Source organism: Hymenobacter aranciens (assembly GCF_030580865.1).
GTDB lineage: Bacteria > Bacteroidota > Bacteroidia > Cytophagales > Hymenobacteraceae > Hymenobacter > Hymenobacter aranciens.
Map to the genome: position 1 here is coordinate 57485 of NZ_JAUQSY010000008.1, position 57671 is coordinate 115155.

At 68.2% G+C, this 57671-nt stretch carries 27 protein-coding genes and 1 pseudogene (2 of these 28 running past the window's edge); 17 read left to right on the top strand and 11 right to left on the bottom strand.

From position 1 onward, the window contains the following. The 4 genes in view from Q5H93_RS13025 to Q5H93_RS13040 are tightly spaced (at most 52 nt apart) and all read right to left on the bottom strand, a layout consistent with a single transcriptional unit that may run on beyond the window. Positions 1 to 928: the 5' portion of a glycosyltransferase family 39 protein gene (locus Q5H93_RS13025; RefSeq protein WP_305006979.1), read on the bottom strand. It extends 632 nt beyond the left edge of the window; only the first 928 of its 1560 coding nucleotides appear in the window; its start codon is at positions 926 to 928; the stop codon falls past the left edge of the window. A 3-nt stretch (positions 929 to 931) separates the two neighbouring features. Beyond that, positions 932 to 1690: a tRNA(His) guanylyltransferase Thg1 family protein gene (locus Q5H93_RS13030; RefSeq protein WP_305006980.1), complete on the bottom strand. Its 759-nt coding sequence runs from the start codon at positions 1688 to 1690 to the stop codon at positions 932 to 934. Further along, complete coding sequence (locus tag Q5H93_RS13035) at positions 1687 to 2130, bottom strand: ATP-binding protein (protein WP_305006981.1); 444 nt, start codon at positions 2128 to 2130, stop codon at positions 1687 to 1689. The genes Q5H93_RS13030 and Q5H93_RS13035 overlap by 4 nt, the downstream gene beginning before the upstream one ends. 52 nt (positions 2131 to 2182) lie before the next feature. Then, positions 2183 to 2428: a hypothetical protein gene (locus Q5H93_RS13040; protein WP_305006982.1), complete on the bottom strand. Its 246-nt coding sequence runs from the start codon at positions 2426 to 2428 to the stop codon at positions 2183 to 2185. 105 nt (positions 2429 to 2533) lie between these two features. On the opposite strand from Q5H93_RS13040, the gene Q5H93_RS13045 reads away from it, so the two are divergent. The 3 genes from Q5H93_RS13045 to Q5H93_RS13055 all read left to right on the top strand — a co-directional run bounded on the left by Q5H93_RS13045 (position 2534) and on the right by Q5H93_RS13055 (position 6365). Beyond that, positions 2534 to 3526, top strand: a complete 993-nt coding sequence (locus Q5H93_RS13045; protein WP_305006983.1) for an SPFH domain-containing protein — start codon at positions 2534 to 2536, stop codon at positions 3524 to 3526. A gap of 147 nt (positions 3527 to 3673) precedes the next feature. Then, positions 3674 to 4840 (top strand): TFIIB-type zinc ribbon-containing protein, encoded by a 1167-nt coding sequence (locus Q5H93_RS13050; RefSeq protein WP_305006984.1) that lies wholly within the window; start codon positions 3674 to 3676, stop codon positions 4838 to 4840. A 178-nt stretch (positions 4841 to 5018) separates the two neighbouring features. Further along, positions 5019 to 6365 (top strand): YfcC family protein, encoded by a 1347-nt coding sequence (locus Q5H93_RS13055; protein WP_305006985.1) that lies wholly within the window; start codon positions 5019 to 5021, stop codon positions 6363 to 6365. Between the two features lie 225 nt (positions 6366 to 6590). On the opposite strand, the gene Q5H93_RS13060 is transcribed toward Q5H93_RS13055, so the two are convergent. From Q5H93_RS13060 to Q5H93_RS13070, 3 genes are all read right to left on the bottom strand, one after another. Beyond that, positions 6591 to 7151, bottom strand: a complete 561-nt coding sequence (locus Q5H93_RS13060) for a YdeI/OmpD-associated family protein (protein ID WP_305006986.1) — start codon at positions 7149 to 7151, stop codon at positions 6591 to 6593. A 253-nt stretch (positions 7152 to 7404) separates the two neighbouring features. Continuing rightward, on the bottom strand, positions 7405 to 7863 hold the full coding sequence (locus Q5H93_RS13065; RefSeq protein WP_305006987.1) for a DUF1761 domain-containing protein: 459 nt from the start codon (positions 7861 to 7863) through the stop codon (positions 7405 to 7407). Between the two features lie 64 nt (positions 7864 to 7927). Next, positions 7928 to 8905: a helix-turn-helix transcriptional regulator gene (locus tag Q5H93_RS13070; RefSeq protein WP_305006988.1), complete on the bottom strand. Its 978-nt coding sequence runs from the start codon at positions 8903 to 8905 to the stop codon at positions 7928 to 7930. 150 nt (positions 8906 to 9055) lie between these two features. Between Q5H93_RS13070 and Q5H93_RS13075 the strand changes: the two genes are divergently transcribed. Then, positions 9056 to 10693: a CotH kinase family protein gene (locus Q5H93_RS13075; protein WP_305006989.1), complete on the top strand. Its 1638-nt coding sequence runs from the start codon at positions 9056 to 9058 to the stop codon at positions 10691 to 10693. Between the two features lie 110 nt (positions 10694 to 10803). Here Q5H93_RS13075 and Q5H93_RS13080 read toward each other — a convergent pair whose 3' ends face one another. Together Q5H93_RS13080 and Q5H93_RS13085 are read right to left on the bottom strand one after the other, a co-directional pair. Then, positions 10804 to 11442: a T9SS type A sorting domain-containing protein gene (locus tag Q5H93_RS13080; protein ID WP_305006991.1), complete on the bottom strand. Its 639-nt coding sequence runs from the start codon at positions 11440 to 11442 to the stop codon at positions 10804 to 10806. Between the two features lie 578 nt (positions 11443 to 12020). Continuing rightward, positions 12021 to 12428 carry a DUF6960 family protein gene (locus Q5H93_RS13085; protein ID WP_305006992.1) on the bottom strand — a complete coding sequence of 136 codons (408 nt, stop codon included), beginning with the start codon at positions 12426 to 12428 and terminating at the stop codon, positions 12021 to 12023. Positions 12429 to 12619: 191 nt separating this feature from the next. Between Q5H93_RS13085 and Q5H93_RS13090 the strand changes: the two genes are divergently transcribed. Then, a complete protein-coding gene (locus Q5H93_RS13090; RefSeq protein WP_305006993.1) occupies positions 12620 to 14587 on the top strand; it encodes an alpha-amylase family glycosyl hydrolase in 1968 nt (655 codons plus the stop codon). A 134-nt stretch (positions 14588 to 14721) separates the two neighbouring features. Here Q5H93_RS13090 and Q5H93_RS13095 read toward each other — a convergent pair whose 3' ends face one another. Further along, a complete protein-coding gene (locus Q5H93_RS13095; protein WP_305006994.1) occupies positions 14722 to 15351 on the bottom strand; it encodes a nitroreductase family protein in 630 nt (209 codons plus the stop codon). Between the two features lie 378 nt (positions 15352 to 15729). On the opposite strand from Q5H93_RS13095, the gene Q5H93_RS13100 reads away from it, so the two are divergent. From Q5H93_RS13100 to Q5H93_RS13110, 3 genes and pseudogenes are all read left to right on the top strand, one after another. Continuing rightward, on the top strand, positions 15730 to 15873 hold the full coding sequence (locus Q5H93_RS13100; RefSeq protein WP_305006995.1) for a hypothetical protein: 144 nt from the start codon (positions 15730 to 15732) through the stop codon (positions 15871 to 15873). A gap of 217 nt (positions 15874 to 16090) precedes the next feature. Further along, positions 16091 to 21787, top strand: coding sequence for an FG-GAP-like repeat-containing protein (locus Q5H93_RS13105; RefSeq protein WP_305006996.1), 5697 nt, complete (start codon positions 16091 to 16093; stop codon positions 21785 to 21787). 339 nt (positions 21788 to 22126) lie between these two features. Beyond that, positions 22127 to 22384, top strand: a pseudogene (locus Q5H93_RS13110) (type IIL restriction-modification enzyme MmeI); the annotation flags it as partial. Positions 22385 to 22407: 23 nt separating this feature from the next. Here Q5H93_RS13110 and Q5H93_RS13115 read toward each other — a convergent pair. Then, entirely contained in the window at positions 22408 to 25686 is a 3279-nt protein-coding gene (locus tag Q5H93_RS13115; RefSeq protein WP_305006999.1) for a PAS domain-containing sensor histidine kinase, read from the bottom strand. Positions 25687 to 25885: 199 nt separating this feature from the next. Here Q5H93_RS13115 and Q5H93_RS13120 point away from each other — a divergent pair, with 199 nt between their 5' ends. The 9 genes from Q5H93_RS13120 to Q5H93_RS13160 form a co-directional block, all read left to right on the top strand. Continuing rightward, on the top strand, positions 25886 to 26620 hold the full coding sequence (locus Q5H93_RS13120) for a response regulator transcription factor (RefSeq protein WP_305007000.1): 735 nt from the start codon (positions 25886 to 25888) through the stop codon (positions 26618 to 26620). Between the two features lie 508 nt (positions 26621 to 27128). Next, on the top strand, positions 27129 to 27746 hold the full coding sequence (locus Q5H93_RS13125; protein ID WP_305007001.1) for a hypothetical protein: 618 nt from the start codon (positions 27129 to 27131) through the stop codon (positions 27744 to 27746). 159 nt (positions 27747 to 27905) lie between these two features. Beyond that, positions 27906 to 36773 (top strand): FG-GAP-like repeat-containing protein, encoded by an 8868-nt coding sequence (locus Q5H93_RS13130; protein WP_305007002.1) that lies wholly within the window; start codon positions 27906 to 27908, stop codon positions 36771 to 36773. Positions 36774 to 36851: 78 nt separating this feature from the next. After that, a complete protein-coding gene (locus tag Q5H93_RS13135; protein WP_305007003.1) occupies positions 36852 to 45410 on the top strand; it encodes a beta strand repeat-containing protein in 8559 nt (2852 codons plus the stop codon). A gap of 183 nt (positions 45411 to 45593) precedes the next feature. Next, positions 45594 to 49712, top strand: coding sequence for a type IIG restriction enzyme/methyltransferase (locus tag Q5H93_RS13140; protein ID WP_305007004.1), 4119 nt, complete (start codon positions 45594 to 45596; stop codon positions 49710 to 49712). A 393-nt stretch (positions 49713 to 50105) separates the two neighbouring features. Then, the gene (locus Q5H93_RS13145; protein WP_305007005.1) at positions 50106 to 50735 is read left to right on the top strand and encodes a hypothetical protein; all 630 of its coding nucleotides are present in this window, start codon (positions 50106 to 50108) and stop codon (positions 50733 to 50735) included. Between the two features lie 174 nt (positions 50736 to 50909). Next, a complete protein-coding gene (locus Q5H93_RS13150; RefSeq protein ID WP_305007006.1) occupies positions 50910 to 55442 on the top strand; it encodes a hypothetical protein in 4533 nt (1510 codons plus the stop codon). A 243-nt stretch (positions 55443 to 55685) separates the two neighbouring features. Continuing rightward, positions 55686 to 57521, top strand: a complete 1836-nt coding sequence (locus Q5H93_RS13155; protein ID WP_305007007.1) for a glycosyltransferase — start codon at positions 55686 to 55688, stop codon at positions 57519 to 57521. A gap of 15 nt (positions 57522 to 57536) precedes the next feature. Further along, positions 57537 to 57671 carry the 5' end (the start) of a hypothetical protein gene (locus Q5H93_RS13160; RefSeq protein WP_305007008.1) on the top strand. It continues 348 nt past the right edge of the window, so 135 of the gene's 483 nt are visible here — the first part of the coding sequence; the start codon lies at positions 57537 to 57539; its stop codon lies beyond the right edge, outside the window.

The window sequence follows — 57671 nt, forward strand, 5'->3', positions numbered from 1 at the left end:
CAAACAGCCCCTCCCACCACCGCGCCCCGAAAGCAAACAGCACCGGATAATAGCCCAGGGCATAATAGTCCTTGCCACTCAGCGCAAACAGCAGCCCCACGCCCAGCACCGCCACCCAGCCCAGCGCCCGGCAGGGCCGAAAACCCTGGTGCAGCAGCAGCAGGGCCAGCAGCCCCGGCACCCACACCCACACGGCCGGGAAGCACATCAGCAGCTGCGCTTTCCAGAAATCGAGCGCCGACACGTGCACCAGCTGCTGCTCGTGCAGCAGCGCCATGTGGTGCCGAAACGGGATGCCGTGCTGCAGCTGCCACCGCACATTGGGCAGCCACAGCAGCCCCGCCAGCAGCGCCGCGCCCCAGAAATGCTTATTCGCCAGCAGCCGGCGCGCGGGCGTGAGCAGCAGCGCCCCGCCCAGCGCCGCGATGAAAAACAGCGTCGTGTATTTGTTCAGCAAGCCCAGGCCCAGGGCCGCACCCAGCCAGTAGAGGTGGCGCGGCTTTTCGTCCTGCCAATACGCTACCAGCGCATACTGCGCCAGCACAAAGCTGAAGACTTCGAACGAGTTGGGCTGAAACAGCAGGTTGAGCCGGGCGAAGGCCGTGCCCAGGTAGCAGGCCCCCGCCAGGCATTGCGCAAACCAGCCGCCGCCCAGCCGCCCCGCCAGCCGCACCACCAGGTAGATGGTGGCCGCGCCCCACAGGAAGGGCCAGAATTTTACCCATAGTTCGTCGCCGCCCAGGGCCATGCTCAGGGCGCCCTGCGCGGCCGTAAGAGGCGGAATCTCGAGGTAGCCCCAGGCCAGGTGCCGGCCGTGGTTGAGGTAAAGGTATTCGTCGCGCTGCAGCTCGTAGGCCGGGCTGATGAGGAAGTAGCCGCTCACGAATTTGAGCAGGGCGAAGAGCAGCGGCAGCAGGCGGCGGGACATTGGTTATTCGCTCAAAAAATCCTGCACGAACTGCGTGTAGGCCTCGCGCACGGGCAGCTCAAAATCGGTGAACAGCTCGCGGCGCTGGGTGCGGGTGGTTTGCTGGGTAAGCGGGTTGAAGCCCTCGCGCTCAGCCTGCCGCCAATACACGCCGAAGCCGCGCTTCTGCCAGGCGGGCAGGTCGTTGAAGTTGAGGCCGCGCTGGAAGAGCAGCTCGTGCTTGTCGGCGGTGCTGAGGCCGCTGACCTGCTTGGTGGCCGTGACCTTGTGCTGACCCTCGGCCCGCAGCTTCCAGTAGCAGTGGGCGTTGAGGGCGTTGCGCAGGGCATCCTCGGCCCGCCAGCGGAAGTAGTCGGTCACGTCGCTGATGCGCGGTAGCTGCGAGATGCGGCAGTCGAACACGCCCAGGTGGCCCAGCGCCAGCGAGAACTTTGCCGAGGCCTCGCCCGCCAGAATGCTCTGGTACTTGCGCAGCTTGCGGCCGAAGGAGTCCTCGGCGGGGTCGAGCAGCAGGGATATTTCGTCGCTCTCGCAGTAGCCATAGCTGATGCGAAAGCCGCACTGCATGAGGTGGCGCACGGTTTCGGCCATGAGGTCGCGAAAGCGCACATCGAAGGGCGCTTCAAACTGGTGCACCTCCTTGGTGAGGCGGGTGAAGTTGCGGCCGTCGAGCCGGGCCACCAGGAAGAGGCCGGGCAGGGCGCAGTGGTCGTGGGCGGTTTCGAATACCCGCAGCCGGGCGTCGAGGTCGTCGAATTTCATACTTGCCAGGGCTCGACGACAAATTGCCCATCAGCAGCGATGCGCACGAAGTACAGCTCGTCGAACCCTTCGGCGAAGCTAGGCATTTCCAGCCGTCCCCGCGTGCCCCGGATGCCCACTTCGGGCACCTGCTCGGCGGCGGGCCGCTGCTGGTTGCGCAATAAGGCCTCGCTGGTTACCGACTGAAAATAGTAGCCCACGATGCTATATCCGGCCGCCCGGGCCGGCTCGATGTAGCGCTGCCGCTCGGCCACCGTGGGGTTAGTGTTATCCACCACAAAGCGGGCCTGCGTGTCGAGGCAAAATTGCAGCAGCAGCCGCTCCCGGTGCCGCGTGCGCAGCAAATCGAGGCTGATGCGGACGTGTGAGTTGAGCAGCCGCCGGCAGTAGAACGTGCTTTTGCCGCTGGCCTGAATGCCGCAGAAGATGAGGGCTTGCATGAAGTCGCCGATTGTTTTCGGCAATGTACTCTGCAAATAAAAGCCCCCGCTCCTACCCCCACTCCGGCAGGCGCACCAGCTTGAGGTAGTCGCCGAGCCCGCTGGGCTTCTGGAAGACGTGGATAAAGAGGATATGGTCGTCATCGCGGCTGCGCCAGGTTTCGGCGTAGAAGTCGGCTACGGCGTAGAGTGTCAGCTCGAAGCTGTCTTCCTGGCGCTCGGCCAGGCGGTGGCCGTGGCGGTGGAGGTGCGCCACCTGCTGGCGCTGGTGCAGGGCTTTAAACTCGGGGCAGGTCATGGGCAGAAAGGGCGGGCGCGGGCCAAAGCCGGGGCCGTAGATGCGAGTATCGGAGTTTGTGCTTAGGTTGCACCAAATTACAACCTAGCCAACCGCCACCACCGCATGGGCCTCTTCGACTTCATCCGCAACGAACTGATTGAGATTATCGAGTGGGTTGACAACTCAACCGACACGGTCATCTATAAATTTCCGGACCGCGAAAACAACCTCAAGAACGGCGCCCAGCTGGTGGTGCGCGAGTCGCAGGTGGCCATCCTAATGGACGAGGGCCGCATTGCCGACGTATTCGGCCCCGGCCGCCACGTGCTCAGCACCGCCAACGTGCCCGTGCTCACCACCCTGCGCGGCTGGAAATACGGCTTCGACTCGCCCTTCAAGGTCGACGTGTACTTTGTATCGACCCGGCAGTTTACGAACCTGAAATGGGGCACGCCTAACCCCGTCATCCTGCGCGACCCCGAGTTTAAGCAGGTGCGGGTGCGGGCCTTCGGCACCTTCGCGCTGCGCGTGACGGAGCCGGCCACCTTTCTCAAGGAATTTGCGGGCACCAACCCGCTGGTGCGGATTTCGGACGTGGAGGGGCAGCTGCGCTCGGCCATCGTCAATAAGTTTTCGGATACCCTGGCCGAGGCCAACGTGTCGGTGCTCGACCTGGCCCGCAACTACTCGGAGCTGGGCGAGCGGCTGCGCCCGCTGCTGCAGGACGACTTTGCCCCCTACGGCCTGGAGCTGACGCGCTTTTACCTCGAAAACGCCAGCCTGCCGCCCGAAGTGGAGGCCTTCCTCGACAAGACCACCCAGATGAGCATGGCCGGCGACATGGGCCGCTTCCAGCAGTTTCAGGCCGGCATGGCCATCGAGAAAGCCGCCGAGCAGGAAGGCGGCATCGGCGGGGCGGCCGTGCTGCTGGGCGGCCTGGGCAACATGATGGGCAACGCCGCCGCGCCCGCCCAGCAGGCCGCCGCCGGCCCCACCGCGCCCGACCGTGACCAGATTATGAAGCTGCTGCGCGAGCTGGGCCAGCTCAAGGCCGACGGCATTCTGACGGATGCGGAGTTTGACGCGAAAAAGGCCGAGCTGCTGGCGCGGCTGTAGCACCCCACCCCCGGCCCCTCCCCTTCGGGAGAGGGGAGCCTGACGATTCGTGGCCGCGCATGACCGGCTCCCCTCTCCCGAAGGGGAGGGGCCGGGGGTGGGGTTGAACGGCTGCACGACCCTTACCTAGTTCTAGCTTCATTAGTAATGGACCCCTCCACCGAAGCCACCTTGCGCGAGCTGCGTGAGCAGGACCTGCTCCGCGCGCCCTGCCCGGGCTGCGGCTCGCAGCTCACTTTCCGGCCCGATACGCAGCAGCTCGGCTGCGCGCACTGCGGTGCCACCGAGGCCCTCACCTTCACCCACGACCGGCTCGAAGAAAACCGCCTCGACGACCTGCTCATCGACAACGAGCTGAACCCGGGTATGCTCCGCGAGCAGCAGCTTTTCAGCTGCCCGAGCTGCGGGGCGCGCACCCGCGTGGCCGCCGACCACCCCACGCTGAGCTGCGGCTTCTGCGGCAACCGGGCCATCAACCCCGAGGCCCAGCGCACGCGCCTCATTGAGCCGGCCGGGGTGCTGCCCTTCCGGCTCGATAGGAACGCGGCTACGGCGTGCTTCAGGAAGTGGATTGGCAGCAGCTGGCTGGCCCCGAATGACTTGGCCGCCGGCGCCGTGCTCGATAACCTGCACGGCATCTACCTCCCCTTCTGGACCTTCGACGCCCAGGCGTATTCGAGCTGGAGCGGCGAGCGCGGCGACTATTACTACGTGACCGTGGAGGGCACCGACAGCCAGGGCCGCCGCGTCACGCGCCAGGAGCAGCGCACCCGCTGGACGTACTGCACCGGCACCCACGAGTTTTTCTACGACGACGTGCTGACCCTGGCCTCGCGCAGCCTCGCCCAGCAGCAAAAGCACGTGGACGCGGTGCTGAACTACAACCTCGCCGAAGTGGTGGACTACGACGCCCGCGTGCTGCTGGGCTGGGAGGCCGAAGTGTACGGCATCGACCTGCAGGAGGGCCTGGGCCAGGCCCGCAGCGTCATCAAGGACCGGGAGCACGACGCCTGCGCCCAACGCCTGGGCGGCGACACCCAACGCGGCCTGCAGGTGAGCACCAGCCTGAGCGACGAGTCATTCAAGCACCTGCTGCTGCCGCTGTGGCTCTGCGCCTACGTGTATCGCGGCCAGGTGCATCACTTCCTCATCAACGGCCAGACAGGCACGGTGAGCGGCTCGCGCCCGCTCTCGGCCTGGAAGGTGGCGCTACTGGTGGTGCTGGGCTTGCTGGTGCTGGCCGGGGCGCTGTATCTGTGGAGCGAATCGAACAGCCACGGGCATTTCCGAGCGGAAGTGCGGTACCGGCCGTAGCGAATTCGGCTGAGGTGGTAGTACGAAACGGAGTTCGGCGCAGCCAATTCCGCGCAGCGGTTCGTACTACCACTTTGTCGTTGTTATAAATAGACCTGACTGCACAGGCGTCAGAGTGGTAGTACGAACCGCTGCGCGGAATTCGTACTACCACCCCGGCACCGTACCTTCGCCGGGTATGCCGACGCTCCGTTTCCCCCATCCCCTGGTCCTTTTGGTCAGCTTCATCATGCTGGCCGCCGCCCTCAGCTACGTATTGCCGGCCGGCAAATTCGACCGCCGCAAGGACGCGGCCACCGGCCGTGAGGTCGTCATCCCGGGCTCCTACCACCATGTGGAAGCCACCCCGGTGAGCCCGCTCGACATGCTGGTCGACATCCCCAAGGGCCTGGCTGAGGCGGGGGCGGTGGTGTTTCTCATCTTCCTGGCCGGCGGGGCCTTCACGGTGGTGGACCAGACCGGCGCCCTGCGCCACGGGGTGGACTGGCTGCTGCAACGCGCCCAGGGCCGCGAGGTGTTCGTGATTCCGGTGGTGGGGCTGCTCTTTGCCACGATGGGGGCGCTGGAAAACATGGGCGAGGAAATAATTCCGCTGGTGCCGGTGCTGCTGGTGCTCATGCGAAGGCTGGGCTTTCCGACGCTCACAGCGGTGGCGGCCAGCGCGGGGGCGGCGTTTGTGGGCGCTTCGTTCAGCCCCATCAATCCCTTCCAGGTAGGCATTGCCCAGAAGCTGGCGCAGCTGCCGCTGCTCTCGGGTGGCGGCTACCGGCTGATTTTCCTGGCAATAGCCGTCACCATCTGGCTGGTGGGCACCATGCGCTACGCCCGCCGCCACCGCGTGGCCCCCGAAATCACGGCTGCCGACGTGGCGGCCGATGCCCAAGGGGCCGGGCGGCACGGGCTGGTGCTGGGGCTCCTGCTGCTCACCTTCGGCGTGTTTGCCTACGGTGTGCTGCGCCTGGGCTGGGACTTCGAGCAGATGGCGGCGCTGTTTTTCGTGCTGGGCGTGGGGGCCGGGCTGCTGGGCGGGCTGGGCGCCACGGGCACGGCCGAGGGCTTCGTGGCGGGCTTCCGCGACATTGCCTTTTCGGCCATTCTGGTGGGATTTGCGCGGGCTATTTTCGTGGTGCTGGAGCAGGGCAACATCGTCGATACCATCGTCAACGGCCTCTCCGCGCCGCTAGCGCACCTGCCCGTCACGCTTTCGGCCCTGGGCATGATGGCCGTGCAAACGGCCCTGCACGTGCCCGTACCCAGCGGCAGTGGGCAGGCTACGCTCACCATGCCGCTCTTCGCCCCGCTGGCCGACCTCATCGGCATGAGCCGGCAGGTGGCGGTGCTGGCCTTTCAGTACGGCGCCGGCCTGTGCGAATTGATAACGCCCACCAACGGCACGCTCATGGCCATGCTGGCCGCCTGCGGCCTGCGCTTCGACCAGTGGCTGAAGTTTGCCGCCCCGCTCTACGGCCTGCTGCTGGCGCTGGGCGTGAGCAGCGTGGTGCTGGCCATCGCGCTGGGGATATAGATTTTCGGAAATATGACCGGCACCGGTGCCGGGGCACTTCAGCACGTTCCGAAGGTCGTCGGCACCGGTGCCGGGGCATTTCAGCACGTTCCGAAAGTCGTCGGCACCGGTGCCGGGGCATTTCAGCACGTTCCGAAGGCCATCGGCACCGGTGCCAGGCCATCTCAGCACGTTCTGAAATAGCCCGGCACCGGTGCCGAGGCACTTCCGACAGGTTAAGCCGCCTTACTTCGGCGCCCCGCCCAACCCCACGATTTCGGCAATGCGCTGCTGGCGGGTTTCGGGGCGCTTGGCTAGCACCAGCTTCAGCAGCAGGTTGCGCTTGTTGGTGCGGCTCAGGGCCTGGAAATAGCTGGCGGCCGCCGGGTGCTGCCCGAAAGCCCGGGCCAGGTCGGCGGGAATGATGAGCTCCTCGACCTCGTCGAGCAGGGTCCAGGAGCCGTTTTGCTTCGCCTTCTCGATGCTGGCCAGGCCAGCCGGGGCCATCCGGCCGGTGGCAATGAGCTGCTCGATTTTCACCTTATTCACCTTCGACCAGGTGCCGCCGGGCTTGCGGCGGCTGAAAAACTGCCGGTACTGGGTGGCGTCGATGGGCTGGGCGCGGCTGTCAATCCAGCCAAAGCACAGGGCTTCGTCCACCGCTTCACTCCAGCTCAGGGTGCGCTGGCCGGTTTGCTTTTTGTGGAAAATCACCCACACGGCCGGCTCGGTTTCGTGGTGCTGCTGCAGCCACTCGCGCCAGTGCTGCTGGCTGGTGGGATAGAAGGTGAGGGTTTCTTTTTGCATAAGTTGGCTGAAATGGGTAGCGCTGGCTACAAAACCAAATTACGGAATAGCCGCAAAGCGGCGACACGTTGGTAGTTTGGGAGTAGCTGAAGCAACCAGAGCCGCAAAGCGGCGGCACCCGGCGCAGGGGTAAGTGCCGCCGCTTTGCGGCTCAAATTCATTGAAAGATGGCTCAAGCTACCAACGTGTCGCCGCCTCGCGGCTAGTCGGCAACGCGAACGACAACCGAAGGTCAACGAAGTTAACGTTCGCGCTACCGCATCGCCACCATAATCAAGCTCGCCAGCGTGATGCCCACCAGGTGGTAAGCCCCCGTGATGGCCCCGTACAGAAAAGGCCGCGGGATATTCGGGTTAATGCCAATATTAACCGTATTCGCCACCAGATACCCGAACCCGATAAGCGCCGCAAACAGCAGCCCGCCACCATAGGTATCGACGTGCAGCGCCCGTAGCAGCACAGCACTCACCACCGTGATGACCAGCACGCACGCCGCCGGCCCGGCAATGTAGAGCGGCGACTGGTTGTCGAGCTCCTGCCCGGCCTTGCCCAGCGCCACCTTGTAGGCCTGCGCAAACAGCCCCATGTACCACAGCGCGCCCAGCACGAAATAAGCCCCGAAGGCCAGCCCCACGCCCAGCCAGCGGACGGTGCCCAAAGCAGTGAGTAATTGCGGCCCGAAGCCAGGTGCGGAAGTGAGCTGAAGCAGCATACCGAAAAGAATAAGAGGGTTTTGTTGATTGACCCTGCAAAATTCCGCCCCGGTACTGACAGCCCTATGTCAGCAGCTCTGGCTGGCTCGAAAAAAAATCGTGCGCCTGCCGGGCCAGCTCGCGCAGCTGCGCCAGCAGCGCCGGCGGCTCCACCACCTCGATGGCCCCGGCGTAGGGCAGCAGCCAGGCCGCCAGGTAGGGCAGCGAGCCCAGGAAAAAGGTCATTTCGAGGCGGCCGTCGGGCAAACGGGTTTCGTGGGCCCAGCCGTACTGGCGCTTGGTATCGTGCAGGCGCTGGGTGGCTTCGGCGTAGGTGGCGGCGGGCCGGAAGCGTAGCACCACCTTTTCGCGGGGGCGGCGGCGGTTCTGGTCGGCCCAGTAGTGCGGCAGCGTTTCGGGGCGCGGTGCGAAGGCTTCGCCCGTGAAGCTGAGCTGCCGGATGCGGTCGAGCCGAAACTCGCGGAAGGCCTGGCGCAGGCGGCAGTAGGCCACCACGTGCCAGTGCCGCGTCAAGTACAGGCCGATGGGCTCGATGTCGCGGTTGCTGGGCGCGTCGGCGTCGGCGGCCTGGTAGAGCAGGCGCAGCACCCGCTGGCTGGCCACGGCCGCCACGAGCTGCTGGTAGATATCGGGCGCGTCGGACGCGCCCTGGGCCGGCCCCAGCACCTGGATGGCGGGGCTGAGGGTTTCGAGGTGGTCGCGGTCGGCGAGGCGCAGCACGGCGCGCAGCTTGTCCATGGCCGCGCCGCTGAGGCGGGCCGTGGGCGCGTCGGTGAGGCGGGCGGCCAGCTTCTCGGCCGTGAGCAGGGCCGTGGCCTCCTCCCGCGTAAACATGACGGGCGGCAGCCGGTAGCCCTCGGCCAGCGAGTAGCCCACCCCGGCCTCGCCAAACAGCGGCACGCCGGCCAGTTCCAGCGTGCGCAAGTCGCGGTATATCGTGCGCAAACTCACCCCAAACCGCTCGGCCAGCGCGGGCCCGCTCACCACGCGCCGGGCCTGCAGCTGAATGAGAATGGCGGTGATGCGGTCGAAACGGTTCATGCGGGAAGTAAGCGGAACGGCATGCAAAATAGCGCCCCCCGGCGTAGCGTGGACCTTGCCCCCATCCGGCACGGCCGCCTCGTTGCATTACCTCATTGTTACTCCCAACTTCCCGGGCGTATCTTTAGCCAGCGCACACTTCGCCCCTCTATGAAAAAACTCTTACTGCTCCTCACCGCCCTGCTGGCGGGCCGGGCCGGCACGGCCCAGACCACGGTGCCGTTCACGTCGTCCAACCTGCCCATCGTCGTCATCAACACCGGCGGGCGCACCATCCCCGACGACCCCAAGATTGACGCCTACATGGGCATCATCAACCACCCGGGCGGCCTGCGCAACCGCCTTGGCGACCCCTACGATGACTACCACAATAAAATCGGTATCGAGCTGCGCGGCAGCTCGTCACAGAGCTTTCCGCAGAAGCAGTACAGCATCGAGAGCCGCGACGTGAACAACGCCGAGAAGGACACCGTGGTGATGGGCATGCCCGAGGAAAACGCCTGGATTCTGTACGCGCCCTACAACGACAAAACCTGCATGCGCAATGTGCTGAGCTACCACATTGCCAACCGCACCGGTCACTACGCCTCGCGCACCCGCTACTGCGAGCTGGTGCTCAACGGCCAGTACCAGGGCATTTACGTGATGATGGAGAAAATCAAGCGCGACGCCGCCCGGGTCAACATCAAGAAAATTGACCCCGTCGATACCACCGGCAACAAGCTTACCGGCGGCTACATCTTCAAGATTGACAAGCCCACCGGCACCGGCGGCAACGACGGCTGGGACTCGCGCTTCCGCTCGTCGGGCAACAAAACCATCCGCTTCCTCTACGAGTCGCCGACCTCCGACGACCTGCACCCCAAGCAGGCCACCTACCTGCAGGCCTACGTCGACTCGGCCGAGACGGCCCTCAACGGCGCCAGCTTCGCCAACCCCGCCACCGGCTACGCCAAATACATCGACGTCAACTCCTTCATCGACTACTTCCTGCTGAACGAAGTAAGCAAGAACGTGGACGGCCTGCGCCTGAGCACCTTCCTCTACAAAAACCGCCGCAGCGACGGCGGCAAGCTGGTGGCCGGCCCCGCCTGGGACTACAACCTGGCCTGGTGGAACGCCGACTACTGCGCTGGCGACTTCGAAACCGGCTGGGCCTACAACTTCAACTCGGTGTGCCGCTCCGATGCCAACCACGTACCCTTCTGGTGGGCCCGCCTGCTGCAGGACCCCACCTACGCCAATGCCCTGAAGTGCCGCTGGACGGCCCTGCGCCACACCACCCTGCACCTCGACACCCTCAACGCCTTCGTGGATGCCAACGCCGCCCGCCTCAACGAGTCCCAGGCCCGGCACTTCCAGGCCTGGCCCATCCTGGGCACCTACACCTGGCCCAATCCGCAGCCCATTCCCAACAGCTACGCCGGCGAAATCGCAGCCCTGAAGCGCTGGCTGCGCCTGCGCCTGGCCTGGCTCGACGCCAACATGCCCGGCACCTGCACCACCACTGCTACGGTGGCCGCCACTACTCCCAGCACCGCCACCATCGCCCCCAACCCCTTCGACCGCGACCCGCTGCTGACGCTGGCCCTGGCCGCGCCGGCCGCCGTGCAGGTAGAAACCTTCGACCTGACCGGCCGCCGCGTGGCCCGCACCGACTGGGGCCACCTGCCCGCCGGCTCCATTGAGCGCCCGCTCGATGGCCTGCGTACCCTGCCCGCCGGGCTTTATGTATTGCGCGTAACCATCGGCGCCGAGGTACTGACCCTTAAGGCCGTCCGGCAATAACGCAGACGCGGGGCGATTCCCGCGCCGGGGGCCTAAAACCAAAAAAGAGAGCCCTGCCAGCAAGTGGCAGGGCTCTCTTTTTGCGTGGCAGCGGGCGTGGGCCCTACTTGCTACTCAACGACTACGCGGCTGGTTTGCACGTACTCGCCAGCTTGCAGCTTCACGGTGTAGATGCCGGAAGCCAGGTTACCCAGTGCCAGTGCCTGGGCATTGCTGCCGGCGGCTTTGGTCATCGGGGCCAGCGTTTTCACGGTCTGGCCCAGGTTGTTGAGCACGCTGATGGCTACGGTGCTGGCAGCGGGCAGCTCGAAGCTCACCACTACGTCGCGGCCGGGGTTCGGGAACATGCTCATCTTCAGCATGGCGGCGCTGGCAGCGCGGGTGGCCGTCACGACGCTGAACTGGTAGTCACCAGTCGTCTCGTTGAACAGGATAGTGTAGGTGTCGGCGGTGGCTACCGGGATGTTAGCGCCACCCTGAGTGCCGGTGCCGGTAGGGAATGTCGTTGAACCCCAGTTGATATCCCAGGCGTCGTTGGCGCGGAACTTGGCTTCGCCAGCGGTCAGGGGGGTGGTCAGCGTCCAGCTGTTAGTGCTGCCGGCTACGCGGTTCATCGGCGTCGAGGCAGTCCAGCCCTGGGCAGTAGAGGTACCAATGATGCCGACGGTGGTAATTGTCTGGGCTTGTGCGGTGCCAGCAGTCAGAGCCGAAGCAACGAGCAGCGCCAGCGCAGGAGTAAAGTTTTTCATGTTGGGAAATGAGATTGGTTGTGGAAACAGTTTCAACTACGAAATTAAAGCCTACGCCCTGATTTTTCAAATAATGCCAAGGAACATTCGGCTAATGTGCCGCCTTATTCAGTAAACGGCACGATTTATTCGACCAACGTCCTTGCTGGGGGCACGGGTGGCGCGCGGCCCCACTACGTAAACCAGGCAATAGCTTGTTGCAAGCGCGAAGTTCGCCAGAAACACCAGCAAAGGAACAGTTTTTTGGCGTTGGCAAGGCCGGCCGGGTCTACTGTTTCTCCCTCACGGCGCGGTAGATGGCCAGCCGCAGACCATCGAGGTTCAGGCGAATGAGCTTCCCGGATACCTGCCTTAGTACAAGGTAGCGGGCAACGGGTGGCGCGAGGGCTGGCGGTGCCGCAGGGGGCCGCTGGTTCACTCCATTGCCTTCAGCTGCCCCGCCCCGGCGCGGGCCGCTCGGTCGGGCAGGTGCCGACACCTGTATTTTTTTGGACGAACGGGTCATATGCTACGCTAATAAGTGGTTTTCCTAAATAACAGCGGAAAACTACAACAAATCAGCGCATCCTCAACTTCATTTACCCCGCCCGCAATTCCCCGGCCTGAAATACTTGCGGCAGCTTGCGCTTACGCTCCACAATCTGGTAGGAGGCGGTGCTGGTTTGCTCGTTCCAGAACACGTCGGACACCAGCCCGAAATGGCGGTAGCGGCCGGGCGGGGGCGCCACTTCCTCCACCTCGTCGCCAAAGCTGAAGGGCGGTTTTTCGGTGAGTTCCTTAAACAATTCGGGGCGCACCAGAAACTGCTGCTCGTCGTAGCGCAGGGTTATCCACTCGCCGTCGTCATCCTCAGCGATTTTTTCAAAGAGCTTGCCGATGGGCCCTACCAGCTCGAACGAGCGGCGGTTGGCGGGGTGAATGTAGCGGTAGCCATAGTCGGGGCTCCAGCCGTAGAGGCCGTAAGTAACGGGACGGGGACGGGGCATAGAATCGGGAAGCGAGTTGCTGGCGGATGGGCGTCAGGAGCCACTTGGAGCACGAAAGTATAACCGTTTGGGCGGCCAAATAGCTCCCCCGGCGGCCGGAAAAACCCTTCTGTAACCTTAGGGCTTCATCTCTAGTTAAGCTAGCCGGCCGGCCGACTAAAGTCGCCGGCTGCTTTTCTTTTATTCCGCTTATGCCCGCCTCTCCTACTTCCGATAAGGCCGCCAGAACCGCCGCCAAACCCAAACCAGCCCCCGCTAAAACTCCCGCCGCTCCCAAAGCCGCCAAGCCCGCCGCCGCCGCTGGCACTGCCGCCCCCAAAGCGACTAAAGCTGCCGCCAAGCCCACCGCGAAAAAAGCCGCGCCTTCGGCCGTGCCGCAGCCCGGCATGGGCGCCATCCCGCACGCCGGCGGCACCACCTTCCGGGTGTGGGCGCCCAATGCCGACAGCGTGGCCGTATTCGGTTCTTTCAATGAGTGGAACGGCGAGCAGTACCCGCTTACCCACGAGGATAACGGCTACTGGGCCCTGGACGTGGCCGCTGCCAAACCCGGCGACGAGTACAAGTTTCGCATTGTCAACAAAGGCAACAAAATTGACCGCAACGACCCCTACGCCCGGCAGGTGACCAACTCGGCCGGCTCCTCGGTGGTGCCGCAGCTCGATTTCGATTGGGAGGAAGATGCCTTTCAGATGCCGGCCTGGAACGAGTTGGTGATTTACGAGCTGCACGTGGGTACCTTTAATGCGAAGGAGGGCGAAGTCGGCACCTTCCAGACGGTGGTCGACAAGCTGCCTTACCTGCGCGACATGGGCATCAACTGCATTGAGCTGCTGCCGGCTACCGAGTTTCCGGGCAGCCGCTCGTGGGGGTATAATCCGGCCAACCCCTTCGCGCTGGAAAGCGACTACGGCGGGCCCATCGGCTTCAAGCAGCTGGTGAAGGAGGCCCACCGCCAAGGCATTGCCGTGGTGCTGGATGTGGTGTACAACCACTTCGGCCCCGGCGACCTCGACCTCTGGCAGTTCGACGGCTGGAGCGAGAACGACGGCGGCGGCATCTACTTCTACAACGACTGGCGCGGCGAAACCCCCTGGGGCCACAACCGCCCCGACTACGGCCGCCCCGAAGTGCGCCAGTACATCCGCGACAACGCTATTATGTGGCTGACGGAATACCGCGTGGACGGCCTGCGGGCCGATGCCATCTCCTTCGTGCGCAACGTGAAGGGCGAAAGCGACCCCGGCGCCGACCTGCCCGACGGCTGGAGCCTGATGCGCTGGGTGAATGAGGAAATCGACCAGACGATGCCCTGGAAAATTACCATCGCCGAGGACTTGCGCGGCGAGTCGGCCATCACCGAAAAAACCGAGCACGGCGGCCAGGGCTTCGACTCGCAGTGGGACGGCACGTTCGTGTACCCCATCCGCGAGGTGCTGACGGCCCCCGACGACGCCGGCCGCAACATGCACGAGGTCACCAAAGCCCTCTCGCATAACTACAACGGCGACGTCTTCCGGCGCGTTATCTACACCGAAAGCCACGATGAGGTGGCCAACGGCAAAAGCCGCGTGGCCGAAGAAGTGATGCCCGGCGACGCCGACGGCTACTTTGCCAAGAAGCGCGCCGTGCTGGGCACTGCGCTGGTACTCACCGCGCCCGGCGTGCCCATGCTGTTTCAGGGCCAGGAGTTCGTGGCCTACAAGGAGTTCAACGACAACGAGCCGCTGCGTCTGCATCGCGCCAAGGAAAACAAGGGCCTCGTGCAACTGCACCGCGACCTCATCCGCCTGCGCCGCAACCAGGATGGCCGCAGCCGCGGCCTCACCGGCCAGCACAGCCGCGTGTTCCACGTTAATAATCAAGACAAAGTGGTGGCCTTCGCCCGCTGGGCCGACGGCCAGGAGCAACCCGGCGACGTGACCGTGGTGCTGGCCAACTTCGCCAACACGGCCTACGAGAGCTACACCATCGGCCTGCCCGCCGGCGGCCACTGGAAAGTCAGTTTCAACTCCGACTGGAAAGGCTACGACGAGGATTTCCTCGACTTCGACACCTTTGATGTGCAGGCCGGCGGCCACGGGCACGACGGCTACCCGTTCCAGGGCAGCGTGGCGCTGGCGCCGTACGCGGTGGTGGTGCTCACGCTGCAGGGCTGACAATAACCCTCGAAGGAGGAACTGTCATACTGAACGCAGTGAAGCATCCTCTCCCGCTGGAACGATTGGTTCTGGCGCGAGAGGATGCTTCACTATGTTCAGCATGACAGTCCTTTTACCAACTGCCTTAATAGCTATTTCTGCGCCTCGGCAAAATCCTCACTCTCCGGCGTGGGCCAGGCGCCCCAGAACAGGATTTCGCCCACCGGCATGCGGCTGCGGGGGGTCAGCTCGCGGCTGCGCAGAGGCTCTTCCAGCAGCTCGGCGGGGCCGGGGTAGCCCAGCGTAAAGGCCGTGACGATGTCGAAATCGGCGGGTACATTGAAGCCTTCGCGCACTTCGTCGGCGGTGAAGCCGCCCATCTGGTGCACCTGCAGGCCCAGCTCGGCAGCCTGGATGGCCAGCGTGGCCGTGGCCTGGCCCAGGTCGTGGCGGGCGAAATCATTCGGGTTGCCGTCTTTGGCAAAGGTGCGCTTGGCCAGGCCAATCACCAGCACGGGCGCCTTCTTAGCCCACACTTGGTTGAAGGGCTTAAGCGTGGCCAGCAACTTGGCAAACGCTTCGGGCTGCTCGGCCTGGCTGGCGGCGAGGTAGCGCCAGGGCTGCTCGCCGATGCAGGAGGCGGCCGAGGTGCCGGCGGCAAAAATGCGGTTCAGAATTTCCGTCGAAACCGGGGTATCGAGGTAGGCGCGGGGACTGCGGCGCTGAGTGAGGACGGGTAGAATCTCGTATTCGAGCTGGAGGACGTTGGTGGGGTCGGCCATTAGGGGCAGATTAAAACGAATTAAAAATGAACTGGGCTCTAACCAGGGCCAGCGCGCGATGTTTACCAGACCGGCAGCAAAACGTCCCGCGACCAGGGGCGGCGGGGTATTTTGCTGGTCGTTTGGCGGCGGCTAGCCGGCCAGCGTGGCCTGCCAACTCGGCCAGGCAGGTGTTGGTTTCGGCGAGGGCGGCGGTGAGGCGGCATATCATCAACCCACCAACTTGCCTGGCACCACCTGCGGCGGGTGAACCTGGACCGGCCAGCTACTTGCTCGGGCACGTCGTGCGCCTTGGTGATAATGGCCTCATGACCCTCCGCCTCACCCCCGCCCACAACAGTATGGCCGTGGCCGGCCCGCCCGTCGGGGCCGCCGTGAATGGCGTTCGACGCCCTGGGCCGCGCCGTGGCCCGCGCCACCGCCGATGCCAGCGGCACCGCCAAGCTGGCGCTGCCCGCCGGGGTGTATATAGCTAAGGAGCGGCAGTCAGACCCAGCGCCTCCTAGTGGAGTAAGCCACTGACAAGAACACCAGCCGGCCCGGCTGCTCCCCCCGGGGCGGCCGGGCTGTTGCGTAGGCCGTGGCCGGCCTTATCGCATACATATGCGATGCGCCGGCTTCCGGCCCAGCCTACTTTTGCAGCAAAGCCTGACGCTTGCTGTCTGCGGCTTACTCACAGTGGGCTTTTCCGGTCCGGAAGCCGGCCACTGCTGCGTTCTCCCCTTACCCCACTTGCCCGATGCTACACTTTTCCGCGCTTACTACCGGCTCCGCCCTGCTGGCACGGCCTTTTCGTTTGCTGCTGGCCGGCCTGGGGCTGGCCCTGCTGCCGCTGCTGGCCCGGGCCGGCACCCCGGTGCTCACGCTGCAAGCCACCGTGCCCACCGGTCCCACCGACGTCACGGCCTTTGCCGACCAGGTGGAGCTGGTGAACGCCGCCACCGGCGCCGTGGTGGCCGGGGCCGTGCCCAACGCCGGCTTCGAAACCACGGGCAGCCTCGGCGCGGGCAGCTACGGCTACGCTCCCACCGGCGCGACGTGGACCTTCTCTCCCACCAGCGGCCTGGCCGCCAACGGCAGCATCTTCGGCAACCCCGCCGCGCCCGAGGGCAGCCGCGTGGCCTTGGTGCAAACCACCAGCGGCGGCAGCGGCAGCCTGAGCCAGCAGCTGCCCGACGTGGCGGCCGGCTACTACCAGCTGCGCCTGCGCCTGGCCCAGCGCAACACTACCACGGCCGACCAGGGCGTGGCCGTGCTGATTAACGGGGTGGAAATCGGCCGCAGCGTGCCGGCCAACGACGGCACGTTTCATACCTACACCACGGCCGTGTTTCCGCTGGGGCAGGTGCAGCTGCGGTTCGAAACGGCCCGCCCGCCGGGGTCCGGCGTGGACGTGACGGCTTTCGTCGACGACGTGACCTTGCTGCGCAACGGCACCGCCGTGGCCGACGCCGTGGCCAACCCCAGCTTCGAAAACACCGGCAGCCTGGGCAGCGGCCCGCTGGCCTACCAGCCCACCGGCGCCAGCTGGGCCTTCGCCGGCAACGCCGGCATCATGACCACCGGCAGCGGCTTCGGCTCCTACACCAACCTCGACGGCACCCACGCCGCCTTTCTGCAAACCACCACCGCCGGCGGCAGCGCCACCCTCGACCTGGGCCCCCTGCCCGCCACCGGCAGCTACGCCGTGCGCCTGCGCATGGCCCAGCGCAGCTCCGGCACGGCCGACCAGAAGCTGTACCTGCTCTTCGACGGCAGCCCGCTCGACAACCTGAGCCCCAGCATCAACGGCGGCGCCTTCGCCAGCTTCACCACCACCGACCGCACCGTGCGCCTGCCCGTCATCACGGGCCCAACCCCGGCCAGCGCGGCGGCGGGCACCCCCCTCACGTTGGTGGGCACCAACCTGAGCGGGGCCGCCTACGTGAGCGTGGACGGCGTGGCCGTGGTGCCCACCAACGTGAACAGCGGCAGCCTGCGCTTCGTGCTGCCGGCCGGGGTGAGCGCCGCGCCCAGTATTGTGGTAACGACACGCTTCGGCCTGAGCAACGTGAGCACCGCCCTGGCGGGGCGGCTGCGCGTGACCGGCACCAGCCCCGCCGCTAACGCCCTGACCGCGCCGTTGACTAATTCGGCCGTGGCCCTGACCTTCACCGAGCCGGTGACGGCATCCTCGGCGGCCAACATCGCCGTCTTCTCGGCCCAGGCTGGCGGGCGCAAGGCCGGGGCGGTGAGTGTGAGCGGCAACACGGCCCGCTTCGCCGTCCCGACTGGTACGCCCCGCACCAACTTCAAGCCCGGCGAGCTGGTGAGCGTGAGCGTGCCGGCCACGGTGCAGAGCGCGGGCGGGCTGGCGGTGCAGAAGAAGGTGTACCAGTTCACTACGGCCGTGGGCGGCACCGGCCGGGGCAACTTCCTGCCCCCCGCCACCAACCCCGACCCCGCCGTGGGCACCAACCCTGTGAATGTGGTAGTGGGCGACGTGGACGGCGACGGCGACCTCGACTTCGTGACCGCCAACAGCAACGCCAATTCGGTGAGCGTGCGCCTGAACGACGGCACGGGCAGCTTCACGCCCCCGACCACCAACCCCGACTTCGCCGTGGGCGGCAGCCCCGTCGATGTGGTGCTGGGCGACGTGGACGGCGACGGCGACCTCGACCTGTTTTACTCCACCACCGGCGGTACGGTGGGCCTGCGCCTCAACGACGGGGCAGGCAACTTCACTACTTCGGCCCCCAACTCCGCCGTGAGCAGCAGCCCCCGGGGCATGGCGCTGGGCGACGTGGACGGCGACGGCGACCTCGACCTGCTCGTCGCCAACTTCGGCACTAACGGCACGGTGAGTGTGCGCCTGAACAATGGCAGCGGCAGCTTCACGGCCCCCGCCACCAACCCCGACCCCGCCGTGGGCACCAATCCTGTCAATGTGGTGCTGGGCGACGTGGACGGTGACGGCGACCTCGACCTGCTAGCTGCCAATACCGCTAGCAACACGGTGAGTGTGCGCCTGAACGATGGCACGGGCAACTTCACGGCCCCGGCCACCAACTCTAACCCCGCCGTGGGAGATTCTCCTACCAACATGACAATAGGCGATGTGGACGGCGACGGCGACCTTGACTTCGTTACGACCAACCTCTACGTCGGGACGGTGAGTGTGCGCCTCAACGATGGCGACGGCAACTTCACGGCTCCCGCCACCAACCCCGACCCCGCCGTGGGCGACCTTCCCAACATGGTGGTGCTAGACGACGTGGACGGCGACGGCGACCTCGACCTGCTCACCGCCAACTACGGCAGTGGCAACATTAGCGTACGCCTCAACAACGGCAGCGGCAACTTTATGGCCCCGGCCACTAACCCCGACCCCGCCGTAGGCAGCGTCCCCCTCGGTGTGACGCTGGGCGACGTGGACGGCGACGGCGACCTCGACCTGCTGGCCGCTAACCGCAACAGCAATACGATTAGCGTGCGTCTGAACCAGCCGCCCGCGCCGGCTATTAGTAGCATCAGCCCCGGCACGAGCACGGCGGGCACCCCAAGCGTGGTGCTCACGGGCACCAACCTGGCCGGGGCCAGCAGCGTGAGCGTGAACGGCGTGCCCGTGACGCCCACGGCCGTGACAGCCACCAGCCTCACCTTTACCGTGCCGGCCGGCACCGGCCCTACCCAGAGCATCACCGTGACCACATCAAGCGGCACCAGCGCGGCTTACACCGGCTTTGCGGTGCGGCTGCGCGTGACCGGCACCAGCCCCGCCGCCAACGCCCTGACCGCGCCGCTGACTAATTCGGCCGTGGCCGTCACTTTCACCGAGCCGGTAACGGCGGCCTCGGCGGCCAGCATCGGGGTGTTCTCGGCCCAGGCCGGCGGGCGCAAGGCGGGCACGGTAACTACCAGCGGCAGCACGGCCCGCTTCGCGGCCACGGCCAGCACGCCCCGCACCAACTTCCGGCCTGGCGAGCTGGTGAGCGTGACGGTGCCGGCCACGGTGCAGAGCGCGGGCGGGCTGGCGGTGCAGAAGAAGGTGTACCAGTTCACCACGGCCGTGGGCGGCACCGGCCGGGGCAACTTCCTGCCCCCCGCCACCAACCCCGAGCTCGCCGTGGGCGGCTATCCGCAAAGCGTAGCGGTGGGCGACGTGGACGGCGACGGCGACCTCGACCTGCTCACCGCCAACAGCGGCGACAATTCGGTGAGCGTGCGCCTGAACAACGGCAGCGGCAGCTTCAGCGGCGCCGCCGCCCCCGCCGTGGGCACCAACCCTGTGCATGTGGTGGTGGGCGACGTGGACGGCGACGGTGACCTCGACTTCGTGACCGCCAACTTCAACGGCAGCACGGCGAGTGTGCGCCTGAACAACGGCAGCGGCAGCTTCGGCGGCGGCTCCGACGTGGGCGTGCGCAGCAACCCGCACAGTGTGGCGCTGGGCGACGTGGATGGCGACGGCGACCTCGACCTGCTCACCGCCAACAGCGGCGACAATTCGGTGAGCGTGCGCCTCAACAACGGCAGCGGCAGCTTCAGCGGCGGCACCGACGTAGGCGTGGACCAATTTCCCACCGGCGTAGCGATGGGCGACGTGGACGGCGATGGCGACCTCGACTTCGTGACCGCCAACTACAACGGCAACACGGTGAGCATACGCCTCAACAACGGCAGCGGCGCCTTTAGCGGCGGGTCCAACCCCGCCGTAGGCAGCCGGCCCCGCAGCGTGGCGCTGGGCGATGTGGACGGCGATGGCGACCTCGATATGCTGGCCGCTAACAGCGACAACAACACGGTGAGCGTGCGCCTCAACAACGGCAGCGGCACCTTCGGCAGTGGTTCCAATCCCGCCGTGGACAATTCCCCCCAGAGCGTGGCCGTGGGCGACGTGGACGGCGACGGCGACCTCGACCTGCTCACGGCCAACTACAACGGCAATACGGTGAGCGTACGCCTCAACAACGGCAGCGGCGCCTTTAGCGGCGGTTCCGACCCCGCCGTGGGCAGCCCGTCAGTTGCCTGGCCTTGCAGCGTGGTGCTGGGCGACGTGGACGGTGACGGCAACCTCGACCTGCTCACCGCCAACTATGGCACCGGCACGGTGAGCGTGCGGCTGAACCTGCCGCCCAGGCCCACCCTGACCAGCATCAGCCCGGCAGCCGAGCTGCCGGGCCAGGCCGTGACGCTCACGGGCACCAGCTTCACCAGCGGCAGCACCGTCCGCTTCGGCGGCGTGGCGGCCAGCAGCGTCACGGTCAACTCGGCTACCAGCCTCACGGCCGTGGTGCCGGTGGGCGCGGCGGCTGGCAGCACGGCCGTGGTCGTGAGCACTCCTGGTGGCAGCAGCGCCGGCAGCCCGGCCTTCGAAGTGCTACAGGTGTACCGCAGCGCCAGCGCCAGCGGCTGCCTCAGCACCGCGCCGCTCACGCTCGACGGCACGGGCGGGGCCGGCACCTGGCGCTACCTGCGCCTGCCCGGCGCGGGCGGGGCCGTGGTGGCCGCCCTCGAAGACACCCAAAACCTGGGCACCGTCACGGCTGGTGTGCTGGCCCTGGGCACCGCCACCTCCGCCGCCGTGCGCCGCGACGGACTGGCCGGCCGCGCCTACCTCGACCGCAACTTCTACCTCACGGCCGCCAACGCCAGCTTCCCCGGCCAGACCGTGCGCGTGCGCTTCTTCGGCCTGAGCAGCGAGCTGGCCCGCCTGCAGGCCACCGATGCCAACGCCACCCTGGCCACGCTCAAGGCCAGCCAGTACGACGGGGCCAACGTGAACTGCGCGCTGGCCGACAACGACCCCACCGGCGAGCGCCGCCTGCTCACCGGCTCGGCCACCCAGCCCAATGGCGCCGATTGGTTCGTGGGCGAGTTCGCCGTACCCGACCACTTCTCGGAGTTCTACCTCACCGCCGCCGCCACCCCCCTGCCGGTGGAGCTGCTCACGTTCACGGCCACGGCTGAGGGCCCCGCCGCCCACCTGGCCTGGGCCACGGCTTCGGAAAAGAACAGCGCCGCGTTTGAAGTCGAGCGCAGCGCCGATGGCAAGCAGTTCGCCCGTCTCGGCACGGTGGCCGCAGCCGGCACCAGCAGCGCCCCCCGCGCCTACACTTACCTGGATGCCACCCGCCTCACCGGCCCCAGCTACTACCGCCTGCGCCAGCTCGACCAGGACGGCACGGCCCGCTACTCGCCCGTGCGGGTGGTGAATGGCGCGCGCGAAGGGGGTACGCTTCGCGTCTTCCCCAACCCGGCCCACCGGGCCGCTACCGTGGCCGGGCTGCCCGCCGGGGCGGCGGTGCAGGTGCTCGACGCGCTGGGCCGCCCCGTGGCCCGCGCCACCGCCGATGCCAGCGGCACCGCCCGGCTGGCGCTACCCGCCGGGCTGGCGCCGGGCGTGTACATTGTCAGAAGCAGCGCCCAGGCCCGGCGCCTCACCGTGGAGTGAGTTGCCGACCAAGACCCCAGCCAGCCGGGCGGCTCGCCCCGGGGCGGCCGGGCCCGGGGCGAGCCGCCCCGGCCGGCAAATATGGCCAATTTGTGCTATAGCACCGTCCCTGGGGGCGGGGGTACCTTTGCCCTAACATTAACGGGTTGCATACACTCGGAAATAAACCGGCCCCTGGCCGGTTTATTTTTGGCCGGGCTGTAGTGAGCGCTGGCCCGGCCCTGGCGGCGGCCTCCCCCCCCGACCCTCTCTCCGATGGAGAGGAGGAGCCGGCTATGCCTTTGACGGGAGTCGTCAGGCTCCCCCTTACCCCGCGCCCCCCCGGCTGCCCAGCGGCAGGCCGGGGCCACGGCCGCCGAGGCGATGCTGGCGGCCCGGGCGCAGTATGCCGGCGAGAGTCTGGCGGCCCTCTACGACCCCGCCACCATGCCCCCGGCCCTGGCCCGCGCCCACCAGGCCCTCGACCGGGCCGTGGACAAGTGCTACCGCCCGGCCGCCTTCGCTTCGGAGCTGGCCCGGCTGGAGTTTTTGTTTGGGCCCTACCAGCAGCTGAGCGCCCCGGTGCTGGGGGCTGCGGCCAGGAAAGGGTGCAAATAGGTGGGGGCTGGGAGCGGCCCCGCCTACCCCACCGGCAGCCGCACCGTGAACGTGGAGCCCGCGCCCACTTCGCTCGCCACGGCCACCGCGCCGCCGGCGTTTTCCACCAGCTTCTTCACCATGTAGAGGCCCACGCCCGAGCCGGGCACGTGGGTGTGCAGGCGGCGGTACATCTGGAACAGGCTGGCCTGCTGGGCGGACGTCAGGCCCAGGCCGTTGTCGGCCACGGCCAGCTCCATCCAGCCCTCGGCCACGGCGCAGCGCACGGTCACGCGCAGGGGGCGGGCGGGGTCGCGGTACTTGGCGGCGTTGGAGAGCAGGTTGTAGAGCACCGAGCGCAGGGTGCGGGCCGGGGCCGTCACGGTGGGGCACAGGTCGAGCGCGAGGTCGAGCTGGAGGCCGGCGGCGAGCAGCTCGGGCAGCAGGTCGAGGTACACGGCCTCGACGAGCTCGGGCAGGGCAATGGGCGCGGGGGGCTCGGCCAGCAGGTCGCTTTGCAGGCGGCCCACGTCGGTGAGGTCGGTCAGGGTTTGCCGGAAGCGGGCCACGGCGTCGTCCATCATACGCAGCACTTCGGTTACGGTCGGGTCGAGCCCGGCCAGCGGGGGCAGGTGCTCACGCAGGGCGGCCAGCAGGCCCTCGATGTTGGTGATGGGCGACTTGAGGTCGTGGCTGGCGGTGTAGACGAAGGTATCGAGGTCGGCGTTGGCGCGGGTGAGGTCGGTGTTGGCGGCGCTCAGGTCGTCGTTGAGGGCCTGCACCTGGGCGCGGGCCTGCACCTGGGCGGTGACGTCGGCGGCCACGCAGATGACGCCGTCGACCCGGCCCCGGGCGTCGAACAGGGGCTGGTACACGAAGTTGTAGTAGCCCAGCTCCGGCCCCTGCCCGCGCACAATGGTGAGCGCCATTTCCTGGGCCACGAAGGGCTGGCCGGTGGCATATACCTGGTCGAGCAGCTCGCCCAGGCCCTGGCTCCGCATTTCGGGTGCCAGCTCCATCAGCGGCCGGCCCTCCACCTCGGCGGGCGTTTTGCCCAGCAGGCGGGCCAGGGGCGGGTTGGCAAACTCCAGGACGTAGTCGGGCCCGCGGTAGACGCAGATGGCCACCGGGGCCTGCTCGAAGATGCGCTGCAGCTCCTGCTGCTGGGTTTCGACCTGCCGGCGGGCCTGCACCTGGGCCGTTACCTCCACGCCCATCGACAGGATGCCCACGGCACGCCGCTGGGCGTCGAAAACCGGGTTGAGCGAGAAGTTGTAGTAGCCCTCGGCCAGCTCGCCGGTGTCGGCCCGGCGCAGCTGCACCGGCGTTTCGCTGAAGTGCGCCGGCACGCCCGTGGCCATCACCCCGGCCATGAGCTGCGGGTAGCCCTGGGCGGCCACTTCGGGCAGGGCCTCGGCGTAGGGCCGGCCCAGCACCTGGGCCGGAGAGCGGCCCCAGATGGTGGCGATGGCGTCGTTGGCCAGCTCGATAACCAGCCCGGGCCCGCGCATGAAGGCCGTGGCCACCGGGGCCTGCTCGATGATGCTGCGCAGCTCGGCCTGGGCGGCCTCGCGGGCCAGCCGGTCCAGCACCGGCGCGGTCACGTCGTAGGCAAAGGCGGCCACGCCCGCGATGCGGCCCTGCTCGCGGTAGGCCTGGTACACCAGCGTGACGTAGCGGGGGCTGCCGGGCTGCAGCACGGCCAGGGGCAGCTCGGGCACCAGCTGGCCCTCGCCGGTGGCATACACCTGGTCGAGCAGCTGGCTCAGGCCGGCGGCCCGGATGCGGGGGTACACTGCTTCCAGGGTGTGGTTGCGCACGGGGCCGGCCCAGTCGTCGGGCGGAAACAGCTCCTCGAAGGCGGGGTTGTGGTAGTCGATGCGGTGGTCGGGCTCGCGCAGCAGCACCACGGCCACCGGGGCCTGCCGGAAGAGGTCGAGCAAATCCTGCCGCTCCTGGGCCTGGCGCTTGGCCACGCCCAGCAGGGCGGCCTGCAGGGTTTCGGCCTGCTTGCGGCTGCGCACCCGCTCGGTCACGTCGAGGATGAAGGCCAGGATGCCCGTCACGCGCTGCTGGCTGTCGAAGAGCGGCTGGTAGATAAGGTCGACGTAGAGCTGCTCGGGCGCGGCGGCCCCGTCGCCGTGCAGCAGCACGGCCGTTTCGGTGCCCACGAAGGGCTGGCCGGTGGCGTACACCTGGTCGAGCAGGGCAATGAAGCCTTGCTCGCGCACTTCGGGCAGGGCCTGGTCCACGGGGCGGCCCAGCACGGCCCGGTGGCCCACGAGCTGCTGGTACAGGTCGTTGAAAAAGGCGAAGCGGTGCTCGGGCCCGGTGAGGGTGGCGATGGCGGCCGGCACCTGCCCCAGAATCTGGCCCAGGGCGCGCTGCTGGGTGGCGGCCTGCTCGCGCTGCTGCTCGGCCTCGAAGAGGGCGGCGCGGGTTTCGGCCGAGCGGGCGGTCACGCGCAGCTCCAGCTCTTCGTTGAGCTGCTCGAGGCGCTGCCGGGCCCGCACCTGCTCGGTCACGTCCACGCCCAGGCCCAGCACGCCCTCAATGTTGCCGGCCGCGTCGTAGCGGGGGCGGTAGCTGAGGTTGAAGTAGCCGAGTTCGGGCGGGCGGCCCGGGGCGCGGACGAACTCGACGCGCACCTCGGTCAGGTCGAAGGGGGTGCCCTGGGTGACGGTGGCCGTCAGCAGCTCTTCCAGGCCCTGGCCGCCCAGGTCGGGCACGGCCGCGAACACCGGGCGGCCCAGCAGCGCGGCCACGGGGCGGCCCAGCAGCTGGCCCAGCATGTCGTTGGCGTACTCCACCACCAGCTGCGGCCCTTTGAATAAGGTGAAGGGCATGGGCAGGGGGCCGAACAGCCGGCCCAGCTCGGCCAGTACCTGGCCGGGGACCTCGGCGGGGGCCGGCGGGGCGGCGGCCGGCGCGGTGGCCGGGGCTTCCAGCGTCAGCAGCAGGCCCGGGCCGTGGCGGCGGGCCCGGCCGGCCAGCGGCGGCGCGGCGGGGTCGGCGGGCAGCGGCAGGGCAAAGGCCAGCGGGGCCGCGTCGGCGGCCGGGGCAGCAGCCAGCCGGACCAGCAGCGCGGCGGCTACCGAAACAGACCAGTGCTGCGCCAGGGTGGTGCCGGGCTGGGCGGGCAGCCCCAGCAGGCGCTGGGCGGCGGGGTTGAGGTAAGCCAGGGTGAGGTCGGGCGCCGTGCCGGGGGCGGCAGGCAGCGGCAGGGCGTATACCACGCCGGTGGGCAGCAAGTCGAGCAGGGCGGGCAGGGTATCGGCGGGCAGCGGCGGGCCGGGCAGCGAGGCTGCGGCGGAAGCGGACATCGGGCGGGGAGAGGAGGCCAGAAAGGGGGCCGGCAAAGATACGAAAACCACGACCGTTGAGTTAGTAACGGGCCTGGGGCCGCCCGACGCCCGCCCGCCTTTGTTAATTGCGCAACCCTGCTTACCTTCACGCCGCTACCACCGCCGGGCCAAGTGGGCCCGCGCCGCGCTGGCGCCGTACCTGTTTTCTGCAATTGCCATGCTGCCCCCTACCCCGCCAGTAGTGCTACTGGTCGAAAACGACCCCGTGTGGGCCACCCTGCTCGCCGACGTGCTGCGCCAGGAAGGCGCCACCGTGCTGGGCCCCGCCGCCACGGCCGCCGAGGCCCGCGCCCTGTGCGCCGCCGCCCACCCCGCCCCCACCCTGGCCGTGCTCGACATCGGCCTCGACGGCCCCGAGGATGGCCTGGCCCTGGGCCGCTGGCTACACCAGCAGCGGGGCCTGCCGTTGCTCTACTGCACCGCCCTCGACGATGCCGCCCGCTTTCACGAGGCCCGGCTCACCACGCCGCTGGCCTTCGTGCGCAAAAGCAGCGCCCCCACCGAGCTGCGCTGCCAGCTGGTGCTGGCCTTCGACTACGCCCGGCGGTTCCCGCCCCCCGCCCCGGCCCTGACCGCCCGCTTGCTGCTGCCCGAGGCCACCGGCCACCACCATGTGAGCGTGGCGGACCTGCTCTACGCCGAGGCCCGCGGGCGAAGCCGGGTGCTGGCCACGGCCAGCAGCGAGTATGTCGTGCATCAGCCCCTGTGCAGCCTGCTGGAGGAGCTGCAGCCCTACGGCTTCGTGCAGGTGCATCGCAGCTTCCTGCTCAACCCCGCCCACCCCTGGCACCTCGACAGTGAGCGCACCAGCATGCACCTGGGCAAGGCAACGGTGCTTCTGGGCGAGCAATACCGCGACGCCCTGCTGCGCAGCCTGCCCGTGCTGCGCTAGCCCCGGCCCCGGCCGGGCAGCGGGTTTGGCGCAGTATTTTCGGGCGTTGGGGCAGTAAATGACGGTGTTGGCGCACCGGCGCTTGCGGTGGTGAGGCCCGCCCCTGCCCGCCCGCAGCGGCCGGGGCGCGGCCAGCAAGCCGGCAGCAGGCCTGGCCGGGACGACGGTTGGGGTTTCCGGGGCGACGAAGACGTCAACCGTGACGACGTTTTTCATTTCCGTGGCGACGTTTTTCATTTCCGTGGCGACGTTTTCGATTTCCGTGGCGACAGTTGCCGTCTTCGTCACCACGTTTTTCATTTCCGTGGCCACGTTTTCGATTTCCGTGGCCACGGTTGCCATCTTCGTCGCCACGTTTTTCATTTCCGTGGCGACGGAAACGGGCGGGCGGGCCACAGGCGCTGGCACCGGGGGCGGCGGGGGGCCGTGTGGTGGCGAAGAAACCGGGTACCTCGGGGCCTGCGGGCCATTTCTTCTATCTTCTTCATTTGTTGTTACCTCTTTTCTTATGGGACGCCTCCTGCGCACCAGCTACGCCGAAGTAGCCAAAGACAAAATCGGGCCGCTGGCCCTCAACTGCCAGACCAAGCTCACCGGCAATACCTACTACCCGGCGGGCAAGACCTATGCCGAGGCCATTGAGGCCGCCCTGGCCGACTACACCCCGGCGGCCAGCATCAAAAACCCCATTCCGGAGCAAACCGCGCTGCTGGCGCAATACCGCAAGGTGCTGGATGCCGCCCTGGCCGCCGCCGCCAAGTATGCCAACGGCCTCTACCCCGACAACGAGGCCGCCCTGCTCAGCACCGGCCTGGAGCTGAGCAAGGAGCGCGAGAAGCACACCACCCTGCCCCCGCCCAAGAAGTACAGCCTGCACGATGGCACCGAGCCCGACACCCTCTGCGCCAAGGTAACCCGCGCCGACTACGCCGTGGCCACCGAAATCCGCTACACCGACGACCCCAGCCTGCCCTGGTACGAGTGGAAAAGCGTGACCACCACCCGGCCCAGCGTGCTGCTGCGCGGCTACAAGAAGAAACCCGAGGTGTTTGCCATGTTCCGCTCGGTGGGTGGCGACACCGACGACCAGGAGTTTTCGGAGGTCGTCAGCCGCGTGGTGCAGTAAGGCTCCCTTTTCCACATCCGGCCGGCCCGGCTGCTCCCCTGGGGGCGGCCGGGCTTTTGCGTGGGCGGCCCGCGTGTACCCTGTTTAGGCTACACGCTCCGTATTGCGGGATGGTTGCCCGTCCCGAGCTTTGTGCGCAAATTCATATTGCCTCCCGCTATGCAACACTCTTTAGGTATCCCTCTTGACCGCTACCCCACCCTGAGCGGGCCGCTGCCGACCGCCGCCCGCCGCTGGTGGGCAGCCGGCGGCGCGTTTCTGCTCCTGACCTTGCTGGCGCTGCTGCCGGCCCGCCTGTGGGCCGCCCCGCTGCCGCCAGCCACCGCCCCGGCCACGCCCAGCCTGGCCAGCGCCCTGCGCCCCGACGGCACCCTGCAGGCCGGGGCCAGCGGCTCGTTCGATGCCAGGGGCTACGACTTCTTCACGGCCCCCGACGGCCACCCGGTGTTTCGCCCGGCCCGCACCCAGGGCGCGGGCGACGAGAAGTGGCGCGACGGCTTTGGCCTGCCCGGCACCAACGCCACGGTGAATGCCACGGTGGTGGCCCCCAACGGCGACGTTTATGTAGGGGGCAACTTCACGACGGCGGGCCCGGTGGCGGCCAACCGGGTGGCCCGCTGGAATGGCACGGCCTGGAGCAGTCTGGGCACGGGCACCAGCAACGGCGTCAGCGGCACGGTCTATGCGCTGGCCATGGCGGGCAGCGACCTGTACGTGGGGGGCAGCTTCGGCCTGGCGGGCGGGGCGATGGCCAACCGGGTGGCCCGCTGGGATGGCACGGCCTGGAGCAGCCTGGGCACGGGCACCAGCAACGGCGTCGGCAGCACCGTCCGGGCCCTGGCCGTGGCGGGCAGCAACGTGTACGTGGGGGGCGACTTCACGACGGCGGGCCCGGTGACGGCCAACCGGGTGGCCCGCTTCAACGGCGCGGCCTGGAGCAGCCTGGGCACGGGCGGCAACAACGGCGTCAACAGCACGGTCTATGCGCTGGCCGTGGCGGGCACCGACGTGTACGTGGGGGGCTTCTTCACGACGGCGGGCACGGTGACGGCCAGACAGGTGGCCCGCTGGAGCGGTACGGCCTGGAGCAGCCTGGGCACGGGCGGCAACAACGGCGTCAATAGCTTCGTCTATGCGCTGGCCGTGTCGGGCACCGACCTGTACGTGGGGGGCGACTTTACCTCGGCGGGCACGGTGACGGCCAACCGGGTGGCCCGCTGGAACGGCACGGCCTGGAACCGCCTGGGCACGAGCGCCAGCAACGGCGTCGGCAGCACGGTCTATGCGCTGGCCGTGTCGGGCAGCGACGTGTACGTGGGCGGCAACCTCACGACGGCGGGCGCGGTGGCGGCCAACCAGGTGGCGAAGTGGGACGGCACGGCCTGGAGCAGTATGGGCACGGGCACCACCAATGGCGTCGATAATAGTGTCAGTGCGCTGGCCGTGGCGGGCAGCAATGTGTACGTGGGGGGTGGCTTCACGGCGGCGGGCGGGACGGCGGCCAACTCCGTGGCCCGCTGGGACGGCACGGCCTGGAGCCCCCTGAGCACGGGGGCCAGCAATGGCCTGCTCAACACCATCTATGCGCTGGCCGTGGCGGGCAGCAACGTGTACGTGGGGGGCAACTTTACGACGGCGGGCGGGACGGCGGCCAACTCCGTGGCCCGCTGGGACGGCACGGCCTGGAGCCCCCTGGGCACGGGCACCAGCAACGGCGTCGGCGGCGTGGTTAATGCGCTGGCCGTGGCGGGCAGCGATGTGTACGTGGGAGGTGGCTTCACGACGGCGGGCGGGGCGACGGCCAACCGGGTGGCGAAGTGGGATGGCACTGCCTGGAGCCCCCTGGGCACGGGCACCAGCAATGGCGTCGGCAGCATTGTCCGGGCGCTGGCCGTGGCGGGCAGCAACGTGTACGTGGGGGGCGACTTCACGACGGCGGGCGGGGCGACGGCCAACCGGGTGGCCCGCTGGGACGGCACGGCCTGGAGCAGCCTGGGCACGGGCACCAGCGCCACGGTCTATACGCTGGCCGGGGCGGGCAGCGACGTGTACATGGGCGGCAGCTTCAACCCGGCGAACGGGTCGACGACCAACTACGTGGCCCGCTGGAACGGCACGGCCTGGAGCAGTCTGGGCACGGACCTCAACGCCACGGTGCAGGCGCTGGCCGCGGGCAGCACCTACCTCAGCGCCGGCGGCATCTTCACCACCGTGGGCGATGGCAGCAAAGTCACGGTCGGCTTCGGGCAGTACCAGGTGGCCGACGCGCCCACCCTCACCAGCCTCTCGCCCACGAGCGGGCCGGCGGGCACCGTGGTCACGCTCACGGGCACCGACTTCACGGGGGCCACGGGCGTGAGCTTCAACGGCACGGCGGCTACCACCTTTAGCGCAGTCAACGCCACCACGGCCACGGCCACCGTGCCCGCCGGGGCCGGCACCGGCAACGTCACCCTCACCACCCCCATCGGCACCAGCAACGGCCTTCCGTTCACGGTAGTGCCGCTGACGGTGACGGGCCTCAGCCCGGCCCGCTACGCCCTGGCCGCCCCGGTAGCCACCCCGGTCAGCGTCATGTTCTCCGACAACATCAGCAGCGCCACGGCGGGCAGCATTAAGGTATTCAGCAGCCAGTACCGGGGGCAGCGCACGGCCCCGGCCGCCGTCAGCGGCAGCACGGTCACGCTCACGCCCACGGCCGGCAGCGGCTCGGCCAGCTTCCGGCCCGGCGAGGTGGTGCAGGTGACGGTGCCCGCCACGGTGCAAAGCCCGGGCGGGGCGGCGGCCGTGCCGCAGGTGTACCAGTTCCGGACGGCCGTGAGCACGGCGGGTAAGGGCGTGTTCGACGGCGGCACGAACCCGGCCGTGGGCAGCGTGCCGCTGAGCGTGGCCGTGGGCGACGTGGACAACGACGGCGACCTGGACTTCGTGACGGCCAACAGCGCCAGCACCGGCACGGTGAGCGTGCGCCTGGGCACCGGCAGCGGTACCTTCGGGGGCGGCGCCGAGCTGCCCGTGGGCAGCCTCCCCGTGGGCGTGGCCCTGGCCGACGTGGACGGCGACGGCGACCTCGACCTGCTGGCCGTGAACACCGGCAGCAACACCGTGAGCGTGCGCTTCAACGACGGCCTGGGCACCTTCGGGGGCGGCACCGACGTGCCCGCCGGCAGCGGCGCCTACGACGTGGCCCTGGCCGACCTGGATGCCGACGGCGACCTGGATATGCTGGTAGCCAACTACAGCGCCAACACCGTGAGCGTGCGCTTCAACGACGGCCTGGGCGCCTTCGCGGGCAGCACCGACGTGCCCGTGGGCAGCGGCCCCATCCGCCTGACGGCGGGCGACGTGGACGGCGATGGCGACGTGGACCTGCTCACGACCAACTTCAGCGCCAACACCGTGAGCCTGCGCCGCAACGACGGCCTGGGCACCTTCGGGGGCAGCACCGACGTGCCCGTAGACCCCAGCCCCCGCAGCGTGGCCCTGGGCGACGTGGATGCCGACGGCGACCTCGACTTGCTGGTGGCCACCTATACCAACAACACCGTGAGCCTGCGCCGCAACGACGGCCTGGGCGCGTTCACGGGCAGCACCAGCGTGCCCGTGGGCAGCGGCCCCGTGGCCGTAGCCCTGGGCGACGTGGATGGCGACGGCGACCTCGACCTGCTGGCCACCAACCTCACCGGCAACACGGTGAGCCTGCGCCTGAACGACGGCGCGGGCACCTTTGCGGGCAGCACCGAGGTGGCCGTGGGCAACAGCCCCCAGGGCCTGGCCCTGGCCGACGCGGACGGCGACGACGACCTGGACTTGCTGACGGCCAGCTACGGCAGCAACACGGTGAGCGTGCGGCTGAACCAGACGCCCGCCCCCACCCTCAGCAGCTTTGCGCCCGCCAGCGGCCCGGTGGGCAGCAGCGTGGTGCTCACGGGCACGGACTTCACCGGGGCCACGGCCGTGCGCTTCGGCATTGTGCCCGCCACCAGCTTCGTGGTGAACTCCGACACCCAAATCACGGCCGTGGTGCCGGCGGGCTTCGCCCTGGCCCCGATTAGCGTGACGAATGCGGCCGGCGTGAGCACGGGGCCGGGCACGGGCACGCAGCTGTTTGGCGCGGCGGCCTGCACGGGCAGCGTGACGCTGCTGCCCGCCGGGCCGCTCGCGCCGCCGGCGGGCAGCAGCGTCACGCTCACGGCCCAGGCCCTGGCCCCGGGCTTCCCGAGTGGGGCGGGCACGGGCTTCAACAACACCGTGAACACCACGCTGCCGCTGCCCAACGGACAGCTGCTGGTGGGGGGCAACTTCACCAGCTATAGCTTCGGGGGCAGCACCACGACGGTGAACCGGCTAGTGCGGCTCCACGCCGACGGCAGCCTGGATGCCTCGTTCAGCCCCGGCTTCAACAATAATGTGTTTGCGCTGGCCCTGCAGCCCAACGGCCAGGTGCTGGTGGGCGGGCAGTTCACCGGCTACACCGCCAACGGCACCACCACGACGGTGAACCGCGTGGCGCGGCTCAACGCCGACGGCAGCCTCGATGCGACGTTCAGCCTCGGCACCAACCCCGGCATTACGAATAATGTCGTGTACGCCCTGGCCCTGCAGCCCAACGGGCAGGTGCTGGTAGGCGGCAGCTTCACCGGCTACACCTACAACGGCACGGCCACGGCCGTGAACCGCCTGGCGCGCCTCAACGCCGACGGCAGCCTCGATGCCTCGTTCAGCCCCGGCACCAGCCCCGGCTTCAACAGCACGGTGCAGGCCCTGGCCCTGCAGCCCGACGGCCAGGTACTGGTGGGCGGACAGTTCACGAGCTACAGGTACAATAGCTCCGCGGCCACGGCAGGCCGCGTGGCGCGCCTCACGGCCACGGGCAGCCTCGATGCCTCGTTCAGCCCCGGTGCCAACCCGGGCTTCAATACCACCGTGTACGCGCTGGCCCTGCAGCCCGATGGGCAGGTGCTGGTGGGGGGCGCTTTCGGCAGCTACACGTACAATGGCACCTTGACCACGGTAAACCGCGTGGCGCGGCTTACTGCCAACGGCAGCCTCGACGCCACGTTCAGCTCCGGCACCGGCCCCGGCTTCAACAACCAGGTGAATACGCTGGCCCTGCAGGCCGACGGGCAGGTGCTGGCGGGGGGCAGCTTCGGCAGCTACACCTACGGCGGCACCACCACGACCACCAACTACGTGGCCCGGCTCAACGCCGACGGCAGCCCCGATGCCTCGTTCAGCCCCGGCTCCGGCTTCAACAACAACGTGCTGACCCTGGCCGTGCAAGCCGACGGGCAGGTGCTGGCGGGGGGCTTCTTCAACGGCTACACCTCCAACGGCACGGCCACCACGGTGAGCCGCCTGGCCCGCCTGCTCGCCGACGGCAGCCCCAACACCGCCCCCGTGCCGCTGGCCGGGGCCAGCTATACCTTCGACCCCGGCGCCAGCAGCGGCCCCACCCGCAGCGTGAGCAGCGACGGCACCTACACGGCCACCGCCACCACCGCCGACGGCTGCACCTACACCTCCAACAGCGTGGTGGTGACGTTCAGCCCCGCCCCCACCCTCACGAGCCTCTCGCCCACGAGCGGGCCGGTGGGCACGGTGGTCACGCTCACGGGCACCGGCTTCGGCGGGGCCACGGGCGTGAGCTTCAACGGCACGGCGGCCACCACTTTCAGCGTGACCAACGCCACCACGGCCACGGCCACCGTGCCCGCCGGGGCCACCACGGGCAACGTCACCATCACCACGCCCGGCGGCACCAGCAACGGGGTGGCCTTCAGCCTCTGCACCGTGACGGCCCTGGCCCAGGACGTCATTGCCGACCTCGATGCCAGCGGCACCGTGGCGGTGACGGGCGCCTTAATAGACAACGGCAGCAGCAGCACCTGCGGCCCGGTGACGCTGAGCGTGAGCCCCACCAGCTTCGGCTGTGCCGTGGCCACCACCCCGGCCCCCACCAACCCGGTGCTGGCCTTCAACGGCTCGCAGTACGCCGAAGGCACCAGCACCTTGCTGCCGCAGGGCAACGCCGCCCGCACCCTCGAAACCTGGGTGTACCGGAGTGGGGGCAGCGGCTTCCAGGTGCTGCTCAACTACGGCACCGCCACCACCAGCCAGCGCGCCTCGCTGATGCTCAACGGCAGCGGCCAGCTCTACTACGCGGGCGAGAACAACGACCTGACGGGCGGGCCCACCCTGGCGCTCAACACCTGGAACCACGTGGCCGCCACCTTCGACGGCACCACCCTGCGCCTGTATGTGAACGGAACGCAGATTAACAGCCAGGCCAAGACCTTCAACACCACCGGCACCACCTGGCGCATCGCCCGCCGGGTGGTGCCCGGCGGCACGGAATACTTCAACGGCCGCCTCGACGAGGTGCGGGTGTGGGACCGCGCCCTGACCCCGGACGAGGTGGCCCAGAGCGCCGCCCGGCTCAACCCGGCCGGGCTGAGCGGGCTGGTGGCCCGCTGGGACATGCGCGAAGGCACCGGCACCAGTCTGGCCGACGCCACCGGCAACAGCAGCCCCGGCACCCTCTACAACACCCCCACCTGGCTGACGCCCGGCATCGCCTACGCCAACCCGGTGGTGCTGACCGCCGCCAACGGCTCCGGCGGCAGCGCCACGGCCAACGGCAGCGTGCTGGTGCAGGACACCGCCGCGCCCACGGCGGGCGTGAGCCTGCCCGCCGCCCCGGCCCTGGCCCTAAGCAACGTGCCCGAAGCCGCCGACTACGGCCTGCTGTACCAGCTCGATATGCAGACCAACAACAACTTCGGCACCCTGCCGGCCGTGCCCTACACGGTAAACAACTCGGCCACCACCCTGCCCGCCAACCCCGCCCGCGTGGCCTACTTTATGGAGCTCGACAACGGCAGCGGCAGCAAGTGGGTGTGGGCCTCGATGGATAACTTCGCCGCCAACCTCACCCAGCTCGGCCTGCCCCACCGCTTGGCCAACCCCGTGGCCTGGCACCGGAGCGTGACGAACCTGAGCGTGTTCAGCAACAACGGCGGCAGTCTGGTAACGGGCAGCAACCTCGGCACCGGCCGCGTCGAGATGTGGCCCAGCGACTACACCGCCGCCAACGCCGACGCCGTGACCGGGGCCAGCGGCAGCACCTTCGACTTTGGCGACGGTGGCTTTAGCACGAACAACGGCTACGGCTCGTTCCAGGTGCACAACCTGACCGACCGGCAAACCGTGCTGGCTTACAATGCCTGGCACAAAGGGGATGTCGACGATATAGGCATCGGCAACCAACCCAGCGGCAACCCCGACTGGACCTTTGCGGCCAACGCGGGCAGCTACACCGTCAGGCGCCTGTACATCCTGGTGCCCAATCCCGGCCGCTTCGTGCAGCCCGCCACGGTGGAGCTGGACGCGAGCGGCGCGGCCACGGTGACGGCCGCGCAGGTGTACCGGGGCAACGCCACCGACAACTGCGGCACCGTGAACGTGAGCGTGAGCCCCAGCAGCTTTAGCTGCGCCAACCTGGGGCCCAACCCCGTGACCGTGACCCTGAGCGACGACCGCGGCAGCACCAGCAGCCAAACCACCACCGTGACGGTGGCCCCGCCGCCGACGGCCACCACCACCACCTGGGACGGCAGCGCCAGCACCGCCTGGACCGACTGCGCCAACTGGAGCTACGGCCTCGTGCCCTCGGCCACCATCAGCGCCGTGCTGCCCGCCGGCATGCCGAACTACCCCAGCCTGGGCGCCGGCACCTACGAGGTGCGGGACCTGACCGTGGCCAGCGGCGCGGCCCTCACCACCGATGCCGCCACCACGCTGCGCCTCACGGGTAATTATACCAACAACGGCGGCACCCTCACGCTCCTCGGGCCGGTGGTGTTCGCCGGGTCGGCGGCCTCCCAAACCGTGGGCGGCAGCGCCGTCACCAGCTTCCGCGCCGTGACGGTGGACAAAGCCAGCGGCACGCTGAGCCTAGCCCAGAATGTGTACATCAACACCAGCCTGACCATGACCAGCGGCCTGCTCACCACCGGCCCGGGTTACAAGGTGACCCTGCGCAGCATCGCCACGCTCACCGAAACCGACGCCAGCTACGTGAGCGGCACCGTGGAAAACAGCCAGAGCCTGTACACCGCCGGCACTGGCAGCAGCTTCAGCGGCATTGGCCTCACCCTCACGCCGGCCGCCAGCAGCGTGGCCCTGCCCGGCTACATTGTGGTACGCCGCGTGACGGGCAGCCCCGCCACCGGCGTGGCCAGCAGCAGCGGCATCGCCCGCTACTTCGACATCCAGCCCCTCACGAACACCAACCTCGACCTGACCCTGACCTTGCGCTACCGCGAGGGCGAGCTCAACGGCATCGCCGAGAACAAGCTCACGCTCTTCAAGAGCGAGAGCGGCCCCGCCGGCCCCTGGGCCCGGGTAGACTACGCCAGCTACGACGCGACCACCAACACCGTGACCCGCGACCACATCGGCAGCCTTTCGGTGTGGACGCTGGGCAACGCCGACGCCCCGCTGCCGGTGGAGCTGCTCAGCTTCACGGCCACCGCCGAGGGCCCCGCCGCCCGCCTGCGCTGGACCACCGCCAGCGAGCAGAGCAGCGCCCGCTTCGACATCGAGCGCAGCCTGGATGGCAAGGAGTTCGCGAAGATTGGCGCGAAGAAAGCCCAAGGCACGAAAGCCAGCCCGACGGATTACACCTTCCGCGATTCCACCATTCCCTCCACTTCCCAGCCCAGCTACTACCGCCTGCGGCAGGTGGACCTGGATGGCACCGCCAGCTACTCGCCCGTGCGCGTGGTGACCGTGGGCGGCAAGGGCGGCCTCACGCTGTATCCCAACCCCGCCCGCACCAGCGTGGCCGTGGCCGGGCTGGGCGCCGGCGCCAAGGTGGAAGTCTTTGATGCCCTGGGCCGCCCCGTGGCCCGCGCCACGGCCGATGCCGGCGGCACCGCCCGGCTGGTGCTGCCCGCCGGGCTGGCGGCCGGCGTGTATATAGTACGGAGTGGGGCGCAGGCCCGGCGCCTCACGGTGGAGTAAGCCCAGAGCGGGCTTGTACCCTAAACAGGGTACAAGCCCGCCTTGGCCGGCGGGGGGCGCCGGCCCGACCTTTGCGGCATGAACCTCGCCATTACTCTGCTGCACTCCCGTTCCTGGGTTTCTTTAGTTGCCCTGCTCACCCTGCTGCTGGCCGGCCCGGCCGCCTGGGCGCAGGCCCCCACGCTTAGCAGCCTGAGCCCGCGCGGGGCCCAGGTGGGCGACCTCATCACCCTCGGCGGCAGCGGCTTCACCGGCACCACCGGCGTCACGCTGGGCGGGGCGGCCGTGCCCGGCTACACGGTGGTGTCGAATACCCAAATCCGCTTCAACGTGCCCGCCGGGGCCACCCCGGGCCTGGTGCGGGTGAGCAAGCCCGCCGGCACCAGCAACGGCCAGCCCCTGGAAGTGGGCGACCTGCGCTCGCTGGCCCTGACGGGCTTTACCGAGGACGTGGTGGCCAACGGCACCGGCGTAACGGCCGCCGCCAGCACCAGCAGCACCTTCGATGCCAGCGCCAATGTGCTGCACGAGCTGGGCTACAACAACGGCACGGCCACCGCCGGCAAGGGCCTGCCGGTGGGCGGTTTCTTCGTGGGCACGAATGCCGGTACGCCCGGCGTGCCCTACCAGCTGGCCGACTACGGTGCCAACAACAGCCTGCGGCTAACCGAATACAACCAGGGCACGCTGGTGCTGGCCACGCCCACGCCCGTCAGCGTGCTGCACGTGCTGCTGGCGGCCAGCAACGTCTTCTTCATCCCCGAAGTAAACATTACCCTCACCTTCACCGACAACTCGACCCAGACCTTCTCGGAGCTGGATGTAAGGGACTGGATGGATAACAACGCGGCCGCCGTCGGCGAGGCCGCCATTGTCGATGTGGGCCGTACTGACCGGGCGAACTCGGCCATCAGCACCCCGGCCGGTACCCCGCGCCTTTACCAGTACAACCTACCCCTGGACGCGGGCAACCTGGGCAAGAGCCTGCAGCAGGTGACCGTGACCAAGGCCGGCTTCAGCGACAACGGCATCGTCAACGTTATGGGGCTGTCGGGCCGGCTGTATGCTCCGGCCGTCATCAGCAGCTTCACGCCCACCAGTGGCCCGGAGGGCACTACCGTCACGGTGACGGGCGCCCACCTCGATGCCGTGCGCGAGGTGCGCATCAACGGCGTGCGGGGCACCATCACGGGCACGCCCGGCTACGGCAATCTCACCTTCGTGGCGGGCCTGCGCAGCAGCACCGGCCCGCTCAGCCTCGACACGCCCAGCGGCACCACCACCAGCAGCAGTTCATTTACGGTGCCGCCGCCCGTCATCAGCAGCTTCACGCCCACCAGCGGCCCGGTGGGCACCACCGTCACGGTGACGGGCACTAACCTGGCGGCCATCAGCCAGATACTGGTCAATGGGGTGTCGGGCAGCATTATGGGCACGCCCGGCTATGGCGGCTTCACCTTCGTGGTGGGCGCCCGGAGCAGCAGCGGCCCCGTGCGCGTGCTGGCGCCCAGCGGCAGCAGCACCAGCAGCGGCACCTTCACGGTGGTGCAGGAAATGTTTGTGAGCAGCCTCAGCCCGGGGCAGGGCCTGCGCAACGCCCCGGCCACCACCCCCGTGGCCCTCACCCTCAACCAGACCCTGCGCAACGACGCGGCCACGCGCGGCAGCCTCAGGGTATTCAGCCAGCAGCGCGGCGGGCGCATGCAGGACGGCACCCGGGGCAGCACCACGGTGAGCGGCGCCACCATCTCCTTCGACCCCACGACCGACTTCCGGGCGGGCGAAACCGTGTATAGCACCCTCACCACGGCCGCCCGCAACAGCGCCAATACCCAGAGCCCGGTGGCGGGCCACGTCAGTCAGTTTACGGTGGCCGCCGGGGGGCTCGGGCGGGGCGGCTTCGCGGGCCTGGCCCCCCCGCTGCCCCTGGGCGGCAGCCCCAACTCCGCCGACTGGGCCGACGTGGCGGTGGGCGACGTGGACGGCGACGGCGACCTCGACGCCGTGGCGGGGTCGAACTCGGCCACCGGACAGGTGCTGCTCAACGATGGCCAGGCCGGGCTCAGCCTGGGCAGCACCGTGGCCCTGCAGTATAGCCAGCGCCAGCTGAAGCTGGCCGACGTGGACAACGACGGCGACCTCGACCTGCTGGCCATCTCCATCAGCGGCGGCAGTATTATCTATCCGGCATCCAATGCCACGGGCACCTTCAGCGTGCGGCTCAACAACGGCAGCGGCAGCTTCGGGAGCGGGACGGATATTGCCCTGAGCGCGGCGCCCACCAACCTGGCCGTGGGCGACGTGGACGGCGACGGCGACCTCGATGCCATGGCCTGGGGCGTGGGCGGAACGCTGTACACCTTTCTAAACACGGCCGGCACCCTGGCCCTGACCAACACCCAAACGCCCGGCGGCGGCGGGGCCCTGGCCCTGGCCGACCTGGACCAGGACGGCGACCTGGACATTGCCTGCTCCAAGGACTACAACCTGCAGATACTGTGGAACGGCGGCGACAACAGCGGCTCGAACACCGGCACCTTCTCGAACCCGCTGCTGGTGCCCTGCAATGCGGCGGCCAACAGCATCGCCATCGTGGCCGCCGACCTCGACAACGACCACGACCTGGACCTGGTGGTGCGGGGCGATTTGAGCATAGTGACATCCCTGCGTAACGGGGCCAACGACCCGGGCGCTGGCATCGGCAGCTTCACCGAGGTCGATGGCTTGTACGCCGCGCCCTTCGGAAGCGCGGCCGTGGGCGACGTGGATGCCGACGGCGACCTGGACGTGATAACGGCGGGTGCCGCGCTCCAGAACGGCATCTATCTGTTTCGCAACGGCAGCGACAGCAGCGGTAGCAACGCGGGCCAGTTTGGGCCGCTGACCTTCGTGCGCTCGTCGCCTAACAACGTGTATCACATCTCGACCCCCCAGCTGGCCGACATGGACGGCGACGGCGACCTCGACCTGGTGGTGGTGAGCACCACGCAGGTGGCCGTGCTGCTCAACCAGCCCGCTCCCCTGCTGCTGAGCGCCACCCCCAACCCCGTGGCGGCGGGCGGCACGCTGGTGGTCACGGGCCGGTACTTCACCGGCGCTACGGGCTTTGCCTTCCTCGGCAACTCGCCGACCAACACCGCCTTCACCATCAACTCGGACACGCAGCTGACGATAAGCGTGCCGGCCGCCGTGCCGCCGGGCTCCAGGACGCTGATTGTGGGCAACCGCCACGGCAACTCCAACGGCCTGCCCGTGACCGTGGTGGCGGCCCCCGCCACCGACCTGAGCGTGAGCCCCGCCAGCGTGGCCGAAAACCAGCCGGTGGGCACCACCGTGGGCACCTTCAGCAGCACCACCCCCACGGCCGGCAGCACCTTCACCTACAGCTTTGCCACCGGCGGGGCCGACAATGGGGCGTTCAGCATCGCGGGCAGTACGCTCACGACCAACGCCGTGTTTGACTACGAAGCCCAGAGCAGCTACAGCATCCGCGTGCGCAGCACCGACCAGAACGGGCAGTTCTTCGAGAAAGACCTCATTATTACCATCGGCGACGTGGACGAAACGCCCGTGCTGAGCAGCCTCACGCCCGCCAGCGGGCCGGTGGGCGCCAGCGTGAGCGTGGCGGGCAGCTACCTGGGCGGCGCCACCGGCGTCAGCTTCAATGGCGTCAATCAGACCACCATCACCGCCAATACCGCCGCCGGCCTGACGGTGACCGTGCCCGCCGGCGCCAGCACCGGCCCCCTCACGGTGACCACTCCCAATGGCCTCAGCAACAGCCTGACCTTTACCGTGACGGCGGCCAGCACCAGCACGGCCCTCACCAGCAGCGCCAACCCCTCGACGCTGGGGCAGGGCGTGACCCTCACGGCCACCGTGACGAACACTAACGGCAGCGTCCGGCCCACGGGCACCGTGACCTTTAAGGACGGCAGCACCACCCTGGGCACCGGCATGCTCAACAGCAGCGGCCTGGCCACCTTCAGCACCAGCAGCCTGAGCGTGGGCAGCCACTCCCTCACGGCCGTGTACGCGGCAGCCCCGGGCTTCGTGGCCAGCACCTCGGCTGCCCTGACGCAGGTGGTGAATGCGGCCAGCACCACCACCACGCTCAGCAGCAGCGCCAACCCGGCGACGCCGGGGCAGAGCGTGACGCTCACGGCCACGGTGGCCGTGGTGGCGCCCGGCAGCGGCACGCCCACGGGCACCGTTACCTTTAAGGATGGCAGCACCACGCTGGGCACCGGCACCCTCAATGCTGCCCGACAGGCCACTTTCACCACCAGCGCCCTCAGCACCGGCAGCCACTCGCTGACGGCCGTGTACGCGGGCACGGCCGGCTACGGCCCCAGCACCTCGGCCGGGCTGACGCAGCAGGTCGGCAACACGGCCACCGCCACCACGCTCAGCAGCAGCCTCAACCCCTCGACTGACGGGCAGGCGGTAAGCTTCACGGCCACGGTGGCCGCCGGCAGCGGCACGCCTACGGGCACCGTCACCTTTAAGGACGGCAGCACTACGCTGGGCACCGGCACGCTCAATGGCAGCGGCGTGGCCAGCTTCAGCACCAGCAGCCTGAGCGTGGGCAGCCACTCGCTGACGGCCGTGTACGGCGGGGCTACGGGCCTTGCCAGCAGCACCAGCGCCGCCCTCACGCAGGTGGTGAACGCGCCGCCCGTGCCGGCCATCAGTAGCCTCAGCCCCAGCAGCGGGCCGGTGGGCACCAGCGTCGTCATCAGCGGCAGCGGCCTGGGCGGGGCCAGCAGCGTGAGCTTCGACGGCGTGGCCCAGACCACCATCAGCGCCAACACGGCCACCAGCCTGACGGTGGCAGTGCCGGCCGGGGCTACCACCGGCGACGTGGTAGTGAACACGCCCGGCGGCACCAGCAACGCCCTCACCTTCACCGTGACGCCGCCCGCGCCGGTGGTCACCAGCGTGGCGGCTCCGGCCGACGGCACCTACCGCATTGGCCAGTTCCTGACGTTTCTGGTCAGCTTCGACCAGCCCGTGACGGTGAGCACCGCCGGCGGCACGCCCGTGATGCTGCTGACGATAGGCAGCACGACCCGGGGCGTCACCTACCTCAGCGGCAGCACCACCAGCACACTCACCTTCCGCTACCTCGTGCAGGCCGGCGAACTCGACCTCAACGGCGTGACGCTGGGCGGCAGCATTGCCGCCAACAACGGCACCCTGCGCAACGCCACCGGCACCAACGCCCTGCTGACCCTCCGCAACGTGGCCCCGCTGAGCGGCGTGCTGGTGGATGGCGTGGCGCCCACCCCCACGCTGAGCACTACGGCCCCCAGCCCCAGCAGCAGCAGCGCCATTACCGTCACCATCACCTTCGCCGAGCCGGTGACCGGGCTGACCGCCGCCAGCCTAACGGTGAGCAACGGCACTCCGGGCGTACTCAGCGGCAGCGGCACTACCTACACGCTCATCGTGACGGCCACGGCCAGCGGCCCGGTGACGGTGCAGGTGCCCGCCGGCGCGGCCGAGGACGCGGCCGGCAACCCCAGCGCGGCTTCCAGCACGCTGAGCGTGACTTACAGTCCGCCGCCGGTGGCCATCAGCAGCTTCACGCCCACCAGCGGCACCGGTGGCACCGTGGTCACGATTACCGGCAACGGCTTCACCGGCGCCACGGCCGTGACCATCAACAACGGGGCCGTGGCCAGCTACACCGTGAACTCGGACACCCAGCTGACGGCCACCGTGGCCGCCGGCAACACCACCGGGCTTATCCGGGTGACGGCCCCGGCCGGCACGGGCGTGAGCAGCACCAACTTCGTGGTGGGGCCGGCCGTGACCAGCGTGACCGCGGCAACGGCGAACGGCACCTACCGGGCCGGGCAGGTGCTGCAGTTCAGCGTCGTGTTCAGCCAGAATATCACCGTGAGCACCAGCGGCGGCACGCCCAGCCTCGACCTGACGGTGGGCAGCACCGTGCGACAGGCCGTGTACAGCAGCACCGCCGGCAATACGGCCTCGTTCCGCTACGTCATCGTGGCCGGCGACCTCGATACCGACGGCGTGACGCTGGGCAGCACCATCAACCTGAACGGCGGCACCATCCGCAACAGCGCCGGGGCCGATGCCGACCCCGACCTTCGCAACGTGGCCTCGGCGGCCGGCCTGCGCGTGGATGCCGTGGCGCCCACGGTGGCCATCACGAGTCCGGCGGGCAGCAGCACCGGCACTTCGCCCATTCCCATCACCATCACTTTCTCCGAGACGGTGACGGGCTTCGCCACCTCCGACGTGACGGTGACGGGCGGCAGCCGGGGCACGCTCAGCGGCAGCGGCACCACCTACACTATCAGCGTGACGCCCGCGGCCAACAGCACCAGCGTGACGGTGAGCGTGGCCGCCGGCGTGGCCCCGGATGCCGCTGGCAACGGCAACGCGGCGGCCCCGGCCTTCACCATTGCCTACGTCCCGCTGCCGGACATTACGAGCTTTACGCCCACCAGCGGACCGGTGGGCACCACCGTCGTCCTCACCGGCACGTACTTCACCGGGGCCACGGCCGTGGCCTTCAACGGCGTGGCGGCTACCAGCTTCACGGTCACGTCGGCCACCCGCATCACGGCCGTGGTGCCGGTGGGCGTGAGCGCCGGCAAGCTGAGCGTGACCACGGCCAACGGCACCGCCCTGAGCACCGGCAGCTTCGCGCCCACCGTGCCCGCCGTGCTGAGCGTGGCGGCCCCGGCCAATGCCTCCTACGGCGTGGGCCAGGCGCTTGATTTCAACGTCACCTTCGACCAGGTGGTGACTGCCACGGGCACGGTGCGCCTGCCCCTGACGGTGGGCAGCACCGCCCGCAACGCCAGCTACGCGAGTGGCAACGGCAGCCGGGTCCTCACGTTCCGCTACGTGGTAGTGAGCGGCGAGCTTGATGCCAACGGCGTGGTGCTGGGCACCAGCATCACCACCGTCGGCGGCGGCATCCGCAACGCGGGCAACTCAAGCGCCAACCTCGCCCTCAACAACGTGGCTCCGACCACCGGGGTGCTGGTGGATGGGGTGCTGCCCACCGTGGCCCTGAGCAGCCCGGCCGGCAGCAGCACCAGCACCGCCCCCATTCCGCTCACCATCACTTTCTCGGAGCCCGTGACCGGCCTGAGCCTGGCCGCCCTGACGGTGGGCAACGGCACGGCCGCCAACCTGAGCGGCAGCGGCAGCACCTACACGCTGGAGCTGGCCCCCGTCGCCGACGGCCCGGTGACGGTGAACCTGGCGGCGGGCGCCGCCCAGGATGCGGCCGACAACGACAACACCGCCGCCCCGCAGTTCAGCATCAGCTACACGGCGCCGGCCCGGCCCACCATTACCAGCCTGAGCGCCGGGGCCGAGCTGCCGGGGATGCCGGTTATCCTCACGGGCACCAACTTCACCAGCGGCAGCAGCGTCAGCTTTGGCGGGGTGGCGGCGGGCAGCGTTACCTACAACTCGCCCACCAGCCTCACGGTGGTGGTGCCGGTGGGGGCCGCCCCGGGCAGCAGCACGGTGGTGGTAACTGCCGCCACCGGCAGCAGCACCAGCGCCCCGGCCTTCGAGGTGTTGCAGGTGTATGAGGGGCCGGCGGCCTGCATCGCTACCCTGCCCTACCTGGCCACCGGCGATGGCCAGTGGCACTACCTGCGCCTGCCCACCGGCGAGGTAGTGGCCGCCCTACGCGACACCCGCGCCCGGCTGGGCACGGTGGCCGTCAGCGTCACGGTCACGGGCGACGGCCAGCCCGTGCGCGAGGACGGCCGCGGCCGCGCCTACCTCGACCGCAACTGGCACCTCACGGCCAGCGGCGGCCCCTTCGCCGGCAGCAGCGTGGCGCTGCGCTTCTTCGGCCTGAGCGATGAGCTGGCCCGCCTGACGGCTGCCGACCCCGCCGCCACCCTGGCCAACCTGAAAGCCACCCAATACAGCGGCCCCAACGAGGACTGCGACCTCGGCAACAACGGCCCCGGCGAGAGCCGCGTGCTCCCGCTGGCCGCCAGCACGCCCGGCGGGGTGCCGTGGTTTGTGGCCCAGGCCACCGTGGCCGACCACTTCTCCGAGTTCTACCTCACCGGCAGCAGCGCCCCGCTCCCCGTCGAGCTGCTCAGCTTCACCGCCGCCAAGCGCGGGCTCGCCGTGCAGCTGGCCTGGCGCACGGCCTCGGAGAAGAACAGCGCCCGCTTCGAGGTGGAGCGCAGCGGCGATGGGCGCACCTTTGCCCGCATCGGCACGGTGGCGGCGCAGGGCAGCACGGCCCGCCCCACGGCCTACACCTTCCTGGATGACCACTACCCGGGCGATGGCAACTCCCCCGGCGCGACGAACGTGCGCTACTACCGCCTGCGCCAGGTGGACCGGGATGGCAGCGCCAGCTACTCGCCCGTGCGGGCCGTGACCGTGGGCGGCCCCAGTGAGCTCACCCTCTCCCCCAACCCTGCCCACGCCGCTGTGGCCGTGGCCGGCATGCGGGCCGGAGCCGCCGTGGAAGTGTATGACGCCCTGGGCCGCGCCGTGGCCCGCGCCACGGCCGATGCCGGCGGCACGGCAAAGCTGGCCCTGCCGGCCGGGCTGGCCGCCGGGGTGTACGTGGTGCGCAGCGGCGCGCAGGTGCAGCGCCTGGCGGTGGAGTAGAACGTTTTTTTGTATTGCATACTCAGGAAAAGAAACCGGCTGCTGGCCGGTTTCTTTTTGGGCCGGGGGGCGGGGGTGGCCGGGCGGGCGGCCGGGCAGTATGACGGGCGCCGCGCCGCGCCGGGATGGCACCGGCGGCCGGGGCCGGCAGCGCGGCACGCGCCGGGGCCTTATCTTGCCGCCATGCTTACGCTCTCCCTCCAGACTCCGGCGCAGGCCGTGGCGGCCGATGCCGCTTTGCGCCGTCTCAAGCCTTCGGCCGACCAGCTCGCGGCCTTTACCAAGCAGCTGGGCAAGCTGCTCAAGCACCTCGACCCGACCAAGATTGAGCGGCACGGCGAGACGCACATTCTCGACTTCCTGCGCGATACCACGCCGGCGCTGGGGCCCGGCGCCGGGACCGAGCGCTACGGCAACGTGAACGGCAAGCGCGACCTGGCCCTGCACCTCGGCGACACGGCGCAGTCGCCCGTCGGGGTCATCATTGAGGTGAAGGGGCCCCAGAACTCCAACGAGATGCTCAGCCCGGATGACCTCAACCGCAAGGCGTTTCAGCAGCTGCTCTTGTACTACCTGGAAGACCGCAGCGACGACCGCGCCGACGACTTCCGCCGCCTGGTGGTGACGACGGGCTTCGAGTGGTACATCTTCGACGCCCAGGATTTTAACAGCCTCTTTTGGAAAGATGCCGGGCTGCGCCGCGACTTCAAGGACTGGAAGGCCAAAGCCAAGGCCAGCGCCGACACCGACTTCTTTTACAAGAGCATTGCCGGCAAATACCTGGCTGCCGCTACCGGCACGCTCCGGGCTACCTACGTGGACCTGCGCGGCGGCTTGCCCAGCGGGGCTACGGAGCTCGGGCACCTCTGGCGCGTGTTCGGGCCGGCTTATCTGCTGAAGGACTTTCCCGACCTGCGGCCCGATGCGAATACGCTCAACCAGGAGTTCTACGCCGAGCTGCTCTACCTCATGGGCCTGCAGGAGCGCACGGAGGGCGGCGTGCGCCGCATTGGCCGCTGCGCCCCGGCCGACCGCCAGCCCGGGGCCTTGCTGGAGAATATTCTGTACCAGATGGACATCGGCCACGACCTGAGCCGGGCGCCCGCCGAGGTGCTGGCCGAGTACGGCGACGACCCGACTCGCCAGCGCGAGGAGGTGGCCCTGGCCTTGTGCCTGATGTGGGTCAACCGCCTGTTGTTCCTTAAACTATTGGAGGGGCAGCTGCTGCGCTACCACCCGGCCGAGGCCCAGGCCGGGTTCCGCTTTCTGCACGCGGGCCGGGTGCCCGAATACGACGAGCTGAACAAGCTGTTCTTCGGGGTGCTGAACCGGCCCCCGGCCAGCCGCCCGGCCGATGTGGCGGCGGCCTTCCGCGAGCTGCCCTACCTCAATTCCTCCCTCTTCCAGCCGGCCGTGCTGGAAGAAACGGTGCTCTACATTCGGGAGCTGAACGATAGGGCGGGGCTGCGCCCCTTCGCCGGCTCGGTGCTGAAGAAGAAGGGCGCTACCGTGCCGCAGGCAGCGCCGGATAGCCCGGGCGAGTGGCTGGCGCTGCCGTATCTGCTGGGGTTTTTGGATGCGTTTGATTTTGGGAGTGAGCCTACCGGGGCACCCCACCCCCCGGCCCCCTCCCCTTCGGGAGAGGGGGAGCCTGACGGAGCTAACGCGCAGAAATCGTCAGGCTCCCCCGGGAAGTCGTCAGCACTTTCCAAAAAGTCGTCAGGCTCCCCCTCTCCCGAAGGGGAGGGGGCCGGGGGGTGGGGTGCGCCGCCTGAACGACCCTTACTATCGGCGGCGGTATTGGGCCTCGTCTTCGAAAAAATCAACGGCTACCGCGACGGCTCCTTCTACACCCCCGGCTTCGTGACCATGTACATGGCCCGGCACAGCCTGCGCCGGGCCGTGGTGCGCCGCTTCACGCAGGGCGCCGGGGCCAGCCGGTTTCCCGAGCTGCGGGGCTGCGATACCTGGGAGGAGCTGCGCGACAGCTTCGACAAGAAGCGCCGCCGCGAATACGCCGACTGGTTTAATGGCCTCACCGTGCTCGACCCGGCCGTGGGCTCGGGCCACTTCCTGGTGAGTGCCCTCAACGAGCTGCTGGCCTGCAAGGCCGACCTGCGCCTGCTGCTCGACGCCGACGGGCAGCTGCTGAACTACACCCTGACCGTGGAGCACGACGAGCTGCGCGTGCTCGACAACGATACCGACCTGCCCGCCCGCTACCAGGTGGCTACCTACGACGCCGCCACCGGCCACCGCACCGTGGCGCAGCAGCACACCCGCCTGCAGGCGGCCTTGTTTCGGGAGAAGCGCGCCCTGATGGAGCACAGCCTCTTTGGCGTCGACCTCAACCCCAATTCCGTGCGCATCTGCCGGCTCCGGCTCTGGATTGAGCTGCTCAAGCATGCTTACTATAGGCCCGATACCGACTTCCGGGCCCTCGAAACCCTGCCCAACCTCGACCTGAACGTGCGCACCGGCAACTCCCTCGTGAGCCGCCACGCCCTGCAGGCCCCGCTGGGGCCGGTGTTTCGGGCGGCGGGCATTACGGTGGAGCGCTACAAGAGCCTCGTGCACGACTACTTCGGGGCCAGCGGGCAGCAGGTGCGCACCCAGCTCGACGGGGTGCTGGCCGACATCAAGGCCAACGTGGGCCGCCGCATCTCGCAGGCCGACCCCCACGTGAAAAAGCTCGCCGATGCCGAGCTGCAGGTGCTGCAGCTCGAAAAATCGCAGTCCGACCTCTTTGGCAAGAAGCTCGACCCCGAGAGCTACGCCGTGGAGCTGCGCAAGCGCACCCTGCTGGTGGAGCAGCGCCGCCAGGAGCTGGCCGACCACCGCCAGGGCACCTTTTTCCAGCAGGCGTTTGAATGGCGCTTCGAGTTCCCGGAAGTGCTCGACAATGACGCCCGCTTCCTGGGCTTCGACGTGGTGCTCGGCAACCCGCCCTACATCCGGCAGGAGGCCTTTGCCGCCAGCAAGCCCTTCTTCAAGCAGCGCTTCAAAACTTTCGACAGCACGGCCGACCTCTACGTGTACTTCGTGGAGCTGGGCCTCGACTTGCTGGCGCCCGGCGGCGAGCTCAGCTTCATTGCGCCCAACAAGTGGCTCAGCACCGGCTACGGCAAGGGCCTGCGCAAATGGCTCAAGCAGGAGCACGAGCTGATTGAGTTCATTGATTTTGGCGACCTGTACGTTTTCCCCCAAACCAAAGCCTACCCCGCCATTCTCAGCGTGCGCCGCACCGCGCCCAGCAGCACCAGTAGCTTCCGCGCCGCTGCGATTCCCAAGTTGCCGCCGCCTTCACTGGAAAGCATGGTGCTTAATCTTCAGCGCACGGTAGCGCAGGACTCGTTAAGGGAAGAGGGCTGGAGTTTGGCTGATAGTCCCAAGCAGGAATTGCTGGCTAAGCTGCGGGCAGCGGGCAAGCCGTTTGGGGAGTACATAAAAGGCAAAATCTACTCTGGGATTAAAACCGGCAATAATGCAGCCTTTGTTATCAATGCAGAAACTCGTGCCCGCCTTATTGCTGAGGATGCTAAATCGGCAGAGATGATTGAGCCTTTCCTGGCTGGCCGTGATGTTAAGCGCTACAAGCATGTTCGCGCCGAAAACTATCTGATTAAGTTTCCAAGAGGTTGGACCTGGGAAAAATTAGGTTGGCAACAGGACAGCAAAGGCCGGTACACCATCCCACCAGCAGAAAAGCAGTTTTCAGACGGTTACGAAGCATTGATGTGGCATTATCCTGCACTCGCAGCCTATATGCTTGATTTCTTAGAAGACCCTCTGGCTCGTACTGTACCTGGAAACTTTTGGTGGGAGCTCCGCGCCTGTGACTACTACGATAAGTTTGAGGAGCCAAAGATTATGTGGAAGGAAATTGCCATTTACCAAGAGTTTACGCTTGATAGAGAAGGCAACTATTCCAACAACAAAACCTTTTTTACGCCTAGCAACGACCTCTACCTGCTTGGCGTCCTCAACTCAAAGCCTGCTTTCTTCTTCTTGCAGCAGATTACCACCAAGATGAAGGATAATGCAATGGCCATGCAGGTGCCGCAAGTATCCCAACTCCCCATCCCCACCGCCACCCCGGCCCAGCAGGCGGCGGTAGCCACCCTGGTCGAGCAGATACTGGCGGCCCGCGCCGCCGCCCCCGCCGCCGACACGGCCGCGCTCGAAGCCCAGGTGGATGCCCTGGTGGCCGACCTCTACGGCCTGAGTGCCGCTGAGGCCGCGCTGGTGGCGGGCGGTGCCGGGGCGGCTCCCGGCACCGGCAGCCTCGCGCCCGACGCCTAGCGCCCGGCTCCCGGCGGCGCCGGGGAAGCTCCCGGCGCGGCCGGGGAAGTTTCCGGCGGTGCCGGGGAAGCTCCCGGCGGTGCCGGGGAAGCTCCCGGCGGCGCTGGGGAAGCTCCCGGCGGCGCCGGGGCGGCTCCCGGCGGCGCTGGGGAAGCTCCCGGCGGCGCCGGGGCGGCTCCCGGCGGCGCTGGGAGTAAGGGGCACGGTGCCGGGCGGTGGGGTCTTGCCACCAGGGTAGTTAGGGGTTGGGCGAAACTTTTTTTGGGACAAAAAAGGCGTTTCCAGCGCGCTGGTGGGGGTTAGCTGGGCCGTCGGAAAAATAATGCTTGACAAACGGGTTTGTGTTTAGTTACTTGGCAGCTCACTTTCATTCATTTTTTCACGTTTACCCATATGGCTGATTTTTACCCCCACGAAATTGTAAAGCAGGTTGCTTTCAATAAGAACTTCAACACCGAGCTGGTGCCGGCAACCGTGCTGCTGGACCTGCCCGAGAAAACGTTTGCTTACGCGCAGGAAGCCACCGGCACCTACCTCAGCCTGCACCAGCAACTCGACGATGCCCGCAAGGCGCACGAAGACCTGGCCAAGCGCTTTGCCCAGCAGCAGAGCATCACTGAAACGGCCGTGCGCGAGGTGGCCCGCCAAGTGAAGGGCATTCGCAACGTGCCGGTAGACGTGATTAGCCTGCTCGACATTGCCACCCCCACCGACGATGCGCAGAAGAAAGTGGCCGCCCAGGCCCCGACGCTGAAAATGACCGTGGAGCTGGGCGTGGTGAAGGGCGCCTACACCAAGTATAAGCACCAGGGCGTGGACGTGTACTGCTGCCGCACCGGCGAAACGGAGTTTACCAAGCTCGAACGCTTCAGCATGAACCGCTTCGTGGACAACCGCCCCAACCGCGTGCCCGGCCAGCCCGAGCAGCGCGACTACTACGCCGTGTATGTAGACAAAGACCAGCAGGTGGGCAACCAGAGCGCCACGGTGAGCGTGGTGGTGGGCTCGCGCCCGGGGGCGTAGGGGTTCACCAGGCTTTTGGATGGTTTCTGAAACAGGGCCGCTCCGCCAGGGGCGGCCCTGTTGCGTGTGGGGGGTGGCGGCGGCGGCAAATATGACAGATTTCTGTCATACCGGGGCGAGGCGGGCGGGGGTACCTTTGCGGTTCGCTCTTTCGTGCTGAAAATGAAAATGTCCGTGCTTCGACTTGTTTGCCTGGTGCTGGCCCTGCTGGGCGCCACTGCCCGCCCCGCCACCGCCCAGGCGCCCTGCAATGCCACCACGGTGAGCGTGAGCCCGGCCGGGCCGCTCACGCTGTGCCCCGGCAGCAGCACCACGCTCACGGCCACGGCCAGCACGGCGGGCTTTAGCGCGGCCGGGGTGGGCTTCAATGGGGTGGTGAATGCCGTGGTGCAGCAGCCCGACGGCAAGCTGCTGGTGGGCGGCAACTTTACGAGCTACAACGGCGCCACCGACGCCCCCAACTACGTGCTGCGCCTGCTGGCCGACGGCACCCTCGACCCGACCTTCAACTACACGCCCACCAGCGTCACCACCGGCCCCAACAGCCAGGTGTGGGCGCTGGCGCTGCAAGCCGATGGCAAGGTGCTGGTGGGCGGCGACTTCCTCAGCTACAACGGGGCCACCGACGCCCCCAACTACCTGCTGCGCCTGAATGCCGACGGCAGCCTCGACCAGACCTTTAACTACACCGCCGGCAGCACCACCACCGGGGCCAACACCAGCGTGCGGGTGCTGGCGCTGCAGCCCGATGGCAAGCTGCTGGTGGGCGGCCAGTTCACCAGCTACAACGTGGCCATCGACGCCCCCAACCGCCTGCTGCGCCTGCATGCCAATGGCAGCCTCGACCAAACCTTTAACTACACGGCCGGCAGCACCACCACCGGGTTCACTGATGGGGTGTTTAGCCTGGCGCTGCAGCCCGATGGCAAGGTGCTGGTGGGCGGTGACTTCACCACCTACAACGAAGCCACCGATGCGCCCGACAACGTGCTGCGCCTGCTGCCCGACGGCAGCCTCGACCAGACGTTTAACTACACGGCCGGCAGCGCCACCACCGGGGCCAATGGAACTGTGTGGGCGCTGGCCCTGCAGCCCGACGGCAAGGTACTGGTAGGCGGCAGCTTTACGAGCTACAACGGGCTGACGGGGGCGCCCAACAACCTGCTGCGCCTGAATGCCAGTGGCAGCCTCGACCAAACCTTTAACTACACCGCCGGCAACATCAGCACCGGGGCGACCCTCAGCAGCGCGACCAACGCCAGCGTCGTGTATGCGCTGGCACTGCTACCCAACGGCACCGTGCTGGCCGGGGGCGCCTTCGATACCTACAACGGCAATGGGGCGGCGCCCAATAGCCTGCTGCGCCTGAGCGCCACCGGCAGCCTCGATACCAGCTTCAACTACACGGCCAGCAACAGCACCACCGGTCTGGGGCCCGTGGTGAGCAACACGAGCGGGGCAGCGTACGCCCTGGTGCTGCAGCCCAACGGCCAGGTGCTGGTGGCGGGCAGCTTCACCAGCTACAACGCCAATGCCGCCGCCCCCGACCACCTGCTGCGCGTGAACGCCGACGGCAGCCTCGACACCACCCCCACCACCCCCACCGGGGCCACCTTCAGCTGGCTGCCCGGTGGCCAGCCCGGCCCCACGCTGGCCGTGACCGCGCCGGGCCGCTACCGCCCCGTGGCCACCCTCGACGGCTGCGCCAGCTACGGCCCCGAAGTGGTGGTGAGCGCCCCGCCCCTGGTGCAGGTGCGCGTGAGCCCCGCCGGCCCGCTGCAGACCTGCCCCGGCACCCCCACCACCCTCACGGCCACGGCGGTGCAGCCGGGCTTCAACGCGGCCGGCACGGGCTTCAATGGGGGGGTGTATGCCGTGGTGGTGCAGCCCGACGGCAAGGTGCTGGTGGGCGGCGGCTTTACCAGCTACAATGGCGCCGCCGATGCGCCCAACTACCTGCTGCGCCTGAATGCCGACGGCAGCCTCGATACCAGCTTTAACTACACCGCCGGCAGCACCACCACCGGGGCCGACAATGCCGTGTGGACCCTGGCGCTGCAGCCCGATGGCAAGGTGCTGGCGGGCGGCTTCTTCACCAGCTACAACGGGGCCACCGACGCGCCCGACCGCCTGCTGCGCCTGAATGCCGACGGCAGCCTCGACCAGACCTTCAACTACACCGCCGGCAGCACCACCCCGGGCTACAACAACACGGTGTTTGCCCTGGCCCTGCAGCCCGATGGCCGGGTGCTGGTGGGCGGCCAGTTTACGACCTACAACGGGGTGGCCGACGCCCCCAACTACGTGCTGCGCCTGAATGCGAATGGCAGCCTCGACCAGACCTTTAACTACACCGCCGGCAGCCTCACCACCGGCCCCAACAACGTGGTGTATGCCCTGGCCCTGCAGCCCGATGGCCGGGTGCTGGTGGGCGGCTCTTTTGCCACCTACAACGGGGTGACGGGGGCGCCCAATAATCTGCTGCGCCTGCACGCGAATGGCAGCCTCGACCAGACCTTTAACTACATCATCGGTAGCACCACCACCGGCCTGAGTGGGACGGTGTGGGCGCTGGCCCTGCAGCCCGACGGGCAGGTGCTGGTGGGCGGCAGCTTCACGGGCTACAACGCCGTGACAGCTGCCCCCAACAACGTGCTGCGCCTCAGTGCCGCCGGGGTGCTCGACCAAACGTTTAACTACACGGCCGGCAGCACCACCACCGGGGTTGATATGGAAGTGCGGGCCCTGGCCCTGCAGTCCGACGGCCAGGTGCTGGTGGGGGGCTTTTTTGGCAGCTACAATGGCGTGGCCGCCGCCCCCGACCGGGTGCTGCGCCTCACCGCCACCGGGGCCCTCGACAATTCCTTCAACCCCCTTAGCGGCAGCCCTACCTCCGGCCCCAACGACCTGGTGCGGGCCCTGGCCCTGCAGCCCGACGGCCGGGTGCTGGTGGGCGGCGACTTCACCAGCTACAATGCCGATGCCGCCGTGCCCGACCGCCTGCTGCGCCTCACCCCCACCGGCATCCCCAACCACGTGGACGAAGCCCTGCTGGTGGCCGACGGCTACGACTACACCTTCTCCGACGGCTACACCACCTTACCCGGCACCACTTACCTGGCCAATGCCCCCGGCAGCTACGTGGCCAGCGTGAGCGGCGGCGTGGTGGGCAGCTGCTCCAGGGTGCTGGCCGCCCCGGTGGTGGTGAGCTACTTCCCCAGCCTCACCATCAGCGGCACCAGCAACGTGATTGCCGCTGGCACCTACTGTGAGCTAACCCTCGGGGGCAGCAGCAACGCCACCCTGGCCGGTCCCATCACGGTGCTGGGCGCCCTCACCGTGGCCCGCAACGGCACGCTCGACCTGGGGAGCTTTGCGGGCCCCGCCATCAGTGGCCCCGGCAGCGTGGAGGTGCAGGAGGGCGGCAACCTGCGCATCCGGCACCCGGAGGGCCTGGCGCCCCAGGGCACTGCCGCCGGGGCTATCCAGAACACCGGCCCCCGTAGCTTCGGCAGCACGGGGTATTATTACTACGAGGGCACCACGCCCCAGGTCACGGGCCTGGGCCTGCCCGCCAGCGTGGCGGGCCTGGTGCTGGACAACCCTGCCGGCCTGGCCCTCAGCCAGGACCAGGCCGTGCTGGGCCGCCTCACCCTGCGCCAGGGCACCCTGAGCACCGGCAGCTTTATGGCTACGCTCGGCCCCGTGGCCACCCTCGGCGAAACCGTGAGCCCCGTGGGCCGCGTGCTCGGCACTGTGCAAACCACCCGCGACCTGAGCACCGCCGGCACGACCGAAACCTTCGGCGGCCTGGGCCTGCGCCTCACCCCGCGCAGCACCGGCGGGGCCAGCCTGCCCGGCCTCACCCTGGTGCGCCGCACCACCGGCACCAGCCTCACGGGCGCCGGCAGCAGCCAGAGCATCCGTCGCTATTTCGACATCCAGCCCACCACCGATACCAACCTCAACGTCGATTTCACCTTCCAGTACCGCGACGACGAGCTGCCCGGCGGCTTCCAGGAAAGTGACCTTACCTTATTTAAGAGTGTGAGCGGGGCCAGCGGCCCCTGGGCCCCCGTGCGCCCCGGCACCCTGCGCGACGCCAGCGCCAACACCGTCACCGTGCCCGCCATCCGCGACTTCTCCCTCTGGACCCTGGGCACCGAGGCCATCCCCCTGCCCGTCGAGCTGCTCACCTTCACCGCCACCGCCGAGGGCCGCGCCGCCCGCCTGCGCTGGCGCACCGCCAGCGAGCGCAACAGCGCCACCTTCGAGGTGCAGCGCTCGGCCGACGGCGCGGCGTTTGCGAAGATTGGGAAGGTAGCCGCCCAGGGCACCAAGGCCGACCCCACCAGCTACACCTTCCTGGACTCCACCATTCCCCCCACCCACCAGCCCACCTATTACCGCCTGCGCCAGGTGGACCTCGACGGTACGGCCAGCTACTCGCCCGTGCGCGCCGTGATGCTCGGCGGCAAAAGCCAGCCGGCCCTCTACCCCAGCCCTGCCCGCGCCGGCCAGTTATTGACCGTGACGGGCCTGCCGGCGGGCACCACGGTCACGGTACTCGATGCCCTGGGCCGCCAGCTGCTCACGGCCCCGGTGGCGGCCGATGGCACGGCCCGCTTCGCCCTGCCCAGCGGCCTGGCCGTCGGCACCTACGTGCTGCGCAGCGGCGCGCAGGTCCAGCGCGTGCTGGTCGAATAATTAACTATGTTGCATACTCCTGGAAAAAAGCCGGCCAATGGCCGGCTTTTTTTTGCCTCGGTTGGCCGGCACAGCAGCCCGGCACGGCGGGGGTCCACTCCCGCCCCATTCTCCCCGGATTCTGCTCTGCCAATTTGCCTGGCTACCACTCTTTGGGAGAATAATCGCCCGAAATAGCCGCTTATCGTCGGCCTTGCCTTACTTTCGCCGCGTACATCTCTGCTGACAATTCCCGCCCCGCCTATGCACGCGCCCGCCGCCCCCACCGAAGCCCTGTTTCCCGATTCCCTGCTGGTTGAAGTAGCCTGGGAAGTGTGTAACCAGGTCGGCGGTATCTACACCGTTATCCGCTCCAAGGTGCCGGCCACCATGCCCGCCTGGGGCAACCGCTACTGCCTGGTAGGCCCCTACTTCCCCCAGATGGCCCAGGGCGAGTTCGAGTCCGTCGACGACCTCGACGTGCACACCGGCTCCGACCCCGTGACGGCCGCCGTGCGCTCGATGCGCGCCCAGGGCTACGATGTGTGCCTCGGCACCTGGCTGGTGACCGGCCGCCCCCGCGTAGTGCTCATCAACCCCTTCCAGACCTACGACCGCCTGCCCCAGCTCAAAACCGACCTCTGGCAGCGCCACGGCATCCCCTCGCCCGACAACGACGACCTGCTGCACCAGGTGATTTCGTTCGGGCACCTCACCACAATTTTCTTCAAGCACCTCACGGCGCACCTGCGCGGGCAGCGCCTGCTGGCCCACTTCCACGAGTGGATGACCGGCGTGGCTATCCCCGATTTGCGCCGCGAGCAGGTGCCGGCGCACATCGTTTTCACCACCCACGCCACCCTGCTCGGCCGCTACCTGGCCATGAACGACCCCGCCTTCTACGACAACCTGATGCGCGTGGACTGGCAGGCCGAGGCCAAGCACTTCAACATCGAGCCCGCCGTGCAGATGGAGCGCGCCGCCGCCCACGGCAGCCACGTCTTCACCACCGTAAGCGAGCTGACGGTGCGCGAGTGCATTTACTTACTGGATAGAATGCCCGACGCCGTGCTCCCCAACGGCCTCAACATCGAGCGCTTCGTGGCGTTGCACGAGTTCCAGAACCTGCACCAGCAGTACAAGTCGCGCATCAACGACTTCGTGATGGCGCACTTCTTCCAGTCGTATTCCTTCGACCTCGATAAGACGCTATACTTCTTCACCTCGGGCCGCTACGAGTATCACAACAAAGGCTTCGACCTGACCCTGGAAGCCCTGGCCCGCCTCAACTACCGCATCCAGCAGAGCGGCATGGATGGCCAGGTAGTGATGTTTTTCATCACCAAGCGCCCCTTCACCAGCATCAATCCGCAGGTGCTGGAGCGCCGCGCCCAGCTCGAAGAAGTGCGCGAAACCTGCCGCGCCATCGAGGAGCAGGTGGGCGAGCGGCTGTTCTTCGCCGCTGCCGCCAGCCAGGACCACAAGCTGCCCGACCTCAGCAGCATGGTGGACGACTACTGGCGCCTGCGCTACCGCCGCCAGCTCCAGAGCTGGAAAACCTCGGCCCTGCCCCCCGTCGTCACCCACAACCTGGTGAACGACCACAACGACGACATTCTCAACTTCCTGCGCCGCTCGGAGCTGCTCAACCACCGCCACGACCGGGTGAAAATGGTGTATCACCCCGACTTCGTGTCGCCGGCCTCGCCGCTGCTGGGCATGGAGTACGGCCAGTTTGTGCGCGGCTGCCACCTCGGCGTGTTCCCAAGCTACTACGAGCCCTGGGGCTACACCCCGCTGGAGTGCGTGGCCCGCGGCGTACCCGCCATCACCTCCGACCTCTCCGGCTTCGGCGACTACGCCCTGCAAAACGTGCCTGACCCCGAGCAGAAAGGCATTTTCGTGGTCCACCGCCAGGAAAAATCCTTCGACGAATCGGCCGAAGAGCTCACCGACATGATGTGGGAGTTCGTGCAGATGAACCGCCGCGAGCGCATCATGCAGCGCAACGCCGTGGAAAGCCACGCCGAGCTCTTCGACTGGAAAAACCTGCGGGTGTACTACGACCGGGCCTACTCGCTGGCGCTGGCGCGGTCGTAGGTAGTTAGATTGCTTATGAGACTAACTGTTAGTGATAAGCTTGAAATAATGATACGGCAGGGTGCCCTCCCGCTAGGCATTGGTGCCTCACTGATTGCGCTAGTTAGCCTGCTGTCTCTATCTGCTTCAGATGACTTTTTGGCAGAAATT

What these genes read in the sequence shown, in the direction of transcription:
- Q5H93_RS13145 (WP_305007005.1), top strand. Translation starts at nt 50,106, where the DNA reads ATGGCTGATTTTTACCCCCACGAAATTGTAAAGCAGGTTGCTTTCAAT.
- Q5H93_RS13050 (WP_305006984.1), top strand. Translation starts at nt 3,674, where the DNA reads ATGGACCCCTCCACCGAAGCCACCTTGCGCGAGCTGCGTGAGCAGGAC.
- Q5H93_RS13155 (WP_305007007.1), top strand. Translation starts at nt 55,686, where the DNA reads ATGCACGCGCCCGCCGCCCCCACCGAAGCCCTGTTTCCCGATTCCCTG.
- Q5H93_RS13120 (WP_305007000.1), top strand. Translation starts at nt 25,886, where the DNA reads ATGCTGCCCCCTACCCCGCCAGTAGTGCTACTGGTCGAAAACGACCCC.
- Q5H93_RS13070 (WP_305006988.1), bottom strand. Translation starts at nt 8,905, where the DNA reads ATGAACCGTTTCGACCGCATCACCGCCATTCTCATTCAGCTGCAGGCC.
- Q5H93_RS13100 (WP_305006995.1), top strand. Translation starts at nt 15,730, where the DNA reads ATGGCGTTCGACGCCCTGGGCCGCGCCGTGGCCCGCGCCACCGCCGAT.
- Q5H93_RS13125 (WP_305007001.1), top strand. Translation starts at nt 27,129, where the DNA reads ATGGGACGCCTCCTGCGCACCAGCTACGCCGAAGTAGCCAAAGACAAA.
- Q5H93_RS13135 (WP_305007003.1), top strand. Translation starts at nt 36,852, where the DNA reads ATGAACCTCGCCATTACTCTGCTGCACTCCCGTTCCTGGGTTTCTTTA.
- Q5H93_RS13030 (WP_305006980.1), bottom strand. Translation starts at nt 1,690, where the DNA reads ATGAAATTCGACGACCTCGACGCCCGGCTGCGGGTATTCGAAACCGCC.
- Q5H93_RS13075 (WP_305006989.1), top strand. Translation starts at nt 9,056, where the DNA reads ATGAAAAAACTCTTACTGCTCCTCACCGCCCTGCTGGCGGGCCGGGCC.
- Q5H93_RS13140 (WP_305007004.1), top strand. Translation starts at nt 45,594, where the DNA reads ATGCTTACGCTCTCCCTCCAGACTCCGGCGCAGGCCGTGGCGGCCGAT.
- Q5H93_RS13090 (WP_305006993.1), top strand. Translation starts at nt 12,620, where the DNA reads ATGCCCGCCTCTCCTACTTCCGATAAGGCCGCCAGAACCGCCGCCAAA.
- Q5H93_RS13105 (WP_305006996.1), top strand. Translation starts at nt 16,091, where the DNA reads ATGCTACACTTTTCCGCGCTTACTACCGGCTCCGCCCTGCTGGCACGG.
- Q5H93_RS13080 (WP_305006991.1), bottom strand. Translation starts at nt 11,442, where the DNA reads ATGAAAAACTTTACTCCTGCGCTGGCGCTGCTCGTTGCTTCGGCTCTG.
- Q5H93_RS13055 (WP_305006985.1), top strand. Translation starts at nt 5,019, where the DNA reads ATGCCGACGCTCCGTTTCCCCCATCCCCTGGTCCTTTTGGTCAGCTTC.
- Q5H93_RS13130 (WP_305007002.1), top strand. Translation starts at nt 27,906, where the DNA reads ATGCAACACTCTTTAGGTATCCCTCTTGACCGCTACCCCACCCTGAGC.
- Q5H93_RS13060 (WP_305006986.1), bottom strand. Translation starts at nt 7,151, where the DNA reads ATGCAAAAAGAAACCCTCACCTTCTATCCCACCAGCCAGCAGCACTGG.
- Q5H93_RS13045 (WP_305006983.1), top strand. Translation starts at nt 2,534, where the DNA reads ATGGGCCTCTTCGACTTCATCCGCAACGAACTGATTGAGATTATCGAG.
- Q5H93_RS13065 (WP_305006987.1), bottom strand. Translation starts at nt 7,863, where the DNA reads ATGCTGCTTCAGCTCACTTCCGCACCTGGCTTCGGGCCGCAATTACTC.
- Q5H93_RS13095 (WP_305006994.1), bottom strand. Translation starts at nt 15,351, where the DNA reads ATGGCCGACCCCACCAACGTCCTCCAGCTCGAATACGAGATTCTACCC.
- Q5H93_RS13040 (WP_305006982.1), bottom strand. Translation starts at nt 2,428, where the DNA reads ATGACCTGCCCCGAGTTTAAAGCCCTGCACCAGCGCCAGCAGGTGGCG.
- Q5H93_RS13115 (WP_305006999.1), bottom strand. Translation starts at nt 25,686, where the DNA reads ATGTCCGCTTCCGCCGCAGCCTCGCTGCCCGGCCCGCCGCTGCCCGCC.
- Q5H93_RS13035 (WP_305006981.1), bottom strand. Translation starts at nt 2,130, where the DNA reads ATGCAAGCCCTCATCTTCTGCGGCATTCAGGCCAGCGGCAAAAGCACG.
- Q5H93_RS13085 (WP_305006992.1), bottom strand. Translation starts at nt 12,428, where the DNA reads ATGCCCCGTCCCCGTCCCGTTACTTACGGCCTCTACGGCTGGAGCCCC.